This window comes from Flavobacterium cupriresistens, from assembly GCF_020911925.1.
In the GTDB taxonomy this organism is placed as follows: Bacteria; Bacteroidota; Bacteroidia; order Flavobacteriales; family Flavobacteriaceae; genus Flavobacterium; species Flavobacterium cupriresistens.
In genome coordinates this window covers 3,574,477-3,632,147 of sequence record NZ_CP087134.1, presented here as the reverse complement: position 1 = coordinate 3,632,147, position 57,671 = coordinate 3,574,477, and the positions used below count along the sequence as shown (strand labels likewise).

45 protein-coding genes and 2 rRNA genes (2 of these 47 only partly in view) are annotated in these 57,671 nt (G+C 35.9%); 24 read left to right on the top strand and 23 right to left on the bottom strand.

Features of this window, described 5'->3' with window-relative positions; all coding sequences use genetic code 11:
• The 7 genes from LNP23_RS15445 to LNP23_RS15415 all read left to right on the top strand — a co-directional run.
• Positions 1-255 carry the 3' end of an AI-2E family transporter gene (locus LNP23_RS15445; protein WP_230001870.1) on the top strand. 846 nt of this gene lie to the left of the window's left edge, so only the last 255 of its 1,101 coding nucleotides appear in the window; the start codon falls outside the window, past its left edge; it ends in the stop codon at positions 253-255.
• Positions 256-335: 80 nt separating this feature from the next.
• Entirely contained in the window at positions 336-2,153 is a 1,818-nt protein-coding gene (locus tag LNP23_RS15440; RefSeq protein WP_230001869.1) for a hypothetical protein, read from the top strand.
• Between the two features lie 218 nt (positions 2,154-2,371).
• The gene (locus LNP23_RS15435; RefSeq protein WP_230001868.1) at positions 2,372-2,905 is read left to right on the top strand and encodes a hypothetical protein; all 534 of its coding nucleotides are present in this window, start codon (positions 2,372-2,374) and stop codon (positions 2,903-2,905) included.
• Between the two features lie 155 nt (positions 2,906-3,060).
• Positions 3,061-5,592, top strand: a complete 2,532-nt coding sequence (locus LNP23_RS15430; protein ID WP_230001867.1) for a PIG-L family deacetylase — start codon at positions 3,061-3,063, stop codon at positions 5,590-5,592.
• Positions 5,593-5,713: 121 nt separating this feature from the next.
• Positions 5,714-7,444, top strand: a complete 1,731-nt coding sequence (locus tag LNP23_RS15425) for a sodium:solute symporter family protein (RefSeq protein WP_230001866.1) — start codon at positions 5,714-5,716, stop codon at positions 7,442-7,444.
• A gap of 98 nt (positions 7,445-7,542) precedes the next feature.
• The gene (locus LNP23_RS15420; protein WP_230001865.1) at positions 7,543-8,073 is read left to right on the top strand and encodes a hypothetical protein; all 531 of its coding nucleotides are present in this window, start codon (positions 7,543-7,545) and stop codon (positions 8,071-8,073) included.
• Positions 8,074-8,169: 96 nt separating this feature from the next.
• The gene (locus LNP23_RS15415) at positions 8,170-8,796 is read left to right on the top strand and encodes an MCP four helix bundle domain-containing protein (RefSeq protein WP_047779136.1); all 627 of its coding nucleotides are present in this window, start codon (positions 8,170-8,172) and stop codon (positions 8,794-8,796) included.
• Positions 8,797-10,208: 1,412 nt separating this feature from the next.
• Here LNP23_RS15415 and LNP23_RS15410 read toward each other — a convergent pair.
• The 5 genes from LNP23_RS15410 to LNP23_RS15390 all read right to left on the bottom strand — a co-directional run bounded on the left by LNP23_RS15410 (position 10,209) and on the right by LNP23_RS15390 (position 14,016).
• A complete protein-coding gene (locus LNP23_RS15410) occupies positions 10,209-11,051 on the bottom strand; it encodes a DUF2911 domain-containing protein (protein ID WP_047779137.1) in 843 nt (280 codons plus the stop codon).
• A gap of 70 nt (positions 11,052-11,121) precedes the next feature.
• Positions 11,122-11,784 (bottom strand): HAD family hydrolase, encoded by a 663-nt coding sequence (locus tag LNP23_RS15405; RefSeq protein ID WP_230001864.1) that lies wholly within the window; start codon positions 11,782-11,784, stop codon positions 11,122-11,124.
• Positions 11,785-11,958: 174 nt separating this feature from the next.
• On the bottom strand, positions 11,959-12,675 hold the full coding sequence (locus tag LNP23_RS15400) for a tRNA threonylcarbamoyladenosine dehydratase (protein ID WP_047779140.1): 717 nt from the start codon (positions 12,673-12,675) through the stop codon (positions 11,959-11,961).
• Positions 12,676-12,766: 91 nt separating this feature from the next.
• Positions 12,767-13,417 carry a TatD family hydrolase gene (locus LNP23_RS15395; RefSeq protein WP_230001863.1) on the bottom strand — a complete coding sequence of 217 codons (651 nt, stop codon included), beginning with the start codon at positions 13,415-13,417 and terminating at the stop codon, positions 12,767-12,769.
• Positions 13,417-14,016: a DUF1684 domain-containing protein gene (locus tag LNP23_RS15390; RefSeq protein WP_230001862.1), complete on the bottom strand. Its 600-nt coding sequence runs from the start codon at positions 14,014-14,016 to the stop codon at positions 13,417-13,419. Before LNP23_RS15390 ends, LNP23_RS15395 begins: the two co-directional genes overlap by 1 nt.
• A 97-nt stretch (positions 14,017-14,113) precedes the next feature.
• Here LNP23_RS15390 and LNP23_RS15385 point away from each other — a divergent pair, with 97 nt between their 5' ends.
• The 8 genes from LNP23_RS15385 to LNP23_RS15350 all read left to right on the top strand — a co-directional run bounded on the left by LNP23_RS15385 (position 14,114) and on the right by LNP23_RS15350 (position 21,537).
• On the top strand, positions 14,114-15,331 hold the full coding sequence (locus LNP23_RS15385) for an MDR family MFS transporter (protein WP_230001861.1): 1,218 nt from the start codon (positions 14,114-14,116) through the stop codon (positions 15,329-15,331).
• A gap of 362 nt (positions 15,332-15,693) precedes the next feature.
• Complete coding sequence (locus LNP23_RS15380) at positions 15,694-16,062, top strand: BlaI/MecI/CopY family transcriptional regulator (RefSeq protein ID WP_047779144.1); 369 nt, start codon at positions 15,694-15,696, stop codon at positions 16,060-16,062.
• A 7-nt stretch (positions 16,063-16,069) separates the two neighbouring features.
• The gene (locus tag LNP23_RS15375) at positions 16,070-17,695 is read left to right on the top strand and encodes a M56 family metallopeptidase (RefSeq protein WP_230001860.1); all 1,626 of its coding nucleotides are present in this window, start codon (positions 16,070-16,072) and stop codon (positions 17,693-17,695) included.
• A gap of 30 nt (positions 17,696-17,725) precedes the next feature.
• Positions 17,726-18,094 carry a BlaI/MecI/CopY family transcriptional regulator gene (locus tag LNP23_RS15370; RefSeq protein ID WP_047779146.1) on the top strand — a complete coding sequence of 123 codons (369 nt, stop codon included), beginning with the start codon at positions 17,726-17,728 and terminating at the stop codon, positions 18,092-18,094.
• Positions 18,095-18,100: 6 nt separating this feature from the next.
• Positions 18,101-19,870, top strand: coding sequence for a M56 family metallopeptidase (locus tag LNP23_RS15365; RefSeq protein WP_230001859.1), 1,770 nt, complete (start codon positions 18,101-18,103; stop codon positions 19,868-19,870).
• 20 nt (positions 19,871-19,890) lie between these two features.
• On the top strand, positions 19,891-20,220 hold the full coding sequence (locus LNP23_RS15360; RefSeq protein ID WP_230001858.1) for a serine hydrolase: 330 nt from the start codon (positions 19,891-19,893) through the stop codon (positions 20,218-20,220).
• Positions 20,221-20,261: 41 nt separating this feature from the next.
• Entirely contained in the window at positions 20,262-20,402 is a 141-nt protein-coding gene (locus LNP23_RS15355) for a hypothetical protein (RefSeq protein WP_047779148.1), read from the top strand.
• A gap of 289 nt (positions 20,403-20,691) precedes the next feature.
• Positions 20,692-21,537, top strand: coding sequence for an EamA family transporter (locus LNP23_RS15350; RefSeq protein WP_230001857.1), 846 nt, complete (start codon positions 20,692-20,694; stop codon positions 21,535-21,537).
• 80 nt (positions 21,538-21,617) lie between these two features.
• On the opposite strand, the gene LNP23_RS15345 is transcribed toward LNP23_RS15350, so the two are convergent.
• Together LNP23_RS15345 and LNP23_RS15340 are read right to left on the bottom strand one after the other, a co-directional pair.
• Positions 21,618-22,172 (bottom strand): fasciclin domain-containing protein, encoded by a 555-nt coding sequence (locus LNP23_RS15345; protein WP_047779150.1) that lies wholly within the window; start codon positions 22,170-22,172, stop codon positions 21,618-21,620.
• A 495-nt stretch (positions 22,173-22,667) separates the two neighbouring features.
• Complete coding sequence (locus LNP23_RS15340) at positions 22,668-26,162, bottom strand: patatin-like phospholipase family protein (protein ID WP_230001856.1); 3,495 nt, start codon at positions 26,160-26,162, stop codon at positions 22,668-22,670.
• A 295-nt stretch (positions 26,163-26,457) separates the two neighbouring features.
• Between LNP23_RS15340 and LNP23_RS15335 the strand changes: the two genes are divergently transcribed.
• Complete coding sequence (locus LNP23_RS15335; RefSeq protein ID WP_230001855.1) at positions 26,458-26,979, top strand: ExbD/TolR family protein; 522 nt, start codon at positions 26,458-26,460, stop codon at positions 26,977-26,979.
• Between the two features lie 326 nt (positions 26,980-27,305).
• Here the strand turns inward: LNP23_RS15335 and rpsA are convergent, their stop codons facing one another.
• The 6 genes from rpsA to lon all read right to left on the bottom strand — a co-directional run bounded on the left by rpsA (position 27,306) and on the right by lon (position 35,735).
• Positions 27,306-29,081: a 30S ribosomal protein S1 gene (rpsA, locus tag LNP23_RS15330; RefSeq protein WP_047779153.1), complete on the bottom strand. Its 1,776-nt coding sequence runs from the start codon at positions 29,079-29,081 to the stop codon at positions 27,306-27,308.
• Positions 29,082-29,411: 330 nt separating this feature from the next.
• A complete protein-coding gene (locus tag LNP23_RS15325) occupies positions 29,412-30,674 on the bottom strand; it encodes a nucleoside permease (protein ID WP_230001854.1) in 1,263 nt (420 codons plus the stop codon).
• 72 nt (positions 30,675-30,746) lie between these two features.
• The gene (gene cmk, locus LNP23_RS15320) at positions 30,747-31,439 is read right to left on the bottom strand and encodes a (d)CMP kinase (RefSeq protein WP_230001853.1); all 693 of its coding nucleotides are present in this window, start codon (positions 31,437-31,439) and stop codon (positions 30,747-30,749) included.
• A gap of 47 nt (positions 31,440-31,486) precedes the next feature.
• Complete coding sequence (locus LNP23_RS15315) at positions 31,487-32,089, bottom strand: murein L,D-transpeptidase catalytic domain-containing protein (protein ID WP_230001852.1); 603 nt, start codon at positions 32,087-32,089, stop codon at positions 31,487-31,489.
• An 8-nt stretch (positions 32,090-32,097) separates the two neighbouring features.
• On the bottom strand, positions 32,098-33,117 hold the full coding sequence (gene porQ, locus LNP23_RS15310; RefSeq protein ID WP_047779157.1) for a type IX secretion system protein PorQ: 1,020 nt from the start codon (positions 33,115-33,117) through the stop codon (positions 32,098-32,100).
• Between the two features lie 164 nt (positions 33,118-33,281).
• Positions 33,282-35,735, bottom strand: coding sequence for an endopeptidase La (gene lon, locus LNP23_RS15305; protein ID WP_047779158.1), 2,454 nt, complete (start codon positions 35,733-35,735; stop codon positions 33,282-33,284).
• Between the two features lie 371 nt (positions 35,736-36,106).
• Between lon and LNP23_RS15300 the strand changes: the two genes are divergently transcribed.
• Genes LNP23_RS15300 through LNP23_RS15275 form a run of 6 tightly spaced genes read left to right on the top strand, consistent with a single transcriptional unit; the run spans position 36,107 to position 42,065 of the window.
• Positions 36,107-36,661: an RNA polymerase sigma factor gene (locus LNP23_RS15300; protein ID WP_047779159.1), complete on the top strand. Its 555-nt coding sequence runs from the start codon at positions 36,107-36,109 to the stop codon at positions 36,659-36,661.
• The gene (locus LNP23_RS15295) at positions 36,658-37,197 is read left to right on the top strand and encodes an anti-sigma factor (protein WP_230001851.1); all 540 of its coding nucleotides are present in this window, start codon (positions 36,658-36,660) and stop codon (positions 37,195-37,197) included. The genes LNP23_RS15300 and LNP23_RS15295 overlap by 4 nt, the downstream gene beginning before the upstream one ends.
• On the top strand, positions 37,181-38,242 hold the full coding sequence (locus LNP23_RS15290; RefSeq protein WP_047779161.1) for a DUF4097 family beta strand repeat-containing protein: 1,062 nt from the start codon (positions 37,181-37,183) through the stop codon (positions 38,240-38,242). Before LNP23_RS15295 ends, LNP23_RS15290 begins: the two co-directional genes overlap by 17 nt.
• A 17-nt stretch (positions 38,243-38,259) precedes the next feature.
• Positions 38,260-38,982, top strand: coding sequence for a head GIN domain-containing protein (locus tag LNP23_RS15285; RefSeq protein ID WP_230001850.1), 723 nt, complete (start codon positions 38,260-38,262; stop codon positions 38,980-38,982).
• 49 nt (positions 38,983-39,031) lie between these two features.
• A complete protein-coding gene (locus LNP23_RS15280; RefSeq protein ID WP_230001849.1) occupies positions 39,032-40,162 on the top strand; it encodes a serine hydrolase domain-containing protein in 1,131 nt (376 codons plus the stop codon).
• 55 nt (positions 40,163-40,217) lie between these two features.
• Positions 40,218-42,065, top strand: coding sequence for a serine hydrolase domain-containing protein (locus LNP23_RS15275; RefSeq protein WP_230001848.1), 1,848 nt, complete (start codon positions 40,218-40,220; stop codon positions 42,063-42,065).
• 64 nt (positions 42,066-42,129) lie between these two features.
• Here LNP23_RS15275 and LNP23_RS15270 read toward each other — a convergent pair whose 3' ends face one another.
• The 6 genes from LNP23_RS15270 to LNP23_RS15245 all read right to left on the bottom strand — a co-directional run bounded on the left by LNP23_RS15270 (position 42,130) and on the right by LNP23_RS15245 (position 51,842).
• Positions 42,130-43,434 (bottom strand): MFS transporter, encoded by a 1,305-nt coding sequence (locus LNP23_RS15270; protein WP_230001847.1) that lies wholly within the window; start codon positions 43,432-43,434, stop codon positions 42,130-42,132.
• A gap of 280 nt (positions 43,435-43,714) precedes the next feature.
• Positions 43,715-44,524 (bottom strand): M48 family metallopeptidase, encoded by an 810-nt coding sequence (locus LNP23_RS15265; RefSeq protein WP_047779165.1) that lies wholly within the window; start codon positions 44,522-44,524, stop codon positions 43,715-43,717.
• An 84-nt stretch (positions 44,525-44,608) separates the two neighbouring features.
• A complete protein-coding gene (locus LNP23_RS15260; RefSeq protein WP_230001846.1) occupies positions 44,609-47,008 on the bottom strand; it encodes a glycoside hydrolase family 31 protein in 2,400 nt (799 codons plus the stop codon).
• A gap of 197 nt (positions 47,009-47,205) precedes the next feature.
• Positions 47,206-49,110, bottom strand: a complete 1,905-nt coding sequence (gene glgB / locus LNP23_RS15255; protein WP_230001845.1) for a 1,4-alpha-glucan branching protein GlgB — start codon at positions 49,108-49,110, stop codon at positions 47,206-47,208.
• A gap of 34 nt (positions 49,111-49,144) precedes the next feature.
• Positions 49,145-50,425 carry a glucose-1-phosphate adenylyltransferase gene (locus LNP23_RS15250; protein WP_047779168.1) on the bottom strand — a complete coding sequence of 427 codons (1,281 nt, stop codon included), beginning with the start codon at positions 50,423-50,425 and terminating at the stop codon, positions 49,145-49,147.
• Complete coding sequence (locus tag LNP23_RS15245) at positions 50,415-51,842, bottom strand: glycogen synthase (protein WP_230001844.1); 1,428 nt, start codon at positions 51,840-51,842, stop codon at positions 50,415-50,417. The genes LNP23_RS15250 and LNP23_RS15245 overlap by 11 nt, the downstream gene beginning before the upstream one ends.
• Positions 51,843-51,982: 140 nt before the next feature.
• Here LNP23_RS15245 and LNP23_RS15240 point away from each other — a divergent pair, with 140 nt between their 5' ends.
• Together LNP23_RS15240 and LNP23_RS15235 are read left to right on the top strand one after the other, a co-directional pair.
• Entirely contained in the window at positions 51,983-52,849 is an 867-nt protein-coding gene (locus LNP23_RS15240) for an alpha/beta hydrolase (protein WP_230001843.1), read from the top strand.
• 50 nt (positions 52,850-52,899) lie between these two features.
• Complete coding sequence (locus tag LNP23_RS15235; protein WP_230001842.1) at positions 52,900-53,544, top strand: endonuclease III domain-containing protein; 645 nt, start codon at positions 52,900-52,902, stop codon at positions 53,542-53,544.
• A 7-nt stretch (positions 53,545-53,551) separates the two neighbouring features.
• Here the strand turns inward: LNP23_RS15235 and LNP23_RS15230 are convergent, their stop codons facing one another.
• From LNP23_RS15230 to LNP23_RS15215, 4 genes are all read right to left on the bottom strand, one after another.
• Positions 53,552-53,986 carry a nuclear transport factor 2 family protein gene (locus tag LNP23_RS15230; RefSeq protein WP_230001841.1) on the bottom strand — a complete coding sequence of 145 codons (435 nt, stop codon included), beginning with the start codon at positions 53,984-53,986 and terminating at the stop codon, positions 53,552-53,554.
• 16 nt (positions 53,987-54,002) lie between these two features.
• Positions 54,003-54,455 carry a DUF1569 domain-containing protein gene (locus LNP23_RS15225; RefSeq protein ID WP_230001840.1) on the bottom strand — a complete coding sequence of 151 codons (453 nt, stop codon included), beginning with the start codon at positions 54,453-54,455 and terminating at the stop codon, positions 54,003-54,005.
• Positions 54,456-54,739: 284 nt separating this feature from the next.
• A 5S ribosomal RNA gene (gene rrf, locus LNP23_RS15220) occupies positions 54,740-54,849 on the bottom strand.
• A gap of 166 nt (positions 54,850-55,015) precedes the next feature.
• A 23S ribosomal RNA gene (locus tag LNP23_RS15215) occupies positions 55,016-57,671 on the bottom strand; it runs 223 nt beyond the window's last position.

Below are 57,671 nucleotides of genomic sequence, written 5' to 3'. Positions count from 1 at the left end.
ATTGATAATAATGTACTCGTGCCTTTAATTATCAATTCTAAGGTAGAAATTAATGCGTTTGTATCTATCATGGGAATTATAGTGGGAGGCGCGGCAGCCGGAATTTCAGGCATGTTCCTGGCAATACCGCTTTTGGCCATTTTAAAAATTATTTTTGACAGAATCGAATCACTGGAACCCTGGGGGTATTTAATGGGCAATCACATGCCAAAAAGGTTTATTTGGAGAATTAAAAAAGCAAAGATTGAAAACTAAATTACAAGCGATACAAAATATGAATAATATTTAGCTTATATTTCATTTAAAAATCATCTTAAGCTATCAAATAGATCTGAATGTTTCGAAAAATAAAAATAGTTATTGTTCTACTCCTTTGTTTTAGCCTGCAAAGCCTCTGCGCGCAGGATACGAAACAAAAAAAAGACAGTACCGAAATATATACCAAAATTCGAAACTATTCTAAAAAAAACAAATTTACCAAAACGTTACACAAACTCTTTTTCAGAACCAGCAAACCCCGAAAAAAAGAAACGGAACCGGTAGAAAAAGACACCACTGATTACAATGGTAAAATCATTCGAAAAATAACAATTGTTACTTTAGATCCCTTTGGACATTCTGTTTCAGACACCACTGCTATGCCTCGGAATTGGGGAGAAAGAACCGGTAACAGGCTTCATTTAAAAACAAAAAAAATAGCCATTTACAATTTATTGCTATTAAAAAGGAATGCGCCTTATGATTCCTATAAAATGCAGGAATCGGAACGTATCATACGATCGCAACGGTATGTAACTGCTGTGAAAATTTCAAACAAATTAGCCGGCAAAGCATCAGATTCTATCGATGTTACCATCCGCGTTTTAGATTCGTGGAGTACTATTCCGAGATTTTCAATTTCGAGCAGTCGGGTTGGTATCGGATTAAAAGAAAAGGACTTCTTCGGAACGGGACAGCAATTAGATTACAAGTTCACAAATCGTTTTGCCGATGGTGCAGATGGGCATGATGGAACCTATACTATACCTAATATTGCACGCACTTTTGTCAGCACTGTACTCAAATACAATATAGACTTTGACAATAACTATAACAAAAGCATTGATGTGGAACGTGCTTTCTATTCCCCTTTAACCAAATGGGCTGGCGGTGTTTACTTAGGTGAAAGTTATAAAAAAGACAGTTTGCAGGGGCCGGATCTAAAATTTGCTTTTCAGCCCTTTAAATACCGTTTTCAGGATTTTTGGGTCGGAAATGCTTCAAAAGTTTTTGAAGATGAACATCATGGAATAACCAATCTGATTGTCTCTACACGTTTCCTTAATATTGATTACAAAGAAAGTCCAACTATTGAATACGACTCTATTAATTTTTATTCTAATGAAAAACTCTTTTTAGGCGGAATCGGATTTAACACCCGAAAATTCGTTAAGGACAGTTATATCTTTAGAAATGGGCGGACAGAAGACATTCCTATTGGGCGAATTTATGGTATCACCTTCGGTTATCAATACAAAAACACCATTTGGCGCCCTTATCTGGGTGCTCAATTTTCTTTTGGTAATTATTACAGATTAGGTTTCTTAAGTATGAATTTTGAGGCCGGTACATACTTTCATCAATCTAAAACCTATCAAACCTCAATATTGCTCGAGTCCAACTACTTTACAAAATTATACAGTATTGGTAATTGGAAATTAAGGCAATTTGTTAACCCACAATTGATATTGGGAATCAATCGGGCAGACAGTATGGGAGATCGCTTAAATTTAAACGAACAAAATGGATTAGCAGGCTTCAATGCCCCACTCTACGGAACAAGTAAAATGGTTTTGGCACTGCAAACCCAAACCTATTCTCCTTATGAACTTTTGGGTTTTCGTCTGAATCCGTTTTTTAATTACGCGATAGGTGTGCTCGGAAGCCAGAATGACGCCATGTTTAAAAATAAAGCGTACTCTAAATTGACTATAGGTTTATTGATTAGCAATGACTATTTGGTTTTCAGTTCCTTTCAATTATCACTATCCTACTACCCTACTATCCCGATGCAAGGCGATAATCTATTCAAAACCAATACCTTTGAAACCACTGATTATGGTGGTTTACAGAGTTTTGAACTCGCCAAACCAAGAATTGTAAAGTATAAATAGCCTACAAGCTCCTATTTTGCATTTTACTTTGCGTTGAACTTTTTTTTAGATTTTTTTTCAAATTCGCAACACTTTAAAAATCAAATACTTTACAAATCATTAACAAAATAATATCGATAAAAAGCATCATTTATCGGTTAAAATGCATTTTGTTTTTATTTTTGGCACAGTATATGAATATTGCCTATTAGAGTTAAAATTAACAAAAAACTAAAAAAATGAAAACAGTTAAAATAGCAATCGCAGGATTATTACTTTTGGTTGCAAACGCCACGCAAGCCCAGGTATCTATAAATGTTAACATAGGATCTCCACCAGCATGGGGCCCTGCAGGTTATGAACAAACAGAGTACTATTACTTACCCGACATTGAAGCTTATTATGATGTAAGAGCCTCGCAATTTATTTGTTATGGAGGAGGAAGATGGTCAAGAGTAAACCGTTTACCAAGACAATATCGCAACTACGATTTATACGACGGGTATAAAGTAGTATTAACAGATTATCACGGTAGAACTCCTTACACTTACTTTAACAGACACAAAGTAAGATATTATAAAGGATATCACGGAGCGCCACAAAGAAGTTGTAGACCAAGACCGGTTTACGGTTATAATGACAATCACAGAAATCACAAAAACTATGATAAACATTATAAGAAACGTGACAGAGATGATGACGACGACGACGATGATGATGACCACGATCACGATCGCAGACATGATGGTCCTTACCGCCCGGGAAGAAGGTAATTCTTTCCTAAATAAAAAGAGAGTATCAGAATCCTGATACTCTCTTTTTGTCTGTTTTAATAGCAAAAAAATCAACCGTTAACATTTCATTTGCACTATCTTCAATAATATAATTAGTATTTTTGAACTTCTTTCAAAAAACACCTAAACCAACCATGCGAAAAATACAGATACAAATTCTTCTTCTTTTTTTAGTCGGAACTTCCATTTCTTTTGCACAACAACCACAGAAACCAAATGCCGTAGAAATTTACAATCAAATCAAGAAATTAAACTTTCTGGGATCTGTATTGTATCTGGCTGCACATCCTGATGACGAAAACACCCGTCTGATCTCTTATTTCGCTAATGAAATGAATGCCAGAACCGGATATTTGTCCTTAACCCGTGGTGATGGAGGTCAAAATCTAATTGGTCCTCAATTACGTGAATTGTTAGGTGTTATAAGAACTCAGGAATTAATTGAAGCAAGAAAAGTAGATGGTGGAGAGCAATTTTTCTCCAGAGCGAATGACTTTGGCTACTCAAAAAATCCTGAGGAAACTTTGCATATTTGGGACAAAGACAAGGTTTTGGCCGATGTTATCTGGACGATCAGAAAATTCCAGCCGGATGTAATTATCAATCGATTTGATCACCGCACACCCGGTTCAACACATGGGCATCATACTTCGTCTGCTATGTTAAGTGTTGAAAGTTTTAAATTGACCAATGACCCCAAAATATATCCTGAACAACTAAAATATGTGAAGCCTTGGCAGGTAAAACGCCAATACTTTAATACTTCATGGTGGTTTTATGGAAGTCAGGAAAATTTTGAAGCAGCCAATAAATCTAAATTTGCAACCTTAGAAACAGGTGTCTATTATACCGGAATTGGTAAATCAAATCAGGAAATTGCTGCCCTAAGTCGCAGTCGCCATCAATCACAAGGTTTTGGAAGTACAGGAGTTCGCGGAAATGAAACCGAATATTTAGAACTGATTAACGGAGAAGCTCCCAAAGATCCGAATGTATTGTTTGAAGGAATTGACACCAGCTGGAATCGCGTTAAAAACGGAAAACCTATCGGTGAACTGATTTCTAAAATTATAACCAACTACAATTTCAGCAACCCGTCGGCAAGCATACCGGATTTGGTAAAAGCGTACACGATGATTGAATCTTTAGAAGATGAGCACTGGAAAAGTGTAAAATCTGCTGCCATAAAAAATATTATTGCGTCTTCTGCCGGTTTATATCTGGAAGCAGCTGCAAGCGAACAGGAAGCTACTCCAGGAAGTATTGTTAAACTAAGTCTTGAAGCGATTAACCGATCTGCTGTAGAAATGGTACTGACAAGTGTAACGACTTTACCGGAACATAAAACTACGGTTCAAAACACGGTTCTAAAAAATAATAACGATCAAAAAATAAGCCTACAAACTCAACTTCCCGCCACAATCGAGTATACACAACCGTATTGGCTAAAAGAAAAAGCTTCAGAAGGAATCTATACCGTATCCAATCAGGAAAATATTGGAATTCCTGATATTATAAGAGAAGTAAAAGTTCTTTTTAATGTAAAAATTAGTAGTGTTGAGATTCCGTTTGAACGTACTGTTATTTACAAATACAATGACGGCGTAAAAGGTGAAATGTACAATTTTCTGGATATTGTGCCTGAAGCAACCACTTCAATCGTAGAAAAAGTGCTGATTTTTAAGGATACCAAAAGCAAATTGGTTCCGGTAAAAGTTCGTGCCGGAAAAGACAACATAAAAGGAAACGTACAATTAGAATTAGGGAAAGGCTGGTTGATTTCGCCAAACCAAATTTCATTTGCCTTAGAAAAAAAGGGAATGGAACAGACCTTTTATTTTGAAGTGACACCACCCGTTCAACCCGAAGAAGCCATTGCAAAAAGTGTCATTGCTATAGATAAAGAACGTTTTGACAAAAGCATAACGATCATTGATTACAGTCATATAACCAAACAAATGATCCTGAAGTCAGCGGAATCAAAATGCATCCGCATTGACTTAAAAACTTCAGGAGATGCCGTTGGATATATTATGGGAGCGGGTGATGAGGTTCCTGAAAGTCTTACACAAATGGGGTATAAAGTAACTCTTTTGAAACCTGAGGAAATTACACCTGAAAAACTAGATTCTTTTAATACAGTTATTACCGGAGTTCGTGCTTATAATACAGTCAATGCTCTAGCCAACAAGCAAAAAGTACTCTTTGAATTTGTAAAAAGCGGTAAAAATATGATTGTGCAATACAATACATATGGTAGACTAGTAACCGATCAACTTGCACCATACCCATTGAAAATATCAAATGACCGTGTAACAGAAGAAAATGCAAAAATCACATTTTTGGCGCCCAATCATCCTGTTTTAAACACCCCAAATAAAATCAGCACTAAAGATTTTGAAGGCTGGACACAAGAACAGGGTCTCTATTATCCGGATCAATATGACCCTGCCTTCACTCCTATTTTATCGTCACATGATAAAGGAGAGTCTGCTAAAAATGGAGCCTTATTAGTGGCACCATATGGAAAAGGATATTACATTTACACCGGTTTAAGCTTTTTTAGAGAATTACCTGAAGGTGTTGCGGGAGCATATCGTTTGCTTTCGAATATTATCTCATTGAAACAGCCTATTGAAGCTCCTAAACAGCAATTAAAGCAATAAATTTTCAAAAATGGAAGATAAAAAAACAAAAAAATGGAAAAAAAGCTACACCTACGTTTTGGTGGCCAATGCCATTTACATTCTGATTTTTCTCTTAATCATGCAATTATACTCATAACCTATGCAACTATTTGATTGGATCGTTCTAATTGTTACACTTTTATTTATTGTTGGATACGGCTCTTGGAAAACCAAAGGAAGTAAAAATGTCGAGGATTTTATTCTCGGCAACAATGAAACACCTTGGTATACCGTCGGACTTTCTGTAATGGCAACTCAGGCAAGCGCCATCACTTTCTTGTCAACACCCGGACAAGCGTATCATGACGGAATGGGTTTTGTACAGTTTTATTTTGGATTGCCAATTGCCATGATTGTCATTTGTGTGACTTTTATTCCGCTGTATCATAAAGCAAAAGTTTATACTGCCTACGAATTTCTGGAAAAGCGATTCGACCTTAAAACCAGATCTTTAGCGGCAATTCTTTTCCTTGTTCAAAGAGGTTTAGGAACCGGATTAACCATTTACGCACCGGCAATTATCTTATCGGCTCTTTTAGGCTGGAACCTGACCTTTATGAATGTTATCATTGGTTTGCTGGTAATTATTTATACGTTTTCCGGAGGTACAAAAGCGGTAAACGTAACTCAAAAACAACAAATGTTCGTCATTATGACTGGAATGTTTATCACCTTTTTCCTGATTTTACATTATCTCCCAAATGATATGACTTTCTCCAGTGCCATGCATATTGCCGGAGCAAATGATAAAATGAATATTGTAGATTTCTCTTTTAATCCTGAAGAAAAATATACGTTCTGGAGCGGGATTACAGGAGGTTTTTTCCTTGCACTTGCTTATTTTGGAACGGATCAATCACAGGTGGGGCGTTATCTATCCGGAAAATCAGTTCGCGAAAGTCAGATGGGACTAATAATGAACGGGCTTTTAAAAGTACCTATGCAATTCTTTATCCTGCTTACGGGAATTATGGTTTTTGTGTTCTTTCAATTTAATCCGGTTCCGTTAAATTTTAATCCAAACAATAAAATTGTAATCGAGAAATCGGCATTCAAAGAAGAGTATCATACGTTAGAGAAAAAATTAAACACGCTTTCTGATGATAAAAAAGTAATCAATCTATTATACATCGATCAGTTGAATCAGGATTATGATAACCCGATTCTGCGAAAAGAGTTGGTTGCTTTATCCAATAAGGAAAAAGACTTGCGTGACCGTGCCAAAGAAATCATTTCTAAGGCAGACAGTAACAGTGAAACGAATGATAAAGATTATGTGTTTTTTCATTTTATTCTTCACTATCTGCCAAAAGGCCTTATCGGATTATTATTAGCCGTAATTCTTTCGGCTGCCATGTCTTCAACCGCTTCCGGATTAAATGCATTGGCTTCAACAACTGCCATTGACATTTACAAACGAAACTTAAAAACCGAAAAATCAGAGAAACATTATCTGAATGCAACCAAATTTTTCACCCTTTTCTGGGGAATTATCGCCATACTTTTTGCCTGTGTGGGAACATTATTTGAAAACCTTATTCAGTTAGTAAATATTATTGGTTCTATTTTTTACGGAACGGTTTTAGGAATCTTTCTGGTTGGTTTTTACTTACGTCATGTTCAGGCAAAAGCCATGTTTTACAGTGCCATTATCAGTCAGATTACCATTTTTATCATCTATTATTTCATGATTCATATTTACCCGAGTGGTCAGGAAAAATTAGGGTATTTGTGGTTGAACTTTATCGGGGCAATTTTGACAATTGTTTTGGCTTTATTGATGCAATTATTTGTTTTTAAGCGAAATGAGCTTGAATTGAATGAGTTATAGATTTGTTTTTTCGTGAGCAAAATTTCACGCAGATTTAGCTGATTTGGCAGATTTTATTAATCGAAAACTGAGCTTGGATAATCTTAAATTTATTTTTTATGAAAATTGTATTCGGAAAATCACTCGTACTTATTTTGTTCTGTTTTTGTCTGCACGTTGAAGGTCAAAATGTAAAGGACACTATATTTGAAGATCATTCAATTTCAACAAAACTGTATACGAAATGCTTTGAAAATTTAAATCAAGGAGCGGTTATTTTTGAAAAATATCCAAATTTTAAGCGAACAAATATATGTTCCTTATCTTATTGTATGTTATTACTATCCTCTCCTGAAATAGATATACAATTGGCAGCCGAAGAGCTACTAAAGGGGATTGCTACACAACTTTATCGTGAGGGCAACCCCGTTTTTATGATCAGCGGTATGGAAAGCTACACTTCAGCAATGAGAGAAAATGAAAATTTAGAAGATAATAATCATCTGGTTTATATCAGTTATGGAGAATGCCAAAGTCCCTATTTTCTATCAAGAGGTGCCAATGTGATAAACAAAGAAACTTTTAGGCTAATAAATCAAAATAAACTTGTTTCAAAATCTAATGTCACACGTATTCCACAAACAGACTGAAATTAAGATAAAAAACAAATAGTCCTTAATTTCAAGGTTATTTTTCAACCTCAAAATCTCTATCTTTGAAAAACTAACCATTCCAAAAACGCCATTATGAAAGACTTAAAAAAATACAGCAACAAAACCAAAGCGGCTTTCATTCTGCTTATTGTCATGCTTCTTATTATTTTGAGTAATTTCAACACCTTACTAAACTCCAAAAATGTTAACGAAAACATTAATGCGATTTACAAAGATCGTTTAGTAGTAGCGCATTATATTTTTCAATACTCCAAAGAGCTTCATTTTATAAAAACAGAAGCCGAAAAATTAAACCTCAGCGATACCATCAAAAAGAATGAAATCGCAAGTACCTTAAAGATTATCCACACCATAGATGATCTGTATGCTAAAACAGTTCTAACACCGAAAGAAAAAACTTATTTTCAAGCCTTTCTAAATTCATGCGAGACCATCCATAAACAATCTCAAGCTAAAAACTGGATTCAAATTTCAAAAGCAAGCGATGAAGCTTTAAAAACGTTAGAATTACTCTCTCAAATTCAGATTACAGAAGGAAAGGAAAAATTAAAAGCCGCGAATGCCATGCATAGCGGTAATAATAGTCTTGGACAACTTCAGATAGCCTTACTTGTCATTTTGGGTGGGATTACTTTTTATCTGTTGATTATTAAGAAAAAGAAAACGGTAAAAATTCCTGAATCTCCTAGCTTGAATTAAACTTAGAGGGAGGGGGATTTTTTGTTTTTTTTGTTTCTTTTGTTTCAGGTTTCAGGTTTGAAGTTTCAGGTTTGAAGTTCCAGGTTTGAAGTTTGAAGTTTCAGGTTTCAGGTTTCGATATCCTAAGCCTCATCTTCGATTTAAGGCTTTCCAAGATCGTAAAGTTTATTCCTGATTTTTCTTTAAAGTTTTACCTTTTAAGACCTTTCCACTCACTTTTTGTCATTTCGAAGAATGAGAAATCACACAAGAAACTCCGTACAGTTTGTCATCCTGAGGAACGAAGGATCTACGTTTGCTGAATCGATACCGTTGCGCTTCACTTTACGGAGTTACTTGTGAAGATATTTCGTTCCTCACTATGACAAAATTGTGGAAAATAGAAACTCCGTACAGTTTATCATCCTCAGAAACGAAAAATCTACGTTTGCAGAATCGATACCGTTGAGCTTCACTTTACAGAATTACTTGTGAAGATACTTCGTTACTCAGTATGACAAAATTGTAAAAAATAGAAACCCCGTACAGTTTGTCCATCCTGAGGAACGAACAATCTACGTTTGCTGAATCGATACCGTTGAGCTTTAATTTACGGAATTACTTGTGAAGATATTTCGTTCCTCAGTATGACAAAATTGTGGAAAATAGAAACCCCGTACAGTTTGTCATCCTGAGGAACGAAGAATCTACGTTTGCTGAATCGATACCGTTGAGCTTCATTTTACGGAATTACCTGTGTGATTTCTCATTCTTCGAAATGACAAAATTGTGGAAAAATAAAAACCCCGTACAGTTTGTCATCCTGAGGAACGAAGGATCTACGTTTGCTAAATCGATACCGTTGCGCTTTACTTTACGGAGTTACTTGTTAAGATACTTCGTTCCTCAGTATGACAAAATTGTGGAAAATAGAAACCTCGTACAGTTTGTCATCCTGAGGAACGAAGGATCTACGTTTGCTAAATCGATACCGTTGAACTTCACTTTAAGGAATTACTTGTGAAGATACTTCGTTCCTTAGTATGACAAAATTGTAAAAAATAGAAACCCCGTACAGTTTATCATCCTGAGGAACGAAGAATCTACGTTTGCTGAATCGATACCGTTGAGCTTCACTCTACAGAATTACTTGTGAAGATACTTCGTTTCTCAGTATGACAAAATTGTAAAAAATAGAAACGGAGCAGCTAGTGCGATTTCTCATTCTTCGAAATGACAAGGTTGCAAGAAAAAATGCATGACTAAAAATAAAATACCATTAGCTAATCCATCCGACCAAAGAAAAATAGCACACAAAAAAACCATATTGCAAAGCAATTTAAACCACAAAAAAAAATCCCAAATCCCACTAAATTTGGAATTTGGAATTTTAAATATTTTGAAATTTTAAAAAAGATTCAAAGAATCTTTTTTTATCTGCTCCACTCTGTGATGCTGTCTTTGTTCATTTTTACGTAATCCTGATTCTTGGCCGTTTCAGCAGCTGCTAAAGAGGCTTTTGCTGTTTCAATTGCTCCTTTTTTATCGCCTTGTTTTGCCTGAATTAGTGATTTTAATCTTAAAATGTAATATGGTTTTTCAGCACTCATGTCCAATGATTTGTCCACATAAGTTCTGGCATCGGCAATATTTCCGTTTGACTGAAATGTATATTGCGCTGCATCAAAGTAATCTCCTGATGATGGTCCTGCCAATACTTTCTCGATACTTGCCGTAGCTGTTTTTGCAGTTGGAACTTCAAATTTTAAAGCAACATGTGAATTTTCCCATGCGATTTCCAGAAAACCGAAATTAGGATCTAAACCATTAATACCAATTGTAAAAGTTTCAACCGGTTTTGGCAAAGCATCTTCTTTCACTGTCGTTCTTAAGGCAACATAAGCATCGTTCCAGTTTTCAGGCAATCCCCAGTTGTCAGTAGAAAGATAGAAAATCACTTCCCAGCTTTCTATTTTAGGAATCGTATAAATTGCATATTTCCCTTTTTTTAATGTTTTACCATCAATTACAACATCATCGCCGAAGTTAATGATCGTATTTTCATTAGCACCAGTTCTCCACAATTTTCCAAACGGAACTAAATTTCCAAATACAGCTCTACCTCTCGCTCCGGGTCTTGAATAGGTAACCTCAACATCGGTTAAACCAACCGTTTGTTTGATATAAGCTTTTGGACTTGCCTGTGGTGTTCTAACCTGTGCTTCTGAAGCAAAAGGAGCCATAAAAAGGGCTAATGCAATAAGTAGTTTTTTCATTGTTTTAGGTTTATTTGTTTTATTCAAATTTACAATTCAATCAGCTAACAAATGTTAAATTTTACATAATTCAAGCGCCTAATTGCGATATTTTTTCAGCATTTAATTCCTTGAAGTCATTGATAATTAAATCCGAAGCTGACAAATCCTGCATTTTAGAATGTGGGCTGTTGTAACCTACACAAAAGATGTCTGCACCTTTGGCAGCCAGCACACCATTAGTGCTGTCTTCAATCACAATACAGTTCTCTTTCGGTGCTTTTGAAAGGGATGCCGCATGCAAAAAAATAGCCGGATTGGGCTTTGATTGCGGGAAGTCTTCCCCACTCACAAGATCCGTAAAATACTGATGCAAATTAAATCGGCTAAAAACACGTTCAATGGTTACTTTCGATGCTGAAGATGCTAAAATTAACTGGATTCCGCTCGCATATAAATCTTTGATCAAATCTTCCACACCCTCCAACAGATACAAATCTTCTTTGGTATCGAAAGCATCGTTGAAAATTGTTCTTTTTCTTTGAATCAAATCCTCTACTTCCAGTGTTATAGTCGGGAAATGCCCTTTTAGCGTTTGAAACGTATTTCGTGTCGAAAATCCGGTAAACGAAGTATACATTTCTTCTGAAACCTCAATATCGAGCTCAGAAAATTGTTTGTAATAAGCGTAACGGTGAACGGGTTCCGTATCGACAATAACGCCGTCCATATCAAAAATTACTGTTTTTATCATTTTTTTTTAAGTCTCTGAGGTTCTGAGCTACTAAGGTTCTGAGTTTTTTAACTGTGTCTGTAAACTGTGTCTGCAAACTGTGTCTGCAAACTGTGTCTGTAAACTGTGTCTGTAAACTGTGTCTGCAAACTGCGACTGCAAACTGTGACTGCAAACTGCAACTGTAAACTGCGACTAAACTTTAGTAAGCAAATATCTAATCACCGTCTCGGCAGCATGAAGACCAAATAAACCGGGCATATAACTGTTGGTTCCGTAGAATGATTTTTTGAAGTTTTTTCCGTCTGTTAATTTCAAACTTTTCTCATCTTGAATTTCTGAAGAAAAAACAACTTTCAATTTATTGATTTTTGCTTCTTTCAAACGCTTGCGAATGGTTTTAGAAAAATAGCAATTTATGGTTTTAGAAATATCAGTAACTTTTACTTTCGAAGCTAACATTTTTCCACCAGCACCCATACTACTAATGATTTTTACTCTTTTTCGTTTTGCAGCAAATATTAAATTTAACTTCGGAGTAATACTGTCAATACAGTCCAGAACGTAGTCAAATTCAGGAGTAACAATTTCAAAAGCACGCTCAGGAGATAAAAATTCCTGAACTCGCGTCAGTTTTAATTCCGGATTAATATCCATCAAACGGTCTCCTACGATCTTTATTTTTGGCTCTCCAACTGTAGAATGCAAAGCCGGTAATTGTCTGTTTATATTGGTAATATCTACTACATCGCCATCCACAATGGTCATACTCCCCACACCTGCTCTGGCCAAAAACTCAGCTGCAAATGATCCCACACCACCTAAGCCAACTACCAAAACATTGGAGTTTTGCAAGTTTTCTAATCCTTCTTTGGTAAATAAAAGCTCGGCTCTTTCTGTCCACTCTGCCATATTATCTGTATTGTTTAAAAAATTAATATCTTTTGTTCTTTTGTTTCTTTTGTTTCAGGTTTCTTTTGTTTCAGGTTTCACGTTTCAGGTTTCAGGTTTTTTGGAAGACTGCTTTATAGTTGTTTGAAATGATTGCTTCCAGTTCCTTACTGTCTAAATTCTTGTATGCTGATGCAAGAGTATATACTTCCTGAATTGTTTCCTGAGTGGTGTCTGTTTCCAGGAAAAAACGATCGTTTGGGACTTGCTGGAAAACCGTTTTCAATTCAGAATTTCTGAGTAGGTACTTTCCAAACGAAATATAAAATCCTTCTTTAACAAGTTGGTTCGCGATCTGATTGTTTTTTGAAAAACCATGCACAATCATCGGAACAGTGATTTTCATTCTTTTTTTGATTGCAATCACTTCCTGAAAAGCAGCTACACAATGAATTACTACCGGTTTTCTGTATTTTTCTGCAAGAATCAATTGTTTTTCAAAAACTGTTATCTGCAAGTCCAACGGAACTTCTGTACGTTTGTCTAAACCACACTCCCCGACAGCCAGACAATTTTTAGTTTGCAATTTTTCTTCAACAATTTTCAGATCGCTTTCTAATCTGTCTTCCGTAATGTACCAAGGATGAATTCCAATGGAATAAAACGGAATGCTATCATCAAATTCTTGTGGATATTGATTGACCAATTCTAAGATATCAGATTGATTGGTAAACTGATGCGTATGAAAATTGAAGAATTCCATTAGTGAAAGGTTTTCACACCTGCTTTAATTTCAACCTTCAAATCATTCTCCAATGGAACAATCGGGCAAGAATATTTGTGATTATAGGCACAATACGGATTGTAGGCCTGATTGAAATCGATAGCAATTGTATTGCCTTTCGGAATTTCTAGGTCAATATATCTTCCTCCTATATAACTTTCTTTGCCACAGGTTAAATCTGAAAATGGCAAGAATAAATGATTCTTATACTCGGGATTTTTAGAGAGTTCTATATTTCGATACACATTCAATTGACATTGAACTCCATTTATCTTAAAAGTAACTGTTCCGTACTTAATGTATTTTGGTGTTCTTGTTCCGGTGGTTTTCATTTCAAAAACCTTTTCATTTACTGCTTTTTCAAAAACAGCATTCACAAAAAAGGCTTGATTTATTGGATAAAAATCTAAGGCTTTAAAAGTTTTAAGGTCCTCCGCCATTAACGGACTTGTCTTAGCGTCAGCGTATTCTGAATTAATTTTCTTCTGAAATTTTTCAGCATCGCTCTGCTTAAATTTCTTTTGGCTAAAACCTAAAGCACAGGTCAGCAACAAAACAAATGCAATATATTTTTTCATCTTTAAAATTTTATGCAAAAATAGTTTAAAAGTAACAAAGCAGCAACCGCTCTACGTTACAAAGTTTTCTAACTTTGTTGTAAATAACCAATTTACAATGCTCAAAACTGCTTTTACCCACTACATCAATAATTTTAAAGGATTTTCAAGAGAAATTTGGATACTTACACTAGTCACTTTTATTAATCGTGCCGGTACTATGGTGCTTCCCTTTTTATCAAAGTACTTAAAAGAGGACCTGCATTTTTCATACAATCAGGTAGGTTGGATTATGGTTTCATTTGGTTTAGGATCTATGTTAGGATCTTGGCTGGGAGGAAAATTATCCGACAAAATTGGGTTTTATAAAATCATGATTTTTAGTTTATTCACTAGTGGAGTATCACTCTTCTTTATTCAATATGTAACCACTTTCTGGGCACTCTGCGCTTCCATGTTTGTTCTAATGGTCATTGCAGATATGTTTAGGCCGGCTATGTTTGTTTCTTTAAGCGCTTACGCAAAACCGGAAAACAGAACCCGAGCCTTAACATTGGTTCGTTTAGCCGTAAATCTTGGCTTTGCTGCCGGACCCGCTTTAGGTGGTTTGATCATTATGGGAATCGGTTATTCAGGTTTGTTCTGGGTTGATGGAGCGTCTTGTATTGTTGCCATATTGATTTTTGCTTTATTGGTAAAAGAAAAGAAAAAAGTTCCACATAACGACAAAACTGAAAGTCCTGTGGCTATAAAATCTGTTTTTCATGATAAGATCTTTTGGGTTTTCTTATTTGTAAGCTTTGTAACAGGCATGATTTTCTTTCAGCTTTTTACGACCTTACCTTTATATCATAACGAAAAATTTAGTTTAACCGAATTCCAAACCGGTTTATTAATGACGTTAAACGGACTTATGATTTTTGCTTTTGAAATGCCAATAGTCGGTTTTATGGAGCGAAAAAGTTTCCCTAAAATAAAAATCATCTTACTGGGTTCACTTGTAATGTCTTTAAGTTTCTTCATGTTACTTATTAATGTTTGGGCCGGAATACTGGTCATTAGTATGATTTGCATCTCTATTGGAGAAATCTTAACCTTTCCATTCTCTAATGCTTTTGCTTTGAGTCGTGCTCCGCATGGTCAAGAAGGCCGCTATATGGCGCTTTATACCATGAGTTTTAGCTTGGCACATATTATGAGTTCCAAAATTGGTTTTGAAATTATTGCCAGACTGGGCTATCAAATAAACTGGTTTTTCATGGCTTCTATCGGAATCATCGCTACTCTTTGTTGTCTGTGGATCAAGAAAGCTTTGATTGACGAAAAGGTTTCTTAACTACGCATTCCGATTACAATAAACGCATTTTCAATTTAATAATACTAAATTGAGGCTTTTGCGTGCTTTAATTTTAACACATAGAGACATAGTTAGCAAAGCTTAAAAAGAAGTTTCACTTATAATAGATCATATAAACTATGTGAAAAAATCATGATTTTCTAAAAGCTTCTCAAATTGTAAATTCAAAATCTATGTTTCTATGTGTTAAAAAACATTTAGCTCAATTACGCTCTACAGGCTAATTTGAGAGGCTTTACAGCGCTTCAAACACAATTCAAACGTAAAAAATAGTTAAATAACTATTTTTATAGTTGCGTAACTATAAAAATAGTTGTAGTTTTGAATTAAAATTAGAAAACATGCAAAAGCTAACGAACAAAGAAGAGGAAATCATGCACATTTTATGGAAGCTAAAAAAAGCATTCGTAAAAGAAGTTCAAGCCGAGATTACAGAAGACCAACCGCACTACAATACGCTTTCGACTATAGTGCGCAATCTGGAAGAAAAAGGATATGTAAATCATAATGCCTTTGGAAACACCCACCAATATTATCCGATTGTAAGCATCGAAGATTATCGCAAAGGTTTTATGAGTACCGCTATCGATAATTATTTCAATAGTTCGTATAAAAGTATGGTGTCTTTTTTTGCTAAAGAAGAGAAAATTTCTGCCGCTGAATTACGTGAAATCTTAGCCATGATCGAAAGTCCAAAAGAAGAAAAATAATCATTTTATGGAAGCACTATTCATTTATATCGCAAAATCAGGTGGATTGTTACTCTTGTTTTATACTGCCTATTATTTTTTACTGCGCAAAGAAACCTTCTTTACCAGTAACAGATGGTTTTTATTGACCGGTTTAATCACTTCTGTAGTATTGCCCTTTATAGTGTACACCAAAAATGTATGGGTTGCCCCTGCTTCAACACAAAATCCGGATTTTCAACCTGTTTTTACGCAAACAATTGAAAATCCTCTTTTTGAAATCAATTGGAATTATGTGCTTCTAGCCTGTTATGGCATTGGCTTCATGGCTTTGCTGATAAAATTCGCAATAGATTTTTATAGTTTAAATGCTATTCTAAAAGGTAAAAAGGTAAAACAACAAGCCGATTTTAAATTTATTGATGTCAAGGAGAATATAGCTCCGTTCTCTTATTTTGAATACATTGTGTATAACTCATCACTATACACGGCTACAGAATTAGAGAATATTATTGAACATGAAAAAGTACACAGCGATCAGAACCATACTGTAGATGTTTTGGTTTCCAGAATCTTCAGTATTTTGTTTTGGTTCAATCCCCTTGTCTGGCTTTATAAAAAAGCGATTACTCAAAATCTCGAGTTTATTGCAGATAATGAGGCAGCAAAAAAACTTTCCGACAAAAAAGCGTATCAGTACACGCTTTTAAAAATAACAACACACGAAAATTGTGTTGCCATCACCAATCATTTTTATCAATCATTAATCAAAAAACGAATCGTTATGTTAAATCAAAATCAATCAAAAAAGCGGAATTACTGGAAGTATTATACCGTAATTCCAGCACTTGTAGCGTTTGTACTTCTATTTCAGATTGAAGTCGTAGCCCACGAAAAAGAGCAAACTCAAAAAAACAGTGCTGCTGAAAAAGTAAAAGGAATGGATGTTTACGAAATCAAAAAAACAACCACAGATCAAGAGCTTGCAACAATCACCGAAAAGTTAAAAGCGGAGCACAATGTTGATGCCGTTATTTCTGAAACAAAAAGGAATTCAAATAATGAATTGACCTCTATTAAAGTTGATCTTAAAAACGGTAAAGAAGAAACGCAGGCCCTTCATATTTCGGGTTCTGATGCTATCAAAGACTGTGGTATTATCATTAAAACTGAGGAAAACGGGTCTAAGAAAATAATTGTCGTTACAAAAAACGAATTTCAAAAGGACGCAACCGAAGCATCAAAGATAAAAATCAAGAAAACTCAAAAAACTAATACCAATACCGATGTTAAAACTAATACTACTACTGGCAAAAGTGATCCTACAAATGGTACAACAAATACTCATGTGATCACAACCTTCAAAACCAATGTAAATACAAACGTGAATGTAAGTACTGATGGGGACAAAAACGAAACTACTTCTATAACCTACTACAGTCAATCTAAGCCAAAAGTTATCGTAAAATCAGGCGGAAGTTCTGCTAAACAACTTATCATCGTAGATGGCGTTGTACTGACAGATGGTACTTCTATGGATGATATTGACGCACTTGATATAGAAAAAATGAGTGTTTTTAAAGGCACTCAGGCTATAGAAAAATATGGCGATAAAGGGAAAAATGGTGTGATTGAAATCACAACCAAAAAGTAGGCACTTCAGCTAATTTACAACCTTAAAACTATCCAAAAGCTAACCAACAAAGAAGAGGAAATCATGCACATTTTATGGAAGCTCAAAAAAGCATTTGTAAAAGAAGTTCAGGCCGAGATTACAGAAGAGCAACCACATTACAATACACTTTCGACTATAGTACGTAATCTGGAAGAAAAAGAATATGTGAGTCATACTACTTTTGGAAATACCCATCAGTATTATCCAATTGTAAGCATCGAAGAATATCGCACAGGATTTATGAGTACCGCTATTGATCATTATTTTAATAGCTCTTATAAAAGTATGGTATCCTTTTTTGCTAAAGAGGAAAAAATTTCTGCAGCTGAATTACGTGAAGTTTTAGCTATGATTGAAAATTCAAAAGAAGAAAAATAGTCGTTTATGGAAGCACTTTTCATTTTTATCGCAAAATCAAGCGCATTAGTTGCTTTGTTTTACCTTGCTTATTATTTACTATTACGCAAAGAAACTTTCTTTACCAGCAACAGATGGTTTTTACTAGCCGGATTGATTACATCGGTAGTACTGCCCTTTATAGTGTATACCAAAATTGTATGGATTGATCCTGTACCGGTTTCAAATATGAGCTACTCTCCCGCTTCTATTGTCCATGCTATAGAAGAAGAGTCTTTCGAAATCAATTGGAATCTGGTTTACATTGCTATTTATACCATTGGTTTTATTGCTTTCCTAGTAAAATTCGGATTAGATTTTTACAGTCTGAATACTGTTCTTAAAGGTAAAAAAGTGCAACAACAAGCTGATTTTAAATTTATCGATACAAACGAAAATATTGCTCCTTTTTCTTATTTTGATTATATCGTTTACAACTCATCACTGTACACGGCATCAGAGTTAGAGAGTATTATTGAACATGAAAAAGTACACAGTGATCAGCATCATACAGTTGACGTTCTGATTTCAAGACTATTCTGTGTACTGTTTTGGTTCAATCCAATCATCTGGTTTTATAAAAAAGCCATTATTCAAAACCTTGAGTTTATTGCGGATAACGAAGCGGCAAAAAAACTTTCGGACAAAAAAGCGTACCAATACACGCTTTTAAAAATAACTACACATGAAACTTGTGTAGCAATCACCAATCATTTTTATCAATCATTAATCAAAAAACGAATTGTCATGTTAAACAAAAATCAATCAAAAAAGAGAAACTATTGGAAGTATTACGCCATACTTCCGGCACTTGTAGCTTTCGTAGTGTTATTTCAAATCAAAACAGTAGCGCAGGAAAAGAAACAAATTGAGGCAGTCGCAAAAGAAAAAGAGCAATCGGTAGAGATTTACAAAATCAAAAAAAACACCACAGATCAGGAATTAAAGGAGCTTTCTGAAAAATTAAAAGCAAATCATGATGTAGATGTAGTAGTGTCAGAAGTAAAGAGAAATTCAAAAAACGAATTAACCTGTATCAAAGTAGCTCTTAAAAAAGGAGCCGGAGAAGCACAAACTATTCAAATTAATGGTGATGAAGCCATTAAGGATTGCGGAATTGCCATTACAACAAACGATAATGGAACGAAAAAAATCAAATTAATCGCCGATGGAGACCTCGATGGTTTAACCGATGAAGAAGGTCCTGCACAGGTTAGAGAAACCAGAACCGTGTATCAAAACGGCGCTTATACGACACCTCCTACTCCGCCAACACCTCCAGTTTTCCCGGCCGGTGCAATGCCATCACCTCCAACTGCTATGGCTAATATGCCAAAACCTCCCGTTCCGCCTGCAAATCTAAATGATAAAACGGCTATGAAAAATTACGAGAAGGAAATGGACGAATTCGAAAAGAAAATGGATGCCTTTGAGCCGCAAATGGCTGCTTACGAAAAGGAGTTAAATGAAGTCATGTCAAAACGTGAAGCTATTTTTGAAAAAGAAATGGAAAAATACGAAGTAGCCATGGAGCAATTCAATGCGGATATGGGGAAATACGATCAGCAATCGAATGTTGATATGAAACAACATGAGATCGACATGAAACAGCATGAAAAAGATATGCGTCAACATGAGAAAGACATGAAACAATATGAAAGAGATATGAGGCAACAAGAGCGAGACATGAGACTGCAACAAAGAGCGATGATTCAGCAACAAAAAAACATCGCTAAGAGACAGCAAAAAGCAAATTAAAAACACGCCTGCTTAAATCAATGAAAAAAAATCTTTTTATCACTTCGTTTTTAGTATTCTTCAACTGCTGCTTTAGTCAAAATAGAGCTACTACTGCAAAGGAAACCGAACAAAAAATTGATACCTATCTCAAAGAAGTAATACAAGTAAATGAAATACCGGGAGCTGCATTGGCGGTAATCAAAAAAGGAAAAGTAATTTATGAAAAGTATTATGGGAAAGCGTCTTTAGAAGCACATAAACCAGTGGATAAAAACACTGGTTTTAAGATTTTCTCCACCACCAAGTTAATTACCAATGTTGGTGTTTTTCAATTGATAGAGAGTACTCAGAAAGACTTTGTTAAATGACAAAGTCTTTTTTTATATCTTTGAAAAAAAATTAACCTACTATGTATAAAATTTTAGCCAAACTAAATAAAATTCTTTTACCAAGTTTGACCAAACAAGGTTTAGACATTACCAAAGCAAAAAAATGGCAAATGGCGCTTATAGGATACCGCTATTTTGTAACTAAACGTGCTTTAGATTAATTTTCCGTACTATTTCTCGCGCAAACGCGTAACTTTTTCATATACTACCTGCCGAATGTGTTGCCTGTGATTGAGCTAAATCAATTTAACACATAGAGACATAGATTTTGATACTTATAATTTGAGGTGTGTTAAGAAAATTTCCATTTTTTCACATAGTCTTATACTGCTTAAGATGTCTTTTTTAGGCTTTGGAAACTAGGCCTCCTCCCAACGGGTTAATTTTATACTATCCGAAAACCTTTTGTGCTTACTTATTTGTAGTTTTGCGTTTCAGCATAGACTTTCAATGAAAAACAAAGAATTCAACCTCCCACCGGTTCCGGCTGTGTTATTAGCCATTATAAGCGTGCAATGTGGCGCTGCTATTGCTAAAACAATTTTCCCGTCTCTTGGTGCTGCAGGAACAGCTTCAATAAGAATCGGTATCTCTGCCCTGATCTTATTTGCTGCTTATCGTCCGAATCTGTTTAAAATTACGAGACAACAATGGAAAATTGTAATTCCATATGGCTTGAATTTGGGTGCAATGAATTTAATATTTTATCTGGCAATAGAAAGAATCCCTATTGGATTATCTGTTACTTTAGAATTCATAGGTCCCTTATTACTCGCCATAGTCGGATCGAAGCGTTTACTTGATTATTGCTGGGTTGTACTGGCAGCAATCGGAATCCTTTTAATCGCCCCATGGACGAATAGCAGAATAGATACCTTAGGAGTGTTATTTGCTCTTTTAGCGGGAGGACTTTGGGCCAGTTATATCGTTTTGGGTGGTAAAGTCTCCAAAATTATGAATAGCGGTGAAGCTGTTTCTGTGGGAATGCTCTTTGCTTCTCTTTTAATTCTTCCTTTTGGTTTTTACGAAAATGGCCTTGTAAATCTTACTCCAAAACTTTTTGGATTAAGCATTGCGTTGGCTCTTTTATCAAGTGCTATCCCTTTTACACTTGAAATGAAAGCCTTAGGGCAGTTACCTCCGCGAACGTTCAGTATATTAATGAGTTTAGAACCTGCTGCGGCCGCTATTTGTGGTTTTATATTTCTTCAGGAGCGTCTAAATTTTTATGAAATAATAGCAGTTGCCTGTGTTGTTATTGCTTCGGCAGGATCAACTTTAATGGCTAAACGATAAGATTCTTAGCGATATAAAATAAAAAGAACCGTAAATAGTCATTTACAGTTCTTTTTATCTTGGCATTTAAATGCTGTTAATTAGCTTTTTGGCAATAATACAGTGTCCACTACATGAATTACTCCATTAGATTGATTTACATCTGCAATTGTTACTTTAGCTTTGTTACCACTCTCATCGCTGATGTATAACGTTTTTCCGTCCATCCAGGCAGTTAATGTGCCACCACTTACGGTTTTTAGGGTTGCTTTACCTTTACCCATTTTTATCGCTTTTGCAATATCCGAAGCGTTCATTTTTCCGGCCACAACATGATAGGTTAAAATTGTTTGAAGCATTTTTTTGTTTTCCGGTTTCAACAATGTTTCTACTGTTCCTGCCGGTAATTTATCAAACGCTGCATTTGTTGGGGCAAAAACGGTGAATGGTCCTTTACTCTGTAAAGTTGCTACTAAATCTGCTGCTTTTACCGCAGCCACCAAAGTAGTATGATCTTTTGAGTTTACTGCATTTTCAATAATATTTTTGTTCGGATACATCGCCGCTCCACCAACCATTACTGTTTTTTGTGCGTTTGAAGTAAATGCAAATCCTAAGACTAAAACTGCTGCTGTTAAAAATTTTCTAGTTTTCATAATTAATGTTTTAAGTTATAAAGGCATTTACGCTGTAATAATCGTTTTGGTTTTAGGAAAAATTCAAAAATGTGAATCTTACATTGAATATTCCTCAAAACACACTAAACAGCAACGCTTTAGAAAAATAATTAAATTTTAAAAATCGAATTATTTTTTTCTATTAACTTAAATCGCAGACTCTGTTTTAAGAAGTAATTTAAATTATTGGTTTGTTTATGTTTGAAAGCAGATACCTTACAACCCATTTTCTGAATTAAAAGAATATATTTTTTAATGGTTAAAGCGTTTAAAAAGCAATTTAATTGGATGGGATCCATTTAAATTGGCATAAAAATATTGCCCTTTTATAAAGAATAAAAGTATTATTTTGGATTGCCTCCCGCTTTAGCTCAATGTCATTAAGTTAAGAGATTTTTTCACGCAGATTCTGCGGATTTTTTTCAATCCGCTAAAATTTGCGTGAGATTTTTTTTACAATGCTTAACTTAATGATTATGGCAAGTGCAATTCCCCTATATCACGTATTGAATGATAACCCAATTTACGATAGCTCTCAAACTGTGCTTCATCAAAAAACTGATCTGCTGTAGACTGCTGTGGAAAATCGGGATTCGCCAAAGCATATTCTCGTATATCAATAGGTTCATTACCTGTCAAACTAGCTTTGATATAAATTAATGTACCTGTACTTTTTATACCCGGATAAGTGATCGTTCCTTTAATAATATGCTCCTTCGACATACCTTGATGTTTTGTAATATCTTTAAAATTCTCAAAGGTAATTTCTACACCAAAATCAATTCGACATCTCCTAATGGCGTTTGCTAAACCTTCGCAAGCGACGTCCTGATCCTGCTCACCATCTCCTAATATAATATAGTGACAGCGTCTTCTGATGAGTTCGTACAAGCCCATATTATCGAAGTGTCCTCCATCCGAAAGACAAACATAATCCATATTGATATCGGATTTACCGGTCAAATCATGAATTAGGTACAACAAACCACCTCTTGGATCAGAATCCTTCCATCTTTTAAGTCTGGTATTACCAATCCACCATCCCAAACGGACATTAAAAATTGTCAGTAAAAAAGCCATAGGAGCTGAAGAATGATATCCCCAATTAGGATTCACCGCTGCTCCGGATATCGCCATTGCTGTTCCTATAGTTGGCCCACCTTTTTCATTAGAAAATTTATTGGTAGGACGATAGCCGTATTCATAAACATGGTCAACATCGTAAGTAGACGGACGCGTAGGGCTAAAATCATAGCCACAATATAAGGGTGTAAACACGAATGATTCTGCTTTCCGATCTTGTCGGTCGAGAGCTGAAACAACAGTCGCATTAAGGGCTGTATTAAGAATAGGATACGGACCAAAATAACCATCATCAACCTTCATAGACGATAACAATATGTCGTCATTGGTATCAAAACCCGTAAATGCATTTGCTGTTTTAATACGATCTTCCCTGCTACGCGTAGCGCCCATAAAAGCTCTTATAAGACGGTTGCGATAAAAATGGTGAAGGGAAAACTCATTAACCCCCACACGCCAGCTTAGAAAAAGGGTTATCAAAAACAATCCTCCAGTTGTCAGACGATTTATAACATCGCTATTCCCCTCTCTTATAAGGTTTATAATCCCGGAACCTATAAGCAGTACCCCAATCATGAAAATAAAAGGTACCACCTTAACAACAATATTCGTAATACCCTTAGACTTACCCGGATCATCATCTCCTTTGGATGAAAATGCTATTTTTACTCCCCAGGCAACTATACCGGCCCAACCTCCCCAGGCAGACAAAGTAATTTCCAAATTCATCCATAAAGAAGGCCATAAATTAGGCATAATAAATATGGCAAAACAAATAATAATCCAGAAAAGCACAAACCGGTTGATATAACCTCCTGTTCTTCCCCACCACTCGCGACGGTAATCGGGAAACATTTTGCCTAATATTGCCATTCTGGTTATTATCGCAAGCGAAAAAATCTCAAGAACGATGGGAAGTCCAAACAACAACATTACTTTATCTAAGCTTATCCTTCCGTTGAAATTTTTAATTGAAATCAATATCAAATCATAATTTTTCCAAAACAAGTACAGTAATACGCTTAGAATGGCTGCGGCCACAGCTGAGGATACTATTAATATTATTGGAAACCAATTGATAACTCCAACTTTATGTATTTCATTTTTTACCTCTATTTTTTCTTCGTCAGACAATTTTTCCTTCACTACATTGGCCTTTCCTAACTGAATAAGATCATACCTTTTGTGATAATTCCCCAGCAATGCGACTAAAATCAATGCGATAAATGCCGGCAATGAGACATTAAGACCAAACCATACATACAGGTTTTCACTCTTACGACAAATTTCATCTATACTTATATTAAACATAAATGTACTGACTAAAAAAGCGCAAATAATAGTCCATACGATAAGCAAATAAGGCAGAACACTTGTAATATTGGTAAGAAAGGGAATGTCAATATTAAAAATATTCCAAATTTTGGTAACCCGGGCAACTTTTCTCTTCTGTTTTACTTTATAAAACGATCGCATGGCAAAAGCAGCTGTAAGCGCTCCAAAAATCAGCATTGCCGTATTCAACCAAAAAAACGGAATTTCATCCTTCTTCTCCAATCCTTTAAATAGGAGTCCGAGAATTTCCCATCCTTTGTAAAGATCCAGAATGAAAGAGAAAACGGTTAATAACACCAGTAATAACAAGGTCTGATTGACTAGAGTATTTCTTAACCAAGTCATTCCGGACGTCCAGGCATCGGGAGACATCATCCCTACGTTTGGAGAAAGATAATTACTGAACATTCTAAGCCATCGAATCGGACGTACTTCATCAGCAAACGGATCGGATGATTTCTCGGGACATAACTGATCCGTAACTTTACTGAAAGAACCGGATCGTTTTATCCACGATGTATACCAGGTACCGATATAACCACCTCCGGATACTGTCGATATGTAATCAATTTTTTCTAAAACGTCCAGACTTGCCAGTCTTTGCAGTATACCAAGATTAAATGTAGCTGAACGAATACCTCCTCCGGAAAAAGCGATACCGGTAAGCTTCATATCTGTAGCCCGTACCATCGGATCGTATATTTTATCTCCGTCAGAAGTTACTTTTAGGAGATTCTCATTTGTACTTTCATCAACGGTTACGGATGCCTGCCATTCCTCGCCTCTCTTCTTACGGGCTTTATTAATTTCATCCAGCTCGTCATTAAATAAGGTTTCAAACGGCAAGGGAAACTCAGTTCTGATTTTCCTTTCCGAACTATTATTTAGCAATTGTCTAAGAAGTACTCTATCATCAGTGAGGTACTTTATAGCATCATCCTCGTTTTCATCCCACCATGTTTTATGATTTTTAAGATCGGTATCATTTAGAATATTTGAATAATCATACTCCTTCTCTTTTGCTGCATAAAATTGATAGAGACGAATATCATATGCTGATTTGTGCTGCCCGGTAATGGCCTGAACCACCTGTACCGGCATGTATCGAAGTACCGTTGCCAATTTTTTTCGCTCCTCTAAATTTCCTTTATAAAGTGCTGCCCGTATTCGCTGCCTCCAAAAAAAAGGCACCCTAAACAATAAAAGTTCACTGGATTCGGTCTTATCCATATACTTTTTATCAATATTGCTGGCAAGCCATTCTAAAAGATCATAAACGATGTCTAAATATACTTTTGTTAGATTCTTTTCTCCATTTTTATCAGCGCTATGCCAGACAAGGTCAGTTATTTCGTCTATCTGACCGGGAGTCAATTGATTTATACCATAATGGTTTTTGTCCATATTTTCATCCTTACTTACAAGGGTACTCCAAGAATCTTTTTTAAGAAACGCTTTAGGAAAAGTGTTCTGAGGATTGCTTTTTAATATATCCTGAAAAAGGGTAAGATAGGATATCGCTTCAGCGGTGAGGTCGGTTACAATGTCCATAACAAATAAAATTAGGTAATTACTATACTATAGATTCCGGGAGAAAATTCAAACTATTTAATCCTCAATAAAAAAGGAGAATTAATTATTCATTCCAATTATTAGTATTTCAAAAACCGGATTTTCCAATTTTGAAAACCACATCTAAATTACGTCAAAAGCCCATTTAAAAAACGAGTATAATTACCTGTTTAGAAACCGTTTACTTTCATTAAATTAAATACTTTACAACTATCATGTTAAACCACGTATAATCTTATATTTTTTTTCTACTTTAACAACAAATTCATCAAACATGCAGCAACTCCCTAAAAAAGTCAGAAGTAAAAAATTAGGCCCAAAAATCGACTTAACTGCTATGGTAAGCGTCTCTTTTCTGTTGATAATATTCTTTATGGTTGTTACTGAATTGGCAAAGCCAAAAACACTGGATTTAAGTATGCCTGATTGCGGTGATACTTGCGGTCTACGTTGTTATGGTGAAAATCGTTCGGTAACAATATTACTGGATGACAATAATAAATTGATAGTATATATAGGACTTCTGGCATATCCGATTATGGCTCCAAAAAATTTAAATTATGGAAAAGAGGGAATTCGCAAAGAACTTTTAATTAGAAATAAAAGTATGCTTGAATATTCTTCCCGTCGCGGGAAACCCGGAAGTGGAATTACAGTAATTATAAAACCTACCAAAAAATCTAATTACGGCAATCTAGTCGATATTCTGGATGAAATGAAGATAACAGGAATTAACTCCTATGCAATTGCAAATGATTTTACTCCTGAAGAAACTAAATTATTAGCCTCTAACTAGTTTTGTCAACTTACGAAATCGCAAGTACATCCGATTTTAAATAAAAATGAGGAAACCGAAATCTCCTCATTTTAAAAAAGAACTTACTAAATAATCTGTTAATTCTCAGAACAGATCAAAACCTTGAGCAAATATCTTTCTTAAATAGGCTAATTTTTATCCAAAAACGCTTTTAAAATAACAGTATAAGGTTTTTTCCAGCTATTATTTGAATAGTGAGTCTTCTGAAACCTAATTCTAAAAATTAGAACATAAAAAAAGTCCCACATTGCTGTGGGACTTTCTGTATGGATGTGTAAAGACGCACTGCTGTGCGTCTCTGAGAATTATTTTTTCTCAGTTTTTTCCATTTTAGCTTTTAATGCAGCTAATACATCATTGTTATCTCCTAAAGTTGCAGCTGGTGCGTTTGTAGAAGTAGATGAAGTATTTTCAGTTGCAGTTTTCACATTTTTCTCTTCTTCTTCACGGAAGATAGCAGTGTGAGAAGCAACTACTCTTTTGAATTCTTTGTTGAATTCGATTACTTTGAAATCAGCAGTATCACCTTTTTTCAATTTCTTTCCGTCTTCTTTTTCAAGGTGACGAGTAGGAATGAAAGCAACGATATCATCTCCGAATTCTACAGTAGCTCCTTTGTCAACGATTTCAGAAATCTCACCATTGTGGATAGTTCCTACAGCGAAAGAATCTTCGTATTGATCCCAAGGATTAGCAGTAGTTTGTTTGTGACCTAAAGATAATTTACGTCCTTCAACATCTAATTCTAATACTACTACATCAAGTTTTTCACCAACATTTACAAATTCAGATGGGTGTTTGATTTTCTTAGTCCAAGATAAGTCAGAGATGTAAATTAATCCATCAATTCCTTCTTCTAATTCTACGAAAATACCAAAGTTTGTAAAGTTTCTAACGATACCTGTATGTTTAGAACCTACTGGGTATTTAGAAGTGATATCAGTCCATGGATCTTGAGTCAATTGTTTGATACCCAATGACATTTTACGGTCATCTCTATCTAAAGTTAAGATAACAGCTTCAACAACATCTCCAACTTTTACGAAATCCTGAGCAGAACGTAAATGAGTAGACCATGACATTTCAGAAACGTGGATTAAACCTTCAACACCTTCAGCAACTTCGATGAAAGCACCGTAATCAGCGATTACAACTACTTTACCTTTTACTTTATCACCAATAGTTAAATTAGCATCTAAAGCATCCCATGGGTGAGCGTTTAATTGTTTCAATCCTAATTGAATTCTTGTTTTCTCATCATCGAAATCAAGGATTACAACGTTTAATTTTTGGTCTAATTCAAGAACTTCACTTGGGTGGTTGATTCTACTCCAAGAAAGGTCAGTAATGTGAATTAATCCATCAACACCACCTAAGTCAATAAACACACCATAAGAAGTAATGTTTTTAACAACACCTTCTAATACTTGTCCTTTTTGTAATTGACCGATGATTTCTTTTTTCTGTACTTCGATATCAGCTTCGATAAGCGCTTTATGAGATACAACAACGTTTTTGAATTCGTGGTTAATTTTTACCACTTTGAATTCCATCATTTTGTTTACATATACATCGTAGTCTCTAATTGGCTTAACGTCAATTTGAGATCCAGGTAAGAAAGCTTCAATACCGAAAACGTCAACGATCATACCACCTTTAGTTCTGCATTTCACAAAACCATTAACGATTTCTCCTGTTTCATTTGCAGCAATAACTCTATCCCAAGATTTGATAGTACGTGCTTTTCTGTGAGATAATACTAATTGACCAGTTTTGTCCTCACGGATGTCGATTAATACTTCTACTTTGTCACCTACTTTTAAGTTTGGGTTGTAACGGAATTCGTTTAAAGAAATAACACCTTCCGATTTTGCGTTGATATCAACGATAACGTCTCTATCTGTAATTCTAACAACTACACCTTCTACTACTTCTTCTTGATCTGTAGCGATGAAAGTTTTTGAAACTAGTTCTTCGAATTCTAATAAGTTTTTCTCATCTACTGCATCAATTCCTTCTTGGAAGTTATGCCAGTTAAAATTTGCTAAAAACTCTTCTTGTGATTTTAATTGTTCAGACATGCTGATAAAAAATTTGTATTCTGTTTTTCTTGAGTTTCATAAAGCGATAGAAAAAACAGAAGTTGTTTTACATAAATTGTTGATACCTAGTGGAAACTCTACTCTGCCAAAAGGACTGCAAAATTACTACATTTATTTGTACTGACAAAATAAAACACAAATGATTATCAGGCTAGTCTTTCTGTAGTAGTACAGTTGATGTTTTTTAAGTTCTAAAACCTTAAAAAATAATTAAACCCGACAGGTTTTAAAAACCTGTCGGGTTTGAATAAATTAAAATCAAAAATGACTTAACATTCTATTTCATTTAATCGCTAAAATTAATCTTATTTAATGCCTTAAATTCTCAACCTCCTTTGGATCATGTTTATACTTAAAAAGAAAAGCAAACAAAATTAGAATTACAAATGCATAACCAGCAAATGAAAACCAAACATTAGACCATTGCACTGTATTTCCATCAGTAAAATAACCTACCGTTCTTCCAGCAAATTCACCTCCTAAAATTGCTCCAATACCATTAGTCATTAGCATAAATAATCCTTGAGCACTTGATCTAATTTTGCTATCCGTTTCTCTTTCAACAAATAACGAACCTGAGATATTAAAAAAGTCAAAAGCCATTCCGTAAACGATCATTGATAAAACAAGGAAAATCACACCTGATCCAGGATTTCCGATACCAAATAAAGCGAAACGCAATACCCATGCAATCATACTAAAAACCATTACCTGCTTAATACCAAATCTCTTCAAAAAGAAAGGAATAGTCAGAATAAAAAGTGTCTCTGAAATTTGAGATAATGAAATAATAAATACGGAGTGCTCCACTCCAAAAGTTCCTTGATACTCAGGATTAGAACCAAAACTTCTTATAAAAGTATCACCAAACATATTAGTAACTTGTAATGCAGCACCTAAAAGCATCGCAAAAACAAAAAATATAGCCATTTTCTTTTGCTTAAAAAGCACAAAACTATCTAATCCGAATCTACTAGAAAATGATTGGTTTGTGTTTTTATTTTCAGCAGGAACATCAGGCATAGAGAATGAATATATACCAGTAATAATCATGGCAACGGCCGCAAAAACAAACTGATTCGTACTTGATTTCCAATCAGTCAAATCCGTTACCCACATTGCTATAATAAATCCAACTGTTCCCCATACACGAATTGGAGTAAATGCTTTTTGAACATCAAAACTAAATTTATTTAAGACCGCGTAACTAACGGAGTTGTTTAAGGCTATTGTTGGCATATAAAAACAACTTGTTACAAAAATAATCCAATACATTTCTGTTGAATTAGTCGCTTTAGTTGCAAAGAAAATTGCAATTCCCGCAATAACGTGAGCAATTCCCAAAACTTTTTGCGCACTAAAATATTTATCAGCAATGATCCCAAGTAAAGCAGGCATGAATAAACTTGCCCATCCCATAGAAGCATAAGTTCTTCCTATAGACAAGCCAATACTACCTCCTTCTAAAGGACCAAAAACCTGGCCCATATATCCACCTAATGAAATCAACCATATTCCCCAAACAAAAAATTGGAGGAAATTCATAATTGTCAGCCTTAATTTTATACTCATATAATAAAATTGTCTTTGTAAAATAATAAATGAAGCGGTAAAACTACCATTAAAAATGATATCTGCAAAAAATTAAACCGTTTTAACAACATCATTTACTAATTCAAGAACAGCTGAAAATTGTTCTTCTCTGTTTAAATAAGAATTATCGATTTCAATTGCATCATCTGCAATTACTAATGGAGAATCTGCGCGATGTGTATCAATATAATCTCTTTCGACCACATTTTTCAAAACCTCTTCATACGAAACAGCATCGCCTTTTTCCTGTAATTCATCAAAACGCCTTTGCGCACGCGTTTCCGCACTTGCAGTCATAAAAATTTTAAGCTCAGCATTAGGAAAAACTACAGTACCTATATCTCTGCCATCCATAACGATAGCTTTGTTTTTACCCATTTCTTTTTGTTGCTCCACCAATTTAGCACGCACTTCTGAAATTTCAGCCACTTTGCTTGCGTAGCTGGACACCTCAATGGTTCTGATTTGTTTTTCAACATTCTCATCATTCAGATACATTTCTGCAAATCCTAAATCTGCATTGAATTTAAACTCTAATTGAATTTTTGGAAGAAAATCCACAAGGCCTGTTTTATCGAAGAATTCAGGTCCTATTAATTGATTCTGCATTGCAAATAAAGCTACCGCTCTGTACATTGCTCCCGTATCGACGTATACGTATTCTAATTCTTTTGCCAATTGTTTTGCTAAAGTACTCTTTCCTGTTGACGAAAATCCGTCAATTGCAATGGTTATTTTTTTCAAAATAATCTTTTTGATTTTATAAATTAATAATAAGTGTGGACGATTTTTTAGTAGTAAATATCTAAAATAATTCTTGATCTGGAAGTATCAATTATTTTTTCTATTCTTTTGAAGAAGGCTTCACTAACCATTGGGCAACCCTGGCTGCGTGAAATATAATAATCCTGTTCATTTTCAGGAACAGCTGAATATCGATGTAAAACTATAGCTCTTTTCAAAGCGTTATTATTGGTTTCATCCAGACCAGCCAGTCTGTAGGCCTTGCCAAAAATTCCTTTATAACATTTTTCGATGGAGTATCTTCCTAATGCAGTTGCTTTAGATTCCGGTGTATTACTAAATTTTAACTCTCCACCAACTCCTGTTTCTGATCCGGATCCGTGGGCAACAAGTCCTTGATCTATAATTTTATCATTTTCAATGTCGTACACAAAAAAGCGATTTCTACCGGATTTGATTTTCATATCAACCAGAAAAGCAATTTTTTGATTGTAATTAGAGCTAATCGCAATCTTTTCCTTTACCTCATTGATATGGGTATTTATCCTTTCAATATCTATAGCAGTCAATACATCTTCCTCTTCCAAAGCACTATTTGAGGTATTAAAAAAACCTGCAGTTACCAAGAGAATTAAATAAAATAGCTTCATAAAATCACCTATTGAAAGTTAAACATTAGTCCAAAAAGACTAGTATTAGCCGCTAAAGTATATTTTGAATATGAGTAATTAAACTTTAATCGATTCATTTTTAAACCAAACCCTAAAGAAACTCCCGAAAAATTACGTTGTTCTTCAATTCTTAACTCCTCACCTCTTCTAAAATTATACCCCAATCTGATATTAAATGCTTTTTTAGGAAAAAGCTCGACACCAACAATAACATGTCGTAAGGCGTTGTTTACAAAAGAAACTTTCTCTTTACTCGCCGTACCGTCTAAGTTTGTTTCGCCACGAACCGGATTCGAGAACGAAACATTCCATTGTTGCAAATTCTCTAAAGTAAGATGCCAGCGAAGCGGCACGTGCTCTAGTTCTTGCGATACTCCTGCAATAATTTCAAGGGGCAATTTTTCCTGTATTCCGGAATAAGTTGTGAACTGAGTTCCAATATTTCGAATTACAAGAGCCAAATTTAAATCATTTTTTTCAATTATATACAAAAAACCTAAATCAATTGCACCACCGATAGAATTATAAGTTTCTAGCGTTGAAGTTATTAGCTTCACATTCGCTCCAACATGAACATCTGTAAAAGGAATATTATACGCATACCCTAACGAAAGCGCTCCTTCATTACCTGTAAAATCTGAAGTCGCCTGACCGTTTTCGTCATAACCTTCAAATGTACCGTAATTCACATAACTTACTCCGGCATAAAAAGTCTGCAAATGCCTGTCATACGTATAAGCGTAGGAAGCCGTCCCGTAGGAGGCCTGACCGTAATAACTTCCGTAATTCATAGCCAGATGATTGTCCATATCTTCGTTTAAAGTCGCCGGATTAAACATAACCTGATTCACATCGTCGTCGTAAATTGTAATCGTTTTTCCACCTAACGCTGCCTGCCTTGGTGAAGTCGTTAAATTAAGAAACTGATACGTGTAACGACCCCCTATTTGCCCGAAAGAAATCGAACAAATCAATAACATAAAAAATACAACAAGTCGTTTTAACATGCTTTTTGAGGCGTTCCTATAGGGAGATAACGCAACTGCGAAGATAAAATTATAAACTTATAAAAATAAATAAATCCCAAAAATATAAATTCCAAATTCCAAACTAAAAAAGCATCAGTTTATTGGAATTTGGAATTTATATTTTTGGGATTTTATATAGAAATTTATTTCAGCGTTTTAGCGTTTTTAACATTTTGATCTGTCAATGCCAAAGCCAATACTTCACTCATTTCTTTTACATAATGAAAGGTCAGTCCTTCTAAATATTCCGCTTTTATTTCGTCAATATCACTTTTGTTTTCGTGACACAGGATAATCTCTTTGATGTTGGCTCTTTTTGCCGCCAAGATCTTCTCTTTAATTCCACCTACCGGTAAAACTTTTCCACGAAGCGTAATCTCCCCTGTCATAGCAAGACTTTTCTTTACTTTCTTTTGCGTTAACAAAGAAACCAAAGAAGTCAACATGGCGATACCGGCACTTGGACCGTCTTTTGGCGTAGCTCCTTCCGGAACGTGTAAGTGAATGTTGTATTTCTGGAACAACTCAACACTAAGACCTAATTTCTTAGCATTTGCTTTGATGTATTCTAAAGCAATTGTAGCCGATTCCTTCATTACATTTCCTAGATTTCCTGTAATGGTAAGAGCTCCTTTTCCTTCAGAGATCAAAGATTCAATAAATAAAATATCTCCTCCAACACTTGTCCAGGCCAAACCTGTTACAACTCCTGCAACATCGTTATTTTCGTATTTATCACGTTCTAATCTTGGTACACCTAAAACAGTTACGATATCTTCATCTGTAACTTTTTTATTGTATTCCTCTTCCATTGCAACTGCTTTTGCTGCATTACGAATGACCTGAGCGATTTTATTCTCCAGATTACGAACACCGGATTCACGTGTATATCCTTCTACAATTTTCTCTAATTGTTTTTTGCCAATTGTCAAATCTTTAGTCGTTAAACCGTGTGCTTCTAATTGCTTTGGAAAAAGATGTCTTTTTGCAATTTCTACTTTTTCTTCAATCGTATACCCTGACATTTTAATCACTTCCATTCTGTCACGTAATGCCGGCTGAATGGCTGACATATTATTTGAAGTCGCAATAAACATTACTTTAGACAAATCATATCCCATTTCAAGGAAATTATCATAAAAAGAATTGTTTTGCTCCGGATCTAAAACTTCTAATAAAGCAGAAGAAGGGTCACCACTGTTTCCGCTTGAAAGTTTATCAATTTCATCTAAAATAAAAACCGGATTTGATGTTCCTGCTTTTTTCAAACTCTGAATAATTCTTCCCGGCATGGCACCGATATAGGTTTTTCTATGCCCGCGAATTTCTGCTTCGTCACGTAAACCACCTAACGAAATACGCACATACTCACGTCCTAAGGCCTCGGCAACAGAACGACCAATAGAGGTTTTACCAACACCCGGAGGTCCTGTTAAACAAATAATTGGCGATTTCATATCGTTACGAAGTTTCAATACAGCCAAATGCTCTACCATTCTTTTCTTAACTTCTTCAAGTCCGAAATGATCTTTGTCTAATATTTTCTGAGCGTGTTTTAAATCAAACTTATCTTTAGAATATTCGCCCCAAGGCAATTCTAGAAACAACTCTAAATAGTTACGTTGAATCCCGAAATCAGGAGATTGTGGATTCATTCTACGCATTTTTGACAGTTCTTTTTCGAAATGTTTTTGCGTTTTCTCGTCCCATTTTTTAGTTTTTGCTTTCAGCCCCATTTCGTCCATTTCCTCTTCCTGCGAAACGCCACCCAATTCTTCCTGAATGGTTTTCATTTGCTGATGGAGGAAATACTCGCGTTGTTGCTGATCTAAATCAAAACGAACTTTTGACTGAATGTCATTTTTCAATTCTAATTTTTGCAACTCTACATTCATATAACGTAAAGTTTCAAGGGCTCTGTCTTTTAATCCGTTTATCGATAATAAACCTTGTTTTTCTTTTACCGATAAATTCATATTAGAAGAAACAAAATTGATTAAAAACGATTGGCTTTCAATGTTTTTAATCGCAAAAGTAGCTTCGGAAGGAATGTTTGGACTTTCCTTTATAATTTGAATAGCCAACTCTTTAACAGAGTCCAAAATCGCTACAAATTCGGTATCATTTTCATCGGGACGTTCTTCTGAAACTTCTTTTATAGTAGCTGTAATATAAGGGTCTTCTGAAACGACTTCGTCAATTTCAAAACGTTTTTTTCCTTGTAGAATAACAGTAACATTCCCGTCAGGCATTTTCAGAACACGCAGAATTCTTGCTACCGTTCCAATTTTATGAATATCATCTTTAGACGGATCTTCATCTTCTTCATTAATTTGAGAAACAACACCAATGATTTTTCCACCGGCATTCGCATCATTAATTAATTTTATAGACTTATCCCTTCCTGCCGAAATAGGAATCACAACACCAGGAAATAAAACAGTATTACGCAAAGGCAAGATAGGCAACGAAAGCGGAAGCTCTTCGTTATTCATTTCTTCTTCGTCTTCTGGAGTTAATAATGGAATTAATTCTGCCTCTGAGTCAAATTCTTGAAGTGACAGATTGTCAATAGTAAGTATTTTATGGTTTGACATAATAATATATAAGTCGTTTTGTCATTAAAAGTTCAATCCTAACTGTAGATATGGTCTTAGATATGCTAGTTTTTGGTAAAACAATCCTAAGTATATCCTCCACAAGATAGACGGTAAAAATAGACAATCATTGTGCCAAAACAAATTTATACCTTAATTTTATTGTGTGGATAATCCTAAACCTTCTAACAGCTTTAATAAAAACACAAATCAGGAATAGACAATCAATTACAACCACTCCTAACTCCTCAATGAACAACGACTATCAAACAAAAAAAAGAATATTTCAGAAAAAAAAATAAATTAAATTTCATTGAAACTGTAACAAACCAAAAAAAGCAAAGTCCTTATTAAAAACTAGCAACCATTACTTGAATATAACAAACCAAAATATCGAAGAATTAATCACGCTTTGTAAAGAGAACAATCAAAAAGCACAATTCGAAGTTTACAACCGTTACTGTAAAGCCATGTATAATGTGGCGTACAGAATTGTAAAAGACGAGCATTTTGCACAAGACGTCATGCAGGAAGGTTTTTTGAAAGCTTTTACAAAAATTAACGACTATAAGCAGGAAGTTGCTTTTGGGGCGTGGTTAAAAAAAATAATTGTCAATTACAGTATTGATTTTTATAGAAAGAATAATGCTCTTCAAATCGAGGATCTAAGCAAGACACTTTACAAAATTGAGGAAGATGATAGTTTCTTTTCTGAAAGTATTGATTTGAACTCCTTAAAAGTAAAACAGGTCTTAGATGCCATTTTAGGATTAAAAGACAATTACAGAATGGTTTTGACCCTCTTTTTTATTGAAGGTTATGATCAGGAAGAAATTTGCGAAATTTTAAATATCAGCTATGCCAATTGCCGGACCACATTAAGCAGAGCTAAAGAAAATTTACGAAAAAAATTAGAGGAAATATGAAAAAGGAAAATGACAACTTAGAACAATTGTTTAAAAAATTAGAAAATCAGTGGGATGTACAGGAAATAAATCCGGATCACCAACTTGATTTCCTGAATAAACTAAACCATCAAAAGAAACCTAAGAGAAATAATTATGCCGTGTGGGGAATTGCAGCGTCTATTGCCTTACTGATTGGAATATCTGTTTTTTATAACAATGACACGAAGCCAAAGCAATTTCAATTTGCGTCCAACGAAACCAAACGAACCGATTCCATATTCAATATTTTAATTGATAACGAACTGGTTAAACTAAAAGAAAAAAGTTCGCCTGAAAATGAGCAAATTATAAATGACGCTTTAAAACAGATGAAAGTTTTTGATGCCGATTATCAGAAAATCATAAACGAATTGCAAAAAAATGGCGAAAACAAACAGATTATTTACGCCATGATTAGCAATCTTCAAACCCGAATCTCTTTTTTACAAACGGTTTTACAACGAATAGAAGAAAACGAAAACTTAAAAAATACGACACATGAAAAAACACTATAACCTCCTAATGCTCTTTCTTTTGATTCCTTTCTTGGGATTTTCAAACGATGAAGGCTACATTTCAAAACAAAAAACAATCAAAAAAACCTATATCGTCAATTCCAATGCCGGAATAGATATTGACAATAAATACGGTAACATCACTGTGACAACCTGGGATGAAGATAAAATTGATCTGGACATTACCATCAAAGTAACCGGAGGGAATGAAAATTGGGTAAACGAAAGATTAAATAGCATAACGGTAGATATTACGGCTTTAAAAGCAATGGTTAGCGCTGTTACGTCGCTTGGAAGCTCTTCTTTTAAAAGCAGAGGAAGCAGCAATAGTTTTGAAATTAACTATGTCATTAAAATTCCAAAAAACGGGACAGTAAAACTTAGTAATAAATATGGAAACATTATTACGGGTGATCTGGCTTCTACTACTGATATTTTCTGCAAATACGGCAAAGTAGAACTTAGTAAATTAAACGGAAATGCTAATAACATTCAAATCGAGTACTGTCAAAATTCAACCATTGATTATATTAAAAGCGGAACTATTGAAGCCCGATATTCCGGACTAAAAATCAATGATGCCGGTAAAATTACCCTCGATACCAATTATACGGACCTAGTGATTGGTGATGGACAAAGTGTTAAGTACGATTGTAATTACGGTAAATTTAAGTTTGAAAAAATTGGCTCTGTTACCGGTTCCGGAAATTACCTTACAGTCAATGTTGGAGAGCTCTTAAGCAACTTAAGCGCCGATCTGACCTACAGTAAACTAAGTGTTGGAATCATAAACGAAAAAGCCAATAACGTGACTGTAACCTCCGAATACTCCGATATTTCATTGGGATACGACACCAACTTCGCTTTTGATTTTGATATCAACAACCGATACGGAGGTATTAAAAATGATGGTTCATTAGATATCTCATCTTCAGAAACTAAAAACAGTAGTAAAAGAATAAGTGGCTTTTATAAGAAAAAAGGACAAAATAAAATCGCTGTCAATTCAAGTTATGGCAGTGTAACGTTAACCAAAAAACAATAACCAAAAAAGTATAAATTATGAAAAAATCAGTTCAATTATTAGTTTGTGGTGCATTTCTTTTAAGCTTAACAGCTAATGCACAGTCGTCAAATAAGGTAACAGGAAACGGTAAAATAAGTACCGAAACCCGAAATACAAGTGATTATGACGGAATAAAAGTCTCAGGTTCTTTTGATGTAGACCTGGTTTCCGGAAAAGAAGGGAATATTACCCTCAAAGGAGAAGAAAACTTACTTCCATTGGTACAGGTTGAAGTTTCAGAAAATACTTTGAAAATTTCCATGAAGAAAAACACTAATATTCGTTCCCGTCAAAAAATACAAATTACGATTCCGTTCGAAAAAATATCTCAAGTGACTTTATCCGGTTCGGGAGATATTCAAACTAAGAATAATATCAAAAACGATAAATTTTCAGCTAAACTTTCGGGTTCAGGAAACTTTAATTTAGGTATCGATTCTAATGATCTGGATCTTAATTTAAGCGGATCAGGAAATGTACGATTGAAAGGAACAGCCAATAATTTTACCACTAAACTTTCGGGTTCAGGAGATATAGATGCGGCTGATCTGAAATCAAAAAATGCTGATATCAACATTTCAGGTTCCGGCAACGGTCGTGTTAACTGCAATGAAACTCTAACAGCAAGAGTATCCGGATCCGGTAATATCAAATATGAAGGGAATCCAGAGAAACGTGATGTAAAAGTTTCGGGTTCAGGAAACATTTCCAAGGCATAAAAACAGCTAACTAAAATCATAAAAAGCAATAATTAATAACGTAAAAACCATGAGAAATTTAATTATTGCTTTTTTATTAAGCATCGGTTTTCCATGTCTAAGCCAGCAAAAAGCAAACCCAATTAGCGAAAAAGAAATTTTTGCTTCTCTCGATAAAAATGCCGCTACATTACTAACCAATTCAAAGGCTTATTCTGTCTCTATTGGTGTTGTAATAGACGATAAAGTCTACACCAGACATTATGGCGAAATCGACAAAGGAAAAGGAAACAAAGCTACTGACGAGACTCTTTTTGAAATCGCTTCTACTACAAAAGTATTTACTGGGACACTTGTTGCAAATGCAGTCCTGGACGGGAAAATAAGATTAGACGATGACATTCGGAAATACCTGAACGAAGAATTTTCAAATTTGGAGTTTAAGAAAAACCCAATAAAAATTAAAAATCTAATTACCCACAGAAGCGGGATATTAACTCCTTTTCCGGATACCAAAGAAATTAGACAGAAATACAGTCCTGACAGCTTTCTTGTTCACAAAAGCAGACTTGATAAATCGTATACCAAAACCGATTTTTTTACTGCTCTGCGACAGGTAAAAGTGGACACTCTTCCGGGTACAGCCTTTAAATACGGAGCACTAGGCCCTGAATTGTGTGCCCATATTCTGGAGAATGTTTACAAAAAGAACTACCAGGATTTATTACAGCAACATATTTTTGACAAAGCAGGAATGAAATCCACAAAGGTCAAATTGGCTACTACCGATGTACTTGCCAACGGCTATAATGCGAGTGGATTACTAATGACTCCTTTATCCAGCAATCTTTGGGGTGCTTCTAAGATGCTCAAATCTACTATGAGCGACTTAATTAAACTTATAAAATTTGAACTGGACAGAACTAACAAGGTTGTTATTGAATCCCATCGAAGAATTTATACAAATGGCGATATGGGTTATTTTTGGGAAATTCAACAAGCTCCCGATAAAACTATTGTTTACGCCAAAGATGGAGGCTCTAATGGTACGCAAAATATACTTAAAATACACTCAGAGTATAATTTAGGCTTTTCAATTATCATGAATCAAAGTGATAAAGATTCAGGCACACATCTGGAGGCTGCTGCCGAAGGTCTCTTGGCAGATTTAAAACCTGCTACTAAAAATGTTACGCCTTAAAAAATGCAAAGAGTTAGCATAATCTAAAAACCATTCCTTTAAAAAACCGATAATAATGAGACGGACAATTTACATTTTCCTTCTGGTGCTTTCTTGTGCCCTATCTTTTGGTCAGAAAAAAGAAAATACAGATGAAACAACAAATAAGATCAGTGCTTTAAATAGTTTAAAAGCAAGTATAACATCACTTATGGCCCAACACAATCTAAAGGGTTTAAGCGTCCCGGTATTTGAAAATTACAAAATAATCTGGACAAGCGAATGGGGAATTAAAGCAGCTGACTCGCCAGAAAAAATCAATGCAAATACAGCTTTTTCAACCGCCTCCATTTCAAAGCCCATTACGGCAATAGTTTGCGCTATTCTGGAAGAAAAAGGTTTAATTAATCTGGACGATCCTATTTCTAATTACCTTAAAAGATGGAAATTACCTGAAAATGATTTCACAAAAAGCAGCAATGTGACCTGGAAACAGCTTTTATCTCATACTGCCGGAACAAGTCAAGGCGGTTTTGAAGATTATTATCAAGGTGATTCAATTCCGACAATTGTGGAGAGTCTGCAGGGAAAATTATTGCCCAGATCCAAAAAAGAAATTGAGTTTCTTTTTAAACCGGGAACCAATTGGGAATACAGCGGCGGTGGATATGTAATCCTTCAATGTGCTCTCGAAGACCATCTTGGAAAGCCGTTGGCCCAAATTGTAAAAGAACAGCTGCTTGATCCTTTAAAATTGCAAAACTCAACCATGATTCAACCTAATGAAGACGGTTTTTTAACCAATATTGCAAAAGTGCATAATTCAAAAGGAGAAATTATCAAAACCGGAATTCCGATTACTCCACAAGTAGCTCCTTCCGGTTTATGGTCTACTCCCACTGATCTGGCCACTATTGCCATCGAAATGCAAAAGGCTTTATTAGGCAAAGGAAACACTGTAATTTCTACAACCGTTGCTCAAAAAGTGACCCAAATCGTAACATTAAACGGACCAAGAGGCTGGAGTTACGGCTGGCAACGAAGTCTAGGTTGGGGCAATCTGGATTGGTTTACACACGATGGCTCTAACACAGGGGTTGGCGGTGAGCTTCTAGCCACTATGAAAAAAGGGAACGGAATTGCGATTTTAGCCAATGGTGACAAACCTAATCGTTATCCTTTAATGAGTTATATCACTAAAGAAGTTATAAACAAACTTAATTGGACTATTCCGGTCGATGAACAAACAACCAAAGAAACTCCCTTCGCACTGCGTAATGCCATAAAAGGCTATTACACCGAAATTCTTTACGGCTATAACCGTCTCGGAACGACAAAGATCTTCGAAGAAAACAAAAAACTATACCTCTATTCCCCTTTCTTCAAAGAAAATTTTGATACCGAAAAAAGTAGCATGTACTACCTAGGCAACAATACTTTTAAGGTTGACAATTACCCAAATAACATTCAATTTAATTTGAATAACAAAAATGAGTTAACGGGAATCACCATTTCCCGCCAAGGTGATACAGTTCAAAAGCTGGAACTTACATTAGATGAAATCAGGACTCCACAAACCAGAATGATCGAAATTTTTGATAACTCTAAATTTGAAACTGCCGTTGTTGCATTCAAAAAGTTGAGACAAAAATATCCTGATTTTAATTTTGAAGAGGCCATCAACAATTTAGGATACAGTGTTTATAACAAAAAGCAAACCGCTCTTTCGATACAGTTATTTTCACTTAACTGCAGCGAATACCCACAATCTGCTAATGTTTACGATAGTCTGGGTGAAATCTATGAGCTAACCGGAAAATTAGAATTAGCAAAACAAAACTATAAAAAATCATTGGAGCTAAATCCCAAGAACAACAATGCCAAACAGATGATTGCAAAAATTAATACCCTAATGAATCCGTAAAGGATTTATCAGGGTATTACTCTTTATTAAAAATAGATTTACAACTGGTCTTTTGACCTACTAATTACTTTGAAGTTGCATTTTTTGGAACTCTTCTCAAAAGAAAAATAGATGTTAAGAAGAAAAGAGCTAAAATAACGATTGCCGCACGCGGGCTTCCGGTAATTTGATCAATAATTCCGTAAACACACATTCCGATTACGATTCCGATTTTTTCGGCAACATCGTAGAAACTAAAAAACGAAGCTGTATCTTCTGTTTCCGGCAATAATTTCGAATAAGTAGAACGAGACAAAGACTGAATTCCACCCATTACAAATCCTGCCATGGTTGCCATTACATAAAACTCAATTGGTAAAGTGATAAAATAGATCAAAGCACAAAATGTAGCCCAAATACCATTGATTACGATCAGGGTTGGGATATTACCCCATTTATTTGAAGCTTTTGAAGTACAAATTGCACCCACAACGGCTACCAACTGTATGATCAAGATACATTTTATTAAACCAATAGTACCATCTTCTTCTGTCTCCCATTGAATCTCCTGAGCCCCAAAATAAGTAGCAACTAACATAACAGTTTGAACTGCCATACTTGAAACAAAAAACCCTCCCAAATAACGTTTCAATGGAATATTTTTTTTCATAAGACCCCAAACTTTTTTTAGCTCTTTGAAACCATTAAATATAACATCACGTGATAATTTCTGAGTAGTTTCTTTACTTCCTTTAGGCAAGAAAAAGTAAGTATATTGACTGAACAGAACCCACCAAACACCAACCATGATAAAAGAATATCGCATTGCTTGCATCTTTGCTGCTCCATTTTCTGCCCCCATAATCATCACCAAATTAATAATTAGCAAAAGAACACTTCCCACGTATCCTAATGAATAGCCTTTGGCGCTAATTTTATCTTGCTGTTCCGGAAAAGCAATATCCGGAAGATAGGAATTATAGAAGACCAAGCTTCCCCAATAACCAATTAATCCTAAGAAATAGAATGCCAATCCAACATAAATATTACCCAAATCAAACCAATATAATCCCATGCAGGATAATGCTCCAACGTAACAAAAGAACTTCATAAAAGATTTTTTGTTTCCAACGTAATCCGCAATACCGGATAAGAAAGGGGAAATAAAAGAAACCACCAAGAATGCTGCCGCCGTAATAAAACTAATCAAAGCAGAATTTTTTAAGTGCATCCCAAAAACATCTATATAATGATTGTCATCTGAGAATAAGCTGTCGTAGAAAATTGGAAATACTGCCGATGCAATGGTAAGTGTATAAACAGAGTTTGCCCAATCGTAAAATGCCCAGGCATTTAGCAATTTTTTATCTCCTTTTTGTAAGTTCTTCATAAAAATGGGTTGGTTAATTAAGCTGCGAATTTATCTCTTTTTTATTAAGAATTCATTATTACAGTATTAAGAACATCATTTTTTATAAAAAAAGAAACTCATCGCACTTTTCAAAGATCTACAAAAATATTTGGGAAAGGCTTATTTTGTTTAAAGTGTATGGTTTTAAGTTATAGCTGTAGGGGCTTCGGCTTCGCTCAGCCTGACAATAGGTATAAGTAGAGCAAAACTGAAAACTGTGACTGAAAACTAAAATGTCAGGCTGAGCGAAGTCGAAGCCCTATTTAATAACTCCTACCTTAAGCGCCGTAGCTTTTGCTTCAGGTATCAATGCTTTTATATTAGCAATCCTTGTAGCGTCAGACGGGTGTGTACTCATGAACTCGGGAGTTGATGCTCCGCCGGATTTAGCAGACATTCTACTCCAAAATGCTACAGCGTCATCCGGATTATAACCGGCAATTGCCATAAGTGTCAGTCCAATTTTGTCTGCTTCGGTTTCGTTTCCTCTGCTAAATGGCAGCATAACGCCAACCTGCGTACCAAGTCCGTAAGCTTGTGAGAATATTTGTTGTGTTTGTTGTGTTTTTCCACTGGTAGCTGCTCCCAGAGCAACACTTCCGATTTGTTGCAATTGAGCCGCACTCATTCTTTGTGCTCCGTGATTAGCCAAGGCATGCGAAACCTCGTGTCCCATTACAGTTGCTAAACCTGCATCGTCTTTGGTGATCGGCAAAATACCGGAATACACCACAATTTTACCTCCCGGCATACACCAGGCATTAACTTCTTTATTGTCAACTAACTTGTATTCCCAACGGTAGTCTTTTAAATATTGTGTTTGTCCTAAATACGTCAGGTATTTTTCTGCAGCAGCTTTAATTTTCATACCAACAAGTTCTACCTTTTTAGCATCTGCTGTCCCCGTAATCACTTTATTTTCAGTTAAAAACTGGTTGTATTGCTGAAAAGAAGACGGAAACAATTCACTGTTTGAAACAAAGTTCAAATTTTGCTTTCCTGTAATCGGATTTGTTGCACAGCCCATCAAAAGAATAACAGCTGTTCCTCCTAACCAATATTTTTTCATAATTCCTGATATTTAAAGTAACAAAAATACGATTATTATGAAATCCTCATTTACATAATTCAATTAAAATATATCAAAATAGTACTATTCTCCTGTGATATGAAGTTCGCTGAATTCTTTATTTACTATTAAAAATTGATTTTCTGAGAAGCCAACTTCATCAAATGCTACTTTTTCATTATCAATTTCAATTGTCGTCACTTTAAAAGGCAGTCCGATTAAATTGATCTTATACTTGCTGTAATTTGTTTCGAATTTACCTTCTTTGTGCAACTGCACAATCAGTTCTTTTTCTTTTCCGATTGTGGTGAAAGACAGAAAGCTATAACGCCCTTTTTTGTAATCGTAACCATCTTGAGAATCTTCGTATACAAACGATTTTTCTTTTCCGTTTTTGAAATACAAATCCAGTGTCAATTCATCAAACTCTAACTCTCCGACATATTGCTGAACAGGGTATTTTGGAATGATAGCACCTGCTTTTACAAAAATTGGAATCTCATCAAATTTGGTATCCACCCACACTTCTCTTCCTCCGTTTGAGAACTCATTGGTCCAGTAATTGTACCACTCTCCTCTTGGAATGTACATACGTCTGCCTAACGAATTTGGTTCCAGTATCGGGCAAACTAATATCTGATTTCCAAAGATAAATTCATCATTGCGATAATGGGTTTGTGTATCTTCCTGATCGTAGTAAACAAGCGGTTTCAACATCGGAATCCCTTCTTCAATATACTGCCAGAACATGGTGTACAAATACGGCAATAATTGATAACGAAGACTAACAAATTTTCGGGTAATATTGATCACTTCTTCGTCAAAAGCCCAAGGTTCCTGATTCCCATGGTCTCCGGAAGAATGCGTTCTGCAAAATGGATGAAATACACCTAATTGAATCCATCGCGCATACAATTCTCCGGTTGGTTGTTCAGCAAAGCCGCCAATATCAGAACCGGTAAAACCCATTCCTGAAATCGACATTCGCTGTACCTGAATATTAGCAATCCACAAATGTTCCCAAGTGGCGACATTATCCCCAGTCCAGGACGAGGTATATCGTTGTGCACCGGAATAGGCCGATCTTGTAATCACAAACGGTCGCTTTGGATAAGCAAATCGTTTTACTCCATGATAGGTCGCTCTGGCCATTTGCGTACCATAAATGTTATGCGCTTTTCTATGACTACACGGATTTCCATCATAAACATGACGAACGTCCATCGGAAAAGTTTTATTTGGCACCTCCATTACGGCCGGTTCATTCATATCATTCCAAACTCCTTTTACACCAAAGTCCGAAATTAATTCTTTGAATAATCCTGCCCACCATTCTCTTACAGCAGGATTTGTATAATCGGGAAAATTACATTCGCCGGGCCATACTTTTCCTTTCATATAAGGACCGTCGGCTCTTTTGCAGAAATAATCTTTCTCTAATGCTTCTTTATAAACCCAATAGTCTTTGTCGATTTTAATACCGGGATCTATGATTACAACCGTTTTAAAGCCGTCTTCAGCCAATTCGGCGACCATACGTTTTGGATCGGGAAAATAGTCTTTATTCCAGGTAAAACAGCGAAAGCCTTCCATATAATCGATATCGAGGTAAATCGCATCACATGGAATTTTGAGCTCCCTAAATTTTGAGGTAATTTCTTTTACTTTACTTTCCGGGTAATAACTCCACTTACACTGATGGTATCCCAAAACCCACAGTGGTGGTAATTCGGGTTTACCTGTTAAATCGGTGTAGGTTGTCACAACATCCTGCATTTGGGGACCATAAACGAAATAATAATTCATCTCTCCTCCTTCTGCCCAAAAACTCGTAACATTCCTTCTTTCCTGACAGAAATCGAAAAAAGTTCTAAAAGTATTGTCAAAGAAAATCCCGTACGATTGTTTGTTATGTAAGCCAATATAAAATGGAACTACTTTATATAGCGGATCTTGTTCTTTTTGAAAAGCATATTGATCTGTGGCAAAATTTTCTACTCTTTTGCCTTTTAAATTCATCTGAGTTGCTTTATCTCCTAAACCATAAAAACATTCTCCATCTTTAGAAGATTTACTCATTTTTACGATGTTGCCACCATATTCATAACTTTCTTCCCAATGAAAACCAAGTTCGTCTTCCAAAATAAGAAAATCGTTTAAATCATAAATGGATAAACGAAGATCAGCCTTTTGAATTTTGCATTTTACTTTGCTGGTTCTGATTTGGAAATAAGTTGCTTCTTCTGTTAACTCGAGGAAATTATATCCGTGTAACTGTGTTTTATCAATTGCATATGAAAAATCAGTACTAAAATACCCTTTTGTAGTAAAGCGAAACCGAATTAAACTGTCCCTGAGAATGGTAACTTTTAAGATTACTTTATTGTCTGTGTGAAAAAAAATGGAATCTCCTTCATGTTCATACGAGACAATTTTTGATGGATATAAATCGCCTTTGTATTCTAATGATGTGTTTGTAATCATATCGCTGATAAATTAATTATAACAATTCTATCTCTTTCAAACATACAAAAAAACTAGTTAAACCTTTATAAATATGAGGTTTATTCACGAAAACGTTTTCTCTGTGGGAGTGAACAATTCCATCTTAAAAAAGCAAAATATCGATAATTTACGAGCCAAAAAATAACAAAATCCTATCGTACAAAAATTGACTGGTTCTATTCAAAAGAATAAATCGTTACACTCAAAGGTGGCAAGGTCAATTCAATCGAATAATCTCTTCCATCGTATGGCGATGCTTCTATTTTTAGAGATCCCGGATTACTGATTCCGCTTCCTCCATAACTTTTATCATCACTGTTAAATACCTGCTTCAGTTTCCCTTTTTGGTGAATTCCGATTCGGTACTTTTCCCGTATCACTTGTGTGAAATTACAAACGATAATCAAATTTTCTTTTGCAACATTTCCTTTTCGAATGTAAGCCAACACCGCATTTTGATGATCCGAATAATTAATCCATTCAAAACCATCATTGTCAAACTGTTTTTCGTACAATGCCGGATGTGATTTATAGAACTGATTTAAATCTGTAATTACTTTTTTTATTCCCGAATGATAATCGTATTGCAATAAATGCCAGTCAAGGCTTTTTTCAAAATTCCATTCATCACTTTGCCCAAATTCACAGCCCATAAACAACAGTTTGGTACCGGGATGCGTAAACATATACCCGTACAACAAACGTAAATTGGCAAACTTTTGCCATTCATCACCCGGCATTTTATTGGCAATTGATTTTTTTCCATAGACCACTTCATCGTGCGAAAACGGCAACATGAAATTTTCGCTAAAAGCATAGGTCATCGAAAAAGTCAATTCGTTCTGGTGGTATTTTCTGTAGACGGTCTCTTTTTGAAAATATTTTAAAGTATCGTGCATCCAGCCCATCATCCATTTCATTCCAAACCCCAAACCTCCTGAAAACACAGGTCTTGACACCATCGGAAAAGAAGTACTTTCCTCTGCAATGGTCTGAACTCCTTCGAAATTAGCGTAAATAACTTCATTAAACTCTTTCAGGAAACTAATGGTCTCGAGATTTTCTCTTCCTCCATAAATATTAGCCTCCCATTCGCCCTCTTTTCTGGAATAATCAAGGTACAACATCGAAGCGACGGCATCGACTCTTAGACCATCTGCATGGTAATGTTGCAGCCAGAAAACAGCATTGCTAATCAAAAAGGCACGAACTTCATTGCGTCCGTAATTAAAAACCAGACTTTTCCAATCCGGATGATAACCTTTTCTGCGATCCGGATGTTCGTATAAATGTGATCCGTCAAAAAAGCCTAAACCGTGCGCATCATCAGGAAAATGAGACGGAACCCAATCTAAAATCACCCCTATTCCAACCTGATGTAATTTATCGACCAAAAACATGAAATCCTGAGGCTTTCCAAAACGGGAAGTTGGGGCAAAATATCCGGTTAGTTGGTACCCCCACGAAGGATCATAGGGGTACTCCATAATCGGCATAAATTCTACATGCGTAAAACCTGTTTCTTTAACATAAGAAACTAAATCTTCCGCAAGTTCCAAATACGTCAAAAAACGATTGTTTTCTCCCCTTTTCCAGGAGCCTAAATGTACTTCGTAAACCGAATAAGGTTTATCAAGACCATTGTGTTCCTGACGCGATTGCATCCAGTTTTCATCCTTCCAGTCATAATTCAAATCCCAGACAACAGAAGCAGTATGTGGTGGTTTTTCGCAGTATAAAGAGAATGGATCAGCCTTTTCGGTTACCACCCCATTTATATTCGATCTAATTTTATATTTGTAAAGTGATCCTTTTTCGATATTGGGAATAAAACCCTCCCAGATTCCGGAAGAATCCCATCGAACCTCTAGCTGATGCTCGTCTTGTGTCCAATAGTTGAAATCACCAACAACAGAAACGGTAGCTGCTGTAGGTGCCCAAACCGCAAAATAAACTCCTTTTACTCCGTCAACTTCTGTCAAATGTGCTCCGAGCTTTTCATACAGTCTAAAATGCTTTCCGGCCTTGAACAAATCGATGTCAAAATCAGTAAAAAGAGAGTGCGTAATAACTTTATTCATAATTGGTTTTTAAAGGCAACAATTAGATTCTTTTTTATTCTATTCTAAAATTATCAGAAAGTATAACATCTTTTTTAATGACCACAATTCCGTCTTTGATGCTGTATAATTCATTACTGAAGTTGTCCAAATGTTTGCCTCCGTTAATATGAACATTGTTTCCAATACGTACATTTTTATCGACCAGAACATTTTTTATAAAACAGTTTTCTCCAATTCCGACGTGAATTTTATTCTTTTCAGTATCCTCTTTCAATTCATCCAAATCCTGATAAAAATCGTTCCCCATCACATAACAGTTCTCAAGAATGGTTCCTTCGCCAATTCTGGAACGAATTCCAATTACAGAACTTTTAATTTCTTTAGCATTAATAATACATCCCTCAGAAATCAAAGATTGATTGATCGTTGAATTTCTAAATTTAGACGGAGGAAGTAACCTCGGACGTGTAAAAATCTTATTGTCATTATCAAACAAATTAAACTCCGGAATATCTGCTGTCAAGCCAATATTCGCTTCAAAAAAGGATTCAATATTTCCGATATCGGTCCAATACCCTTCGTACTGGTAACTCAAAATTTTATGTTTCCCAACCGCTTGCGGAATAATTTCTTTTCCGAAATCTTTCGTATCCGGATTGGCCATTAACTCTTCAAGTAATTTTTTATTAAAGATGTAAATCCCCATAGAAGCCAAGTATTTTTTCCCTTTGGCTTGCATTTGTTCGCTTACTTCCGATTCCCATTGTGGCAAGAGCGAAGCTTCGGGTTTTTCAATAAAAGCTTCAACGCAACTTTCATGGTTGGTTTTAAGAATACCAAATTCAGGTGCGTCTTTTGCGTTTACAGGCAGTGTGGCTATAGAAATTTCCGCATTACTGGCAATATGAGCTTCTAACATTTCATTAAAATCCATTTGATACAACTGATCCCCTGACAAAATCAAAGCATGCTCGAAATCATGTTTTTGAAAATGAGCCATACACTGACGCACAGCATCTGCCGTTCCCTGAAACCAAGTTGGATTATCAGGCGTTTGTTCAGCGGCTAAAATATCAACAAAGGACTGACTGAAAATACTGAAATTAAAGGTGTTTTTAATGTGAGCATTCAAAGATGCCGAATTGAATTGTGTCAATACGAATATTTTAAAAATATCAGAATTAATACAATTTGAAATTGGAATATCAACCAATCTGTATTTTCCTCCAATCGGAACAGCCGGCTTTGATCTGGTTTCTGTTAAAGGGAACAAACGTGATCCTTGTCCTCCTCCTAAAATAATGGCAACTACATTTTTCTTTTTAAACTTCATTTTTCTGAATTATTAAGTTGTAAATTTCGATGTATTCCTCACACACCCTTTCCCAGGAATGGTCGGTCTGCATTCCTCTTTCAATTATTTTATTAAAATTTGATTTATCGGCATAAAGTTTAACCGCCCGATTAATCGAGTAACAAATATCCCCCACAGAAGCCTGATCATGACAAATTCCGTTTCCATCATCACCAAAATCAATTACGGTATCACGCAATCCTCCGGTTCTTCTAACAATAGGCACTGTTCCGTAACGCAGCGCATACAACTGATTTAAACCGCAGGGTTCAACACGGGATGGCATTAAGATAAAATCAGAACCCGCATAAATCAAATGCGCTAATTCTTCATTATAACCAATAAAAACATTGTAATACCCTTTATAATCATTTCTCAATTGAACCAACTGAGCTTCAATATCTGGATTTCCGGATCCCAAAATCAGAATATTGATACTTTCAAAATTCTCTGATAAAGCCAACGCCGAAGCCTGAGGCAATAAATCACCGCCTTTTTCTTCAAACAGCCTTCCAATAAAGCTAAACAAAGGTTTTGATGGATCCAATTCGAACTCCTCACATAACTTTTCTTTATTCTTCTGTTTTCCGGCGCCAAAAGTTTCGACCGAATAGTTTTCTACAATCATCTGGTCCTTAGACGGATCCCAGATTTCAATATCAATACCATTTAATATCCCTTTTGACTTGTCCCGAACCTGGTTAAATAATGCTTCCAAACCATTTGCAGAACGGTTAATTTCATCCAAATAACTTGGCGAAACCGTAGTAACCGCGTTTGCACATTTAATACCAACAGCCAAAGAATTTATAGCAGTATTCCATTCTAAAAAGCCGACATGAATTAAATCAAACTCAGGCAAATAATGCAGCTTATCAAAACCAAACCAGCCCTGATACAAGCCGTTGTGAATGGTAATTACCGTTTTAACGTTTTTTAATCGCTCATACTTATAGGCATACTTTACTAAAAAAGGAATTAATCCCGTATGATGATCATGACAGTTTATTACATCCGGAACCGTTTCTCGAGCTGTAATCCAATCTAAAGTAGCGATCTGAAAAGATAAAAACCGCTCAATATCATCCTCATAACCATAGATGTTTGGGCGATCAAATAATTCTTTGATCTCAATCAGATAAAGCTCATAACCTAACTGATCTGTTGTCTCTTTTAAAACACTGAATGGAAAATCAAAATTCCCCAATTTAACATTTCCCCAATGAACACATTCAAATTCATTTTCTCTTTTAAATTTAGTATCATAACAAGGCACAACCACACGAACCTGATGACCGGCCTTACTTTGATATTTGGGTAATGCTCCTACAACATCTGCCAGTCCACCAACTTTTGCCATAGGGTAACATTCTGCACTTACATGAAATATTTCCATCCTAAAATTTTAAAAACACATTTACTAAACTAAATTCTTGCTGTTTTTTAAAGCAAAAATTTATTAATTGTACTACTTTTATGTTCTTTAAATTTAAGGAAAAATAACCGAAATCTGCGCTTGAGACAAAATTTACCAATATGACAAAAAAGGCTTCCAATCCTATTCAATCTTTAAAAATTCCCCAGTTTATTATTATATCCTGCAAAATTTGCGCTTTTTTCTCTACAAAATTGACCGTAAAGTATGCTGCAAAACTTTTTACAACCCCCATAAAACATAAGGTTCCTAAAAGAGAACTCGATATGGATCACAAAAGCATTCAACACACTATTCTTGTTCCGGCAATAAATAAAAACATTGTGGTGTATGAATACGGAAAAAGTGATCGGAAGGTTATACTTGTACACGGTTGGTCGGGACGCGGTACTCAATTATTCAAAATTGCCGACGAACTTTTGCGAAAAGGGTATGCCACAATAAGTTTTGATGCTCCCGCACATGGAAAATCGGATGGAAAAACAACTATAATGTCTGATTTTATAGAATCTGTTTTAGAAATTGAGAAGCTGTATGGCCCTTTTGAGTTTGCTATTGGACATTCATTAGGCGGAATGTCTGTTTTGAATGCAATAAAAGACGGACTAAATGTAAAAAAAGCTGTCGTTATCGGAAGTGGTGATATTGTACAGGATATTTTGGATGATTTTACTTCAAAAGTTGGGTTAAAACCTAAAATGAGTACCCTTTTACGCGATCATTTTGAAAGCCAATATCAGACAAAAATGGATGATTATTCTGCTTACAGGGCTGCTACTAAAGTTAAAATTCCAGTCTTGGTAATTCACGATAATGATGATCCCGAAGTACCGGTAAAGGCTGCAATTCATATTCACAAACATTTAGAAAACGGAACTTTAGCACTTACAGATGGTCTGGGGCACCGAAAAATCCTTGGAAATCAAAATGTTATCAAAAAAACAATAGAATTCATCGAAACTACTTAATTTTGTGATAGTTATAATTTTTAATTAGTCACTTTTAAAGAAAAACAGAAATGGATTTATTTGAAGAAACATCAAATTGGGAAGTAAAACTTGGGCCAATTTTAAAAAAATACAAAGGTAAAAAGCATCCCTTAGACTATAAAAATACGTATCAGTTACTTGTAATGGTCGTGCTGTCGGCCCAAGATTCTGATGCCAATATAAACACAATTTCGCCCGCTTTATTTGAAAAATTTCCTACACTTGAAAGTTTAGCGTACGCAGATCCCGAAACATTTAAATCGTATATAACCAAGGTTAGAAATTATCCAACAAAATTGCAATGGCTGCTTGATATCGCTAAAACACTACAAAAGGATGAAAATATTCCTTTGAATATGAAAGAATTAACAGCTTTAAAAGGCATTGGAAGAAAATCTGCTAATGTGATTTTAAGGGAAACCAACAAACCTGCGGAAGGTATTATTGCAGATTTACATGTTATTCGTGTAGCTCCCAGAATCGGAATAATCAAAGAAGCAAAAGACGGGATTAAAGCAGAAAAAGATCTTATGCTTGCGATACCTAAATCAATTTGGTCTGAAATTGGAATGGCGATTTCCTTCCTGGGAAGAGAAACCTGCAGACCAAAACCCAAATGTGAGGATTGTTTAATAACGGATTCCTGTCATTATTACACAACTCAAATACAATAGGTTACTGCTATTTCCTTCTTGTATCAATTAAATAAATGATTTTCCAGGTCTCTTTTTCTTTAAACAAAGTAAATGTATTTACTCCTGTATGACTCAATTTGCCATTAAGATAAAACTCATAAGGAGCCCAAACATGAGCCATAGATCCGTCTATTTGAATGTTATAATCTAAAATTTTCTCCTTAAAATTGACACTGGCAGGGATTGATACGATCGATTTGTAAAAATCTTTTGCTTTTTCATCAGATAATTTGTTTCCTTTCAGAGAATTCTCACTGATAGACTGCAGAATAATTTTATCCGAACAAACAGATTTAATTTTCATCGAATCTTTTTCATGAAAACCTTCAAAAAATAATTCAATAGACTTTTGGACTTCTTGTTTTTGTGCATTCGTTATTAATCCAATAAATAAAAATACAATAAGGACATATTTTTTCATAAACCGTTCTTTTTTCTTAAACCCCAAACTGAGTCAGATGATGATCCAGATGTTTGGCAAACAGATTATTCCACTCTTTCGAAGTCAGTTTTCCAAAAGAATGTGATTCTTTACCATCAAATTCACTTTCTCCCAATTCCTGAGTTTTAATCAAATACGCAATCAATCTATTTTTTTCGGCCTCAAAATCACGATTCCCTGCAATTATAAATTGTGGCGCTGTTTGATTATTCTTTGAAAAAGGCTTATCACTGACTATTTTATTCTTCACCAATGTCTTAAGAATAAATTTCACAAAGCCACTAGGTTTCGGATGAATCGTATCATAGACCATTTCATACGCTACATTGCAATGAGCAAACATCTGATCTACAGACATTTTACCCCAAAGCCCTTTTGAATCCAAGTTCAACTGATTAATTCGATTAATGAATTGATCACAATCTTCTCTAAGAAAAATATTTTGCATAATTCTACTGTTCTATAGTTAAGTAAAAATATAAAATTTATTCCCAAAATAGTAAATAGGGTTTTAAAGTTGCCCTAATTTTTGCAAAAACTTCTATTTAGCAAGAAAACAAGGTTGCAAAATGGTGTCTCTTATATGTACTGTTTTTCTTTAACCGCAAGGACCGCAAGGGTTTACGTAAGTGGTCGCAAAGTAAGGCTTAACTGAACTTACATCACTTATATGGTTAAAAAAAAAGTATATAAAACAAAAAACCCTATCCGATTTGGATAGGGTTCTTAAAAGAAAGGCGACGACATACTCTCCCACATAACTGCAGTACCATCTGCGCAGGCGGGCTTAACTACTCTGTTCGGGATGGGAAGAGGTGAGCCCCGCCGCAATAACCACCTTAAGGTCGTTGTTACTTGAGGTAACGTACAATTAATTAAAAATTTAATATTAATAATTAAATAATTGCAACAATATCTTAACATACTGAGATAAAGAATATAAAAAGTCCTTGACCTTAGTCGAAGGGAGAAAGTTTCTTCCCCACACCAAAGTGTGGGGAAAAGGGTGTACATAAGCTTACGGATTATTAGTACTACTCGACTATGACATTACTGCCTTTACATCTATAGCCTATCAACGTGGTCATCTTCCACGATCCTTAAAAGAAATCTCATCTTGTGGTGGGTTTCGCGCTTATATGCTTTCAGCGCTTATCCCTTCCAAACGTAGCTACTCTGCGGTGCCCCTGGCGGGACAACAGATACACTAGAGGTTTGTCCAATTCGGTCCTCTCGTACTAGAATCAGATCCACTCAAATTTCTAACGCCCACAGTAGATAGAGACCGAACTGTCTCACGACGTTCTGAACCCAGCTCGCGTGCCACTTTAATGGGCGAACAGCCCAACCCTTGGGACCTTCTCCAGCCCCAGGATGTGACGAGCCGACATCGAGGTGCCAAACCCCCCCGTCGATATGAGCTCTTGGGGGAGATCAGCCTGTTATCCCCGGCGTACCTTTTATCCTTTGAGCGATGGCCCTTCCATGCGGAACCACCGGATCACTATGCTCTACTTTCGTACCTGATCGACCTGTATGTCTCTCAGTCAAGCTCCCTTATGCCATTGCACTCTACGCACGGTTACCAAGCGTACTGAGGGAACCTTTAGAAGCCTCCGTTACTCTTTTGGAGGCGACCACCCCAGTCAAACTACCCACCAAGCAATGTCCCCCACAACGCGGGGTTAGGCCTCAGATAAACAAAGGGTTGTATTTCAACAATGACTCCACAACGCCTAGCGACGCCACTTCACAGTCTCCAACCTATCCTACACATCATTTATCCAAGGTCAATACTAAGCTATAGTAAAGGTGCACAGGGTCTTTTCGTCCCACTGCGGGTAAACGGCATCTTCACCGTTACTACAATTTCACCGAGCTCATGGCTGAGACAGTGTCCAGATCGTTACACCATTCGTGCAGGTCGGAACTTACCCGACAAGGAATTTCGCTACCTTAGGACCGTTATAGTTACGGCCGCCGTTTACTGGGGCTTCAATTCAATGCTTCTCCGAAGATAACATCTCCTCTTAACCTTCCAGCACCGGGCAGGTGTCAGGCCCTATACTTCATCTTACGATTTTGCAGAGCCCTGTGTTTTTGATAAACAGTCGCCTGGACCTCTTCACTGCGGCCAGCTTGCGCTGGCGACCTTTCTCCCGAAGTTACAGGTCTATTTTGCCTAATTCCTTAGCCATGAATCTCTCGAGCACCTTAGGATTCTCTCCTCAACTACCTGTGTCGGTTTACGGTACTGGTACTAATTACCTGAAGTTTAGAGGTTTTTCTTGGAAGCCCTTAGGCGCACTATCTCTTTGTCCGAAGACTCCGAGTACTATCGTATTTCCCCAAGCCGCGTGGATTTGCCTGCGCAGCTTATAGGTAGGTACTTCAACGAACTATTCCGTCAGTTCGCGGCGCTTTCATCACTCCGTCACCCCATCACAGTAATTAGTAGTACGGGAATATTAACCCGTTAGCCATCGACTGTCCCTTTCGGGTTCGCCTTAGGACCAGACTAACCCACAGCTGATTAGCATAGCTGTGGAAACCTTAGTTTTTCGGTGTGCGGGTTTCTCGCCCGCATTATCGTTACTTATGCCTACATTTTCTTTTCTAACCAGTCCAGCATACCTTACGATACACCTTCAACCCTGTTAGAATGCTCCCCTACCACTTACAGTAAACTGTAAATCCATAGCTTCGGTAATATGCTTATGCCCGATTATTATCCATGCTCGTCCGCTCGACTAGTGAGCTGTTACGCACTCTTTAAATGAATGGCTGCTTCCAAGCCAACATCCTAGCTGTCTGGGCAGACAAACCTCGTTCTTTCAACTTAGCATATATTTGGGGACCTTAGCTGATGGTCTGGGTTCTTTCCCTCTCGGACTTGGACCTTAGCACCCAAGCCCTCACTGTTATCAATCATTATATAGCATTCGGAGTTTGTCAGGAATTGGTAGGCGGTGAAGCCCCCGCATCCAATCAGTAGCTCTACCTCTATATAACTAAAATAACGCTGCACCTAAATGCATTTCGGGGAGTACGAGCTATTTCCGAGTTTGATTGGCCTTTCACCCCTACCCACAGGTCATCCGAAGACTTTTCAACGTCAACCGGTTCGGACCTCCACACTGTGTTACCAGCGCTTCATCCTGCCCATGGGTAGATCACACGGTTTCGCGTCTAACACTACTGACTAAAGCGCCCTATTCAGACTCGCTTTCGCTACGGATCCGTGGCTTAACCACTTATCCTTGCCAGCAACGTTAACTCGTAGGCTCATTATGCAAAAGGCACGCCGTCACCCCACGAAAGGGCTCCGACCGCTTGTAAGCGTATGGTTTCAGGATCTATTTCACTCCGTTATTCACGGTTCTTTTCACCTTTCCCTCACGGTACTGGTTCACTATCGGTCTCTCAGGAGTATTTAGCCTTAGCGGATGGTCCCGCCAAATTCAGACAGGGTTTCACGTGCCCCGCCCTACTCAGGATACCACTATCTATTACACTTGTTACCTATACGAGGCTATCACTCTCTATGGCATAACTTTCCAGTCACTTCTAGTTCCTTGTGCATAAAATGTCGTGGTCCTACAACCCCAATCTTGCCGTAACAACATTGGTTTGGGCTAATCCGCGTTCGCTCGCCACTACTTAC

What these genes read in the sequence shown, in the direction of transcription:
- LNP23_RS15440 (WP_230001869.1), top strand. Translation starts at nt 336, where the DNA reads ATGTTTCGAAAAATAAAAATAGTTATTGTTCTACTCCTTTGTTTTAGC.
- LNP23_RS15435 (WP_230001868.1), top strand. Translation starts at nt 2,372, where the DNA reads ATGAAAACAGTTAAAATAGCAATCGCAGGATTATTACTTTTGGTTGCA.
- LNP23_RS15430 (WP_230001867.1), top strand. Translation starts at nt 3,061, where the DNA reads ATGCGAAAAATACAGATACAAATTCTTCTTCTTTTTTTAGTCGGAACT.
- LNP23_RS15425 (WP_230001866.1), top strand. Translation starts at nt 5,714, where the DNA reads ATGCAACTATTTGATTGGATCGTTCTAATTGTTACACTTTTATTTATT.
- LNP23_RS15420 (WP_230001865.1), top strand. Translation starts at nt 7,543, where the DNA reads ATGAAAATTGTATTCGGAAAATCACTCGTACTTATTTTGTTCTGTTTT.
- LNP23_RS15415 (WP_047779136.1), top strand. Translation starts at nt 8,170, where the DNA reads ATGAAAGACTTAAAAAAATACAGCAACAAAACCAAAGCGGCTTTCATT.
- LNP23_RS15410 (WP_047779137.1), bottom strand. Translation starts at nt 11,051, where the DNA reads ATGAAAAAACTACTTATTGCATTAGCCCTTTTTATGGCTCCTTTTGCT.
- LNP23_RS15405 (WP_230001864.1), bottom strand. Translation starts at nt 11,784, where the DNA reads ATGATAAAAACAGTAATTTTTGATATGGACGGCGTTATTGTCGATACG.
- LNP23_RS15400 (WP_047779140.1), bottom strand. Translation starts at nt 12,675, where the DNA reads ATGGCAGAGTGGACAGAAAGAGCCGAGCTTTTATTTACCAAAGAAGGA.
- LNP23_RS15395 (WP_230001863.1), bottom strand. Translation starts at nt 13,417, where the DNA reads ATGGAATTCTTCAATTTTCATACGCATCAGTTTACCAATCAATCTGAT.
- LNP23_RS15390 (WP_230001862.1), bottom strand. Translation starts at nt 14,016, where the DNA reads ATGAAAAAATATATTGCATTTGTTTTGTTGCTGACCTGTGCTTTAGGT.
- LNP23_RS15385 (WP_230001861.1), top strand. Translation starts at nt 14,114, where the DNA reads ATGCTCAAAACTGCTTTTACCCACTACATCAATAATTTTAAAGGATTT.
- LNP23_RS15380 (WP_047779144.1), top strand. Translation starts at nt 15,694, where the DNA reads ATGCAAAAGCTAACGAACAAAGAAGAGGAAATCATGCACATTTTATGG.
- LNP23_RS15375 (WP_230001860.1), top strand. Translation starts at nt 16,070, where the DNA reads ATGGAAGCACTATTCATTTATATCGCAAAATCAGGTGGATTGTTACTC.
- LNP23_RS15365 (WP_230001859.1), top strand. Translation starts at nt 18,101, where the DNA reads ATGGAAGCACTTTTCATTTTTATCGCAAAATCAAGCGCATTAGTTGCT.
- LNP23_RS15360 (WP_230001858.1), top strand. Translation starts at nt 19,891, where the DNA reads ATGAAAAAAAATCTTTTTATCACTTCGTTTTTAGTATTCTTCAACTGC.
- LNP23_RS15355 (WP_047779148.1), top strand. Translation starts at nt 20,262, where the DNA reads ATGTATAAAATTTTAGCCAAACTAAATAAAATTCTTTTACCAAGTTTG.
- LNP23_RS15350 (WP_230001857.1), top strand. Translation starts at nt 20,692, where the DNA reads ATGAAAAACAAAGAATTCAACCTCCCACCGGTTCCGGCTGTGTTATTA.
- LNP23_RS15345 (WP_047779150.1), bottom strand. Translation starts at nt 22,172, where the DNA reads ATGAAAACTAGAAAATTTTTAACAGCAGCAGTTTTAGTCTTAGGATTT.
- LNP23_RS15340 (WP_230001856.1), bottom strand. Translation starts at nt 26,162, where the DNA reads ATGGACATTGTAACCGACCTCACCGCTGAAGCGATATCCTATCTTACC.
- LNP23_RS15335 (WP_230001855.1), top strand. Translation starts at nt 26,458, where the DNA reads ATGCAGCAACTCCCTAAAAAAGTCAGAAGTAAAAAATTAGGCCCAAAA.
- rpsA (WP_047779153.1), bottom strand. Translation starts at nt 29,081, where the DNA reads ATGTCTGAACAATTAAAATCACAAGAAGAGTTTTTAGCAAATTTTAAC.
- LNP23_RS15325 (WP_230001854.1), bottom strand. Translation starts at nt 30,674, where the DNA reads ATGAGTATAAAATTAAGGCTGACAATTATGAATTTCCTCCAATTTTTT.
- LNP23_RS15315 (WP_230001852.1), bottom strand. Translation starts at nt 32,089, where the DNA reads ATGAAGCTATTTTATTTAATTCTCTTGGTAACTGCAGGTTTTTTTAAT.
- porQ (WP_047779157.1), bottom strand. Translation starts at nt 33,117, where the DNA reads ATGTTAAAACGACTTGTTGTATTTTTTATGTTATTGATTTGTTCGATT.
- lon (WP_047779158.1), bottom strand. Translation starts at nt 35,735, where the DNA reads ATGTCAAACCATAAAATACTTACTATTGACAATCTGTCACTTCAAGAA.
- LNP23_RS15295 (WP_230001851.1), top strand. Translation starts at nt 36,658, where the DNA reads ATGAAAAAGGAAAATGACAACTTAGAACAATTGTTTAAAAAATTAGAA.
- LNP23_RS15290 (WP_047779161.1), top strand. Translation starts at nt 37,181, where the DNA reads ATGAAAAAACACTATAACCTCCTAATGCTCTTTCTTTTGATTCCTTTC.
- LNP23_RS15285 (WP_230001850.1), top strand. Translation starts at nt 38,260, where the DNA reads ATGAAAAAATCAGTTCAATTATTAGTTTGTGGTGCATTTCTTTTAAGC.
- LNP23_RS15280 (WP_230001849.1), top strand. Translation starts at nt 39,032, where the DNA reads ATGAGAAATTTAATTATTGCTTTTTTATTAAGCATCGGTTTTCCATGT.
- LNP23_RS15275 (WP_230001848.1), top strand. Translation starts at nt 40,218, where the DNA reads ATGAGACGGACAATTTACATTTTCCTTCTGGTGCTTTCTTGTGCCCTA.
- LNP23_RS15270 (WP_230001847.1), bottom strand. Translation starts at nt 43,434, where the DNA reads ATGAAGAACTTACAAAAAGGAGATAAAAAATTGCTAAATGCCTGGGCA.
- LNP23_RS15265 (WP_047779165.1), bottom strand. Translation starts at nt 44,524, where the DNA reads ATGAAAAAATATTGGTTAGGAGGAACAGCTGTTATTCTTTTGATGGGC.
- LNP23_RS15260 (WP_230001846.1), bottom strand. Translation starts at nt 47,008, where the DNA reads ATGATTACAAACACATCATTAGAATACAAAGGCGATTTATATCCATCA.
- glgB (WP_230001845.1), bottom strand. Translation starts at nt 49,110, where the DNA reads ATGAATAAAGTTATTACGCACTCTCTTTTTACTGATTTTGACATCGAT.
- LNP23_RS15250 (WP_047779168.1), bottom strand. Translation starts at nt 50,425, where the DNA reads ATGAAGTTTAAAAAGAAAAATGTAGTTGCCATTATTTTAGGAGGAGGA.
- LNP23_RS15245 (WP_230001844.1), bottom strand. Translation starts at nt 51,842, where the DNA reads ATGGAAATATTTCATGTAAGTGCAGAATGTTACCCTATGGCAAAAGTT.
- LNP23_RS15240 (WP_230001843.1), top strand. Translation starts at nt 51,983, where the DNA reads ATGACAAAAAAGGCTTCCAATCCTATTCAATCTTTAAAAATTCCCCAG.
- LNP23_RS15235 (WP_230001842.1), top strand. Translation starts at nt 52,900, where the DNA reads ATGGATTTATTTGAAGAAACATCAAATTGGGAAGTAAAACTTGGGCCA.
- LNP23_RS15230 (WP_230001841.1), bottom strand. Translation starts at nt 53,986, where the DNA reads ATGAAAAAATATGTCCTTATTGTATTTTTATTTATTGGATTAATAACG.
- LNP23_RS15225 (WP_230001840.1), bottom strand. Translation starts at nt 54,455, where the DNA reads ATGCAAAATATTTTTCTTAGAGAAGATTGTGATCAATTCATTAATCGA.